This is a genomic window from Novosphingobium barchaimii LL02, assembly GCF_001046635.1.
Classification (GTDB): Bacteria; Pseudomonadota; Alphaproteobacteria; order Sphingomonadales; family Sphingomonadaceae; genus Novosphingobium; species Novosphingobium barchaimii.
Map to the genome: position 1 here is coordinate 236,327 of NZ_KQ130457.1, position 57,671 is coordinate 293,997.

Annotated in this window: 53 protein-coding genes (2 of these 53 running past the window's edge); 28 read left to right on the forward strand and 25 right to left on the reverse strand. The window is 63.3% G+C overall.

Annotated elements, in window-relative coordinates; genetic code table 11:
- The 7 genes from V474_RS19920 to V474_RS19950 form a co-directional block, all read right to left on the reverse strand.
- Window positions 1-1,071, reverse strand: partial view of an FAD-dependent oxidoreductase gene (locus V474_RS19920; protein ID WP_059153153.1) — the 5' portion only. Its footprint begins 600 nt before the window's first position; 1,071 of the gene's 1,671 nt are visible here — the first part of the coding sequence; the start codon lies at window positions 1,069-1,071; its stop codon lies off the left edge, out of view.
- A 30-nt stretch (window positions 1,072-1,101) separates the two neighbouring features.
- Window positions 1,102-1,539, reverse strand: coding sequence for a nuclear transport factor 2 family protein (locus tag V474_RS19925; RefSeq protein WP_082699935.1), 438 nt, complete (start codon window positions 1,537-1,539; stop codon window positions 1,102-1,104).
- 5 nt (window positions 1,540-1,544) lie between these two features.
- Window positions 1,545-2,057, reverse strand: coding sequence for a nuclear transport factor 2 family protein (locus tag V474_RS19930; RefSeq protein ID WP_059153155.1), 513 nt, complete (start codon window positions 2,055-2,057; stop codon window positions 1,545-1,547).
- Between the two features lie 2 nt (window positions 2,058-2,059).
- Window positions 2,060-2,971, reverse strand: coding sequence for a TIGR03619 family F420-dependent LLM class oxidoreductase (locus tag V474_RS19935; protein WP_059153156.1), 912 nt, complete (start codon window positions 2,969-2,971; stop codon window positions 2,060-2,062).
- A 59-nt stretch (window positions 2,972-3,030) separates the two neighbouring features.
- Window positions 3,031-3,513, reverse strand: a complete 483-nt coding sequence (locus V474_RS19940; RefSeq protein ID WP_059153157.1) for a nuclear transport factor 2 family protein — start codon at window positions 3,511-3,513, stop codon at window positions 3,031-3,033.
- Window positions 3,514-3,527: 14 nt separating this feature from the next.
- Window positions 3,528-4,319 carry an SDR family NAD(P)-dependent oxidoreductase gene (locus V474_RS19945; protein ID WP_059153158.1) on the reverse strand — a complete coding sequence of 264 codons (792 nt, stop codon included), beginning with the start codon at window positions 4,317-4,319 and terminating at the stop codon, window positions 3,528-3,530.
- A 186-nt stretch (window positions 4,320-4,505) separates the two neighbouring features.
- A complete protein-coding gene (locus tag V474_RS19950; protein WP_059153159.1) occupies window positions 4,506-5,747 on the reverse strand; it encodes a cytochrome P450 in 1,242 nt (413 codons plus the stop codon).
- 88 nt (window positions 5,748-5,835) lie between these two features.
- Between V474_RS19950 and V474_RS19955 the strand changes: the two genes are divergently transcribed.
- The 7 genes from V474_RS19955 to V474_RS19985 are packed head-to-tail and all read left to right on the forward strand — an operon-like array spanning window position 5,836 to window position 11,582.
- Window positions 5,836-6,615 (forward strand): SDR family oxidoreductase, encoded by a 780-nt coding sequence (locus V474_RS19955; RefSeq protein ID WP_059153160.1) that lies wholly within the window; start codon window positions 5,836-5,838, stop codon window positions 6,613-6,615.
- 37 nt (window positions 6,616-6,652) lie between these two features.
- Window positions 6,653-7,741, forward strand: a complete 1,089-nt coding sequence (locus V474_RS19960) for a Zn-dependent alcohol dehydrogenase (RefSeq protein WP_330219653.1) — start codon at window positions 6,653-6,655, stop codon at window positions 7,739-7,741.
- A 22-nt stretch (window positions 7,742-7,763) separates the two neighbouring features.
- Window positions 7,764-8,558: an enoyl-CoA hydratase-related protein gene (locus tag V474_RS19965; protein ID WP_059153161.1), complete on the forward strand. Its 795-nt coding sequence runs from the start codon at window positions 7,764-7,766 to the stop codon at window positions 8,556-8,558.
- A gap of 17 nt (window positions 8,559-8,575) precedes the next feature.
- The gene (locus V474_RS19970; RefSeq protein ID WP_059153162.1) at window positions 8,576-9,007 is read left to right on the forward strand and encodes a DUF3237 domain-containing protein; all 432 of its coding nucleotides are present in this window, start codon (window positions 8,576-8,578) and stop codon (window positions 9,005-9,007) included.
- Window positions 9,008-9,022: 15 nt separating this feature from the next.
- Window positions 9,023-10,123: a DUF7064 domain-containing protein gene (locus tag V474_RS19975; protein ID WP_059153163.1), complete on the forward strand. Its 1,101-nt coding sequence runs from the start codon at window positions 9,023-9,025 to the stop codon at window positions 10,121-10,123.
- Window positions 10,120-11,151, forward strand: a complete 1,032-nt coding sequence (locus V474_RS19980; protein WP_148649485.1) for a phosphotransferase family protein — start codon at window positions 10,120-10,122, stop codon at window positions 11,149-11,151. Before V474_RS19975 ends, V474_RS19980 begins: the two co-directional genes overlap by 4 nt.
- Window positions 11,148-11,582: a hypothetical protein gene (locus V474_RS19985; protein WP_059153165.1), complete on the forward strand. Its 435-nt coding sequence runs from the start codon at window positions 11,148-11,150 to the stop codon at window positions 11,580-11,582. Before V474_RS19980 ends, V474_RS19985 begins: the two co-directional genes overlap by 4 nt.
- A 35-nt stretch (window positions 11,583-11,617) precedes the next feature.
- Here V474_RS19985 and V474_RS19990 read toward each other — a convergent pair whose 3' ends face one another.
- Entirely contained in the window at window positions 11,618-13,156 is a 1,539-nt protein-coding gene (locus V474_RS19990) for an AMP-binding protein (RefSeq protein ID WP_201786074.1), read from the reverse strand.
- A 131-nt stretch (window positions 13,157-13,287) separates the two neighbouring features.
- Between V474_RS19990 and V474_RS19995 the strand changes: the two genes are divergently transcribed.
- The gene (locus tag V474_RS19995; RefSeq protein ID WP_059153167.1) at window positions 13,288-14,772 is read left to right on the forward strand and encodes an aldehyde dehydrogenase; all 1,485 of its coding nucleotides are present in this window, start codon (window positions 13,288-13,290) and stop codon (window positions 14,770-14,772) included.
- Window positions 14,773-14,839: 67 nt separating this feature from the next.
- Here the strand turns inward: V474_RS19995 and V474_RS20000 are convergent, their stop codons facing one another.
- Together V474_RS20000 and V474_RS20005 are read right to left on the reverse strand one after the other, a co-directional pair.
- Complete coding sequence (locus tag V474_RS20000) at window positions 14,840-15,589, reverse strand: sugar phosphate isomerase/epimerase family protein (protein ID WP_169795108.1); 750 nt, start codon at window positions 15,587-15,589, stop codon at window positions 14,840-14,842.
- Between the two features lie 99 nt (window positions 15,590-15,688).
- Window positions 15,689-17,074 carry an aromatic ring-hydroxylating oxygenase subunit alpha gene (locus tag V474_RS20005; protein ID WP_059153169.1) on the reverse strand — a complete coding sequence of 462 codons (1,386 nt, stop codon included), beginning with the start codon at window positions 17,072-17,074 and terminating at the stop codon, window positions 15,689-15,691.
- Between the two features lie 329 nt (window positions 17,075-17,403).
- Here V474_RS20005 and V474_RS20010 point away from each other — a divergent pair, with 329 nt between their 5' ends.
- From V474_RS20010 to V474_RS20030, 5 genes are read left to right on the forward strand one after another with little or no spacing between them, the layout of a single operon-like run.
- Window positions 17,404-19,626 carry a TonB-dependent receptor gene (locus tag V474_RS20010; protein WP_059153170.1) on the forward strand — a complete coding sequence of 741 codons (2,223 nt, stop codon included), beginning with the start codon at window positions 17,404-17,406 and terminating at the stop codon, window positions 19,624-19,626.
- Between the two features lie 50 nt (window positions 19,627-19,676).
- Complete coding sequence (locus V474_RS20015; RefSeq protein ID WP_148649486.1) at window positions 19,677-20,381, forward strand: EthD domain-containing protein; 705 nt, start codon at window positions 19,677-19,679, stop codon at window positions 20,379-20,381.
- Window positions 20,382-20,399: 18 nt separating this feature from the next.
- Window positions 20,400-21,164 (forward strand): SDR family NAD(P)-dependent oxidoreductase, encoded by a 765-nt coding sequence (locus V474_RS20020; protein WP_059153172.1) that lies wholly within the window; start codon window positions 20,400-20,402, stop codon window positions 21,162-21,164.
- On the forward strand, window positions 21,161-22,333 hold the full coding sequence (locus V474_RS20025; RefSeq protein WP_059153173.1) for an acyl-CoA dehydrogenase family protein: 1,173 nt from the start codon (window positions 21,161-21,163) through the stop codon (window positions 22,331-22,333). Before V474_RS20020 ends, V474_RS20025 begins: the two co-directional genes overlap by 4 nt.
- Window positions 22,323-23,387 carry a phosphotransferase gene (locus tag V474_RS20030; protein ID WP_059153174.1) on the forward strand — a complete coding sequence of 355 codons (1,065 nt, stop codon included), beginning with the start codon at window positions 22,323-22,325 and terminating at the stop codon, window positions 23,385-23,387. Before V474_RS20025 ends, V474_RS20030 begins: the two co-directional genes overlap by 11 nt.
- 67 nt (window positions 23,388-23,454) lie before the next feature.
- On the opposite strand, the gene V474_RS20035 is transcribed toward V474_RS20030, so the two are convergent.
- The 5 genes from V474_RS20035 to V474_RS20055 are packed head-to-tail and all read right to left on the reverse strand — an operon-like array spanning window position 23,455 to window position 29,262.
- The gene (locus V474_RS20035) at window positions 23,455-24,321 is read right to left on the reverse strand and encodes an enoyl-CoA hydratase (protein ID WP_059153175.1); all 867 of its coding nucleotides are present in this window, start codon (window positions 24,319-24,321) and stop codon (window positions 23,455-23,457) included.
- A 23-nt stretch (window positions 24,322-24,344) separates the two neighbouring features.
- The gene (locus V474_RS20040) at window positions 24,345-24,878 is read right to left on the reverse strand and encodes a cupin domain-containing protein (RefSeq protein ID WP_059153176.1); all 534 of its coding nucleotides are present in this window, start codon (window positions 24,876-24,878) and stop codon (window positions 24,345-24,347) included.
- A gap of 4 nt (window positions 24,879-24,882) precedes the next feature.
- Window positions 24,883-25,686, reverse strand: coding sequence for an enoyl-CoA hydratase/isomerase family protein (locus V474_RS20045; protein WP_059153177.1), 804 nt, complete (start codon window positions 25,684-25,686; stop codon window positions 24,883-24,885).
- Window positions 25,687-25,697: 11 nt separating this feature from the next.
- A complete protein-coding gene (locus tag V474_RS20050; protein WP_059153178.1) occupies window positions 25,698-27,911 on the reverse strand; it encodes an acyl-CoA dehydrogenase in 2,214 nt (737 codons plus the stop codon).
- Between the two features lie 37 nt (window positions 27,912-27,948).
- Window positions 27,949-29,262 (reverse strand): alpha/beta hydrolase, encoded by a 1,314-nt coding sequence (locus tag V474_RS20055; protein WP_236711355.1) that lies wholly within the window; start codon window positions 29,260-29,262, stop codon window positions 27,949-27,951.
- Between the two features lie 288 nt (window positions 29,263-29,550).
- Between V474_RS20055 and V474_RS20060 the strand changes: the two genes are divergently transcribed.
- Entirely contained in the window at window positions 29,551-30,621 is a 1,071-nt protein-coding gene (locus V474_RS20060; RefSeq protein ID WP_201786075.1) for a cyclase family protein, read from the forward strand.
- Here the strand turns inward: V474_RS20060 and V474_RS20065 are convergent, their stop codons facing one another.
- The gene (locus tag V474_RS20065) at window positions 30,622-32,097 is read right to left on the reverse strand and encodes a flavin-containing monooxygenase (protein ID WP_059153179.1); all 1,476 of its coding nucleotides are present in this window, start codon (window positions 32,095-32,097) and stop codon (window positions 30,622-30,624) included.
- A gap of 93 nt (window positions 32,098-32,190) precedes the next feature.
- Window positions 32,191-33,510, reverse strand: a complete 1,320-nt coding sequence (locus tag V474_RS20070) for an MFS transporter (protein WP_082699908.1) — start codon at window positions 33,508-33,510, stop codon at window positions 32,191-32,193.
- A 152-nt stretch (window positions 33,511-33,662) separates the two neighbouring features.
- Here V474_RS20070 and V474_RS20075 point away from each other — a divergent pair, with 152 nt between their 5' ends.
- The 3 genes from V474_RS20075 to V474_RS20085 are packed head-to-tail and all read left to right on the forward strand — an operon-like array spanning window position 33,663 to window position 38,048.
- Complete coding sequence (locus V474_RS20075; protein ID WP_059153181.1) at window positions 33,663-35,402, forward strand: class I adenylate-forming enzyme family protein; 1,740 nt, start codon at window positions 33,663-33,665, stop codon at window positions 35,400-35,402.
- 3 nt (window positions 35,403-35,405) lie between these two features.
- Window positions 35,406-36,290 carry a crotonase/enoyl-CoA hydratase family protein gene (locus V474_RS20080; protein ID WP_059153182.1) on the forward strand — a complete coding sequence of 295 codons (885 nt, stop codon included), beginning with the start codon at window positions 35,406-35,408 and terminating at the stop codon, window positions 36,288-36,290.
- Between the two features lie 54 nt (window positions 36,291-36,344).
- Window positions 36,345-38,048: an FAD-dependent oxidoreductase gene (locus V474_RS20085; protein ID WP_059153183.1), complete on the forward strand. Its 1,704-nt coding sequence runs from the start codon at window positions 36,345-36,347 to the stop codon at window positions 38,046-38,048.
- Between the two features lie 20 nt (window positions 38,049-38,068).
- Here the strand turns inward: V474_RS20085 and V474_RS20090 are convergent, their stop codons facing one another.
- The 6 genes from V474_RS20090 to V474_RS20115 are packed head-to-tail and all read right to left on the reverse strand — an operon-like array spanning window position 38,069 to window position 46,107.
- On the reverse strand, window positions 38,069-38,959 hold the full coding sequence (locus V474_RS20090; protein WP_059153184.1) for a TIGR03620 family F420-dependent LLM class oxidoreductase: 891 nt from the start codon (window positions 38,957-38,959) through the stop codon (window positions 38,069-38,071).
- Window positions 38,956-39,999, reverse strand: coding sequence for an acyl-CoA dehydrogenase family protein (locus V474_RS20095; RefSeq protein ID WP_059153185.1), 1,044 nt, complete (start codon window positions 39,997-39,999; stop codon window positions 38,956-38,958). Before V474_RS20095 ends, V474_RS20090 begins: the two co-directional genes overlap by 4 nt.
- 4 nt (window positions 40,000-40,003) lie before the next feature.
- Entirely contained in the window at window positions 40,004-41,164 is a 1,161-nt protein-coding gene (locus V474_RS20100) for an acyl-CoA dehydrogenase family protein (RefSeq protein WP_059153186.1), read from the reverse strand.
- A complete protein-coding gene (locus V474_RS20105) occupies window positions 41,161-42,054 on the reverse strand; it encodes an enoyl-CoA hydratase (protein ID WP_059153187.1) in 894 nt (297 codons plus the stop codon). Before V474_RS20105 ends, V474_RS20100 begins: the two co-directional genes overlap by 4 nt.
- Entirely contained in the window at window positions 42,047-44,137 is a 2,091-nt protein-coding gene (locus tag V474_RS20110) for an acetate--CoA ligase family protein (RefSeq protein ID WP_059153188.1), read from the reverse strand. The genes V474_RS20105 and V474_RS20110 overlap by 8 nt, the downstream gene beginning before the upstream one ends.
- On the reverse strand, window positions 44,134-46,107 hold the full coding sequence (locus V474_RS20115) for an FAD-dependent oxidoreductase (protein ID WP_059153189.1): 1,974 nt from the start codon (window positions 46,105-46,107) through the stop codon (window positions 44,134-44,136). Before V474_RS20115 ends, V474_RS20110 begins: the two co-directional genes overlap by 4 nt.
- 76 nt (window positions 46,108-46,183) lie before the next feature.
- Here V474_RS20115 and V474_RS25125 point away from each other — a divergent pair, with 76 nt between their 5' ends.
- From V474_RS25125 to V474_RS20140, 5 genes are read left to right on the forward strand one after another with little or no spacing between them, the layout of a single operon-like run.
- On the forward strand, window positions 46,184-46,798 hold the full coding sequence (locus tag V474_RS25125; RefSeq protein ID WP_169795110.1) for a Zn-ribbon domain-containing OB-fold protein: 615 nt from the start codon (window positions 46,184-46,186) through the stop codon (window positions 46,796-46,798).
- Window positions 46,795-47,937, forward strand: a complete 1,143-nt coding sequence (locus V474_RS20125) for a thiolase family protein (protein ID WP_082699910.1) — start codon at window positions 46,795-46,797, stop codon at window positions 47,935-47,937. Before V474_RS25125 ends, V474_RS20125 begins: the two co-directional genes overlap by 4 nt.
- Window position 47,938: 1 nt before the next feature.
- Complete coding sequence (locus tag V474_RS20130) at window positions 47,939-48,700, forward strand: SDR family NAD(P)-dependent oxidoreductase (protein ID WP_059153191.1); 762 nt, start codon at window positions 47,939-47,941, stop codon at window positions 48,698-48,700.
- A 41-nt stretch (window positions 48,701-48,741) separates the two neighbouring features.
- Entirely contained in the window at window positions 48,742-50,763 is a 2,022-nt protein-coding gene (locus V474_RS20135; RefSeq protein ID WP_059153192.1) for an oxidoreductase, read from the forward strand.
- A 24-nt stretch (window positions 50,764-50,787) separates the two neighbouring features.
- Entirely contained in the window at window positions 50,788-51,549 is a 762-nt protein-coding gene (locus V474_RS20140) for a hypothetical protein (RefSeq protein ID WP_059153193.1), read from the forward strand.
- A 48-nt stretch (window positions 51,550-51,597) separates the two neighbouring features.
- On the opposite strand, the gene V474_RS20145 is transcribed toward V474_RS20140, so the two are convergent.
- A complete protein-coding gene (locus V474_RS20145; protein WP_236711357.1) occupies window positions 51,598-52,488 on the reverse strand; it encodes an amidohydrolase family protein in 891 nt (296 codons plus the stop codon).
- 153 nt (window positions 52,489-52,641) lie between these two features.
- Here V474_RS20145 and V474_RS20150 point away from each other — a divergent pair, with 153 nt between their 5' ends.
- The 6 genes from V474_RS20150 to V474_RS20170 all read left to right on the forward strand — a co-directional run bounded on the left by V474_RS20150 (window position 52,642) and on the right by V474_RS20170 (window position 57,337).
- Window positions 52,642-53,775, forward strand: coding sequence for an acyl-CoA dehydrogenase family protein (locus tag V474_RS20150; protein WP_059153195.1), 1,134 nt, complete (start codon window positions 52,642-52,644; stop codon window positions 53,773-53,775).
- 3 nt (window positions 53,776-53,778) lie between these two features.
- Complete coding sequence (locus V474_RS26420) at window positions 53,779-54,513, forward strand: acyl-CoA dehydrogenase family protein (protein ID WP_201786076.1); 735 nt, start codon at window positions 53,779-53,781, stop codon at window positions 54,511-54,513.
- Window positions 54,513-55,004 (forward strand): acyl-CoA dehydrogenase family protein, encoded by a 492-nt coding sequence (locus tag V474_RS26425; RefSeq protein WP_201786077.1) that lies wholly within the window; start codon window positions 54,513-54,515, stop codon window positions 55,002-55,004. Before V474_RS26420 ends, V474_RS26425 begins: the two co-directional genes overlap by 1 nt.
- Window positions 55,005-55,041: 37 nt before the next feature.
- Window positions 55,042-55,350 (forward strand): 2Fe-2S iron-sulfur cluster-binding protein, encoded by a 309-nt coding sequence (locus V474_RS20160; protein ID WP_059153281.1) that lies wholly within the window; start codon window positions 55,042-55,044, stop codon window positions 55,348-55,350.
- Between the two features lie 144 nt (window positions 55,351-55,494).
- Entirely contained in the window at window positions 55,495-56,490 is a 996-nt protein-coding gene (locus V474_RS20165; RefSeq protein WP_169795111.1) for an aromatic ring-hydroxylating oxygenase subunit alpha, read from the forward strand.
- 58 nt (window positions 56,491-56,548) lie between these two features.
- Window positions 56,549-57,337: an SDR family NAD(P)-dependent oxidoreductase gene (locus tag V474_RS20170; RefSeq protein WP_169795112.1), complete on the forward strand. Its 789-nt coding sequence runs from the start codon at window positions 56,549-56,551 to the stop codon at window positions 57,335-57,337.
- A 36-nt stretch (window positions 57,338-57,373) separates the two neighbouring features.
- Here the strand turns inward: V474_RS20170 and V474_RS20175 are convergent, their stop codons facing one another.
- Window positions 57,374-57,671 carry the 3' portion of an AMP-binding protein gene (locus tag V474_RS20175; RefSeq protein WP_059153198.1) on the reverse strand. 1,358 nt of this gene lie beyond the right edge of the window, so only the last 298 of its 1,656 coding nucleotides appear in the window; its start codon lies off the right edge, out of view; its stop codon occupies window positions 57,374-57,376.

The following is a 57,671-nucleotide window of genomic DNA, read 5'->3' on the forward strand; positions in this document are numbered from 1 at the left end:
GCCCTCGTTCATGTAGCGAACACCGGACTGATCAACGAGGATGCAGTGCGGCGAAGCGGTCACGCCCTGCACGACCGGCTTGATCGCGACATCCTCCATGCCGGGGGGAATAGCGATCTGATTGCCGACGAATTCCTCCATCTGCGCCGTCGCTGCACCGAGGCGGGCCATCTCGAGGATCATTTCGCCGGTGTCGCCTTCGGCAGTAAGGCTCCAGTTCGTCGAAGTGCCCGGGATATGTTCGTCGCGCATCGCCTGGTTGCGGGCAAACCCGCCCGCATTCACCAGCACGCCGAGCCTGGCACCGATACGCCATGGCTTGCCATCACGGGTCGTGACAATGCCCTTGACCACACCGTCTTCGGCAATGAGTTCGGTTACCGGACTATCCGTGCGCAATTCGACGCCTGCCTTGAGCGATGCCTGGAGCATGCGGCCCTGCAGGGCTGCACCAGCGGTAACGTAATGCTTGCCCGTCAATTTGGCACCAACCGTGCGCAACATGAACCGTGCAGCGATGCGCTTCGAAGCCCACGACTGCTTGAGGAAGCGCAGCTGCAGCATCTCGTCCAGTGTACTCATCATCGAGAGGAAATTTGGCCGTAGCTTCGACTTCCACGCACCCAGTTCGTTCACGTTGAATAGTTCCGCAACCACGGTCCGCCCCTGCTCGGAACCACCGGGAGCGTCGTCGTAGTAATCCGGCCAGTAGGATACCCTGTTCAGCTTGATGCCCTGCGCGACCAGGAAGTTGACCATCTCGACGCCTTCGACCAGGTACGTCCCGCGGCGTTCGGCCGACGTGCCCGGAGCGTCGTTGGGGCTTCCGACGACTGCATCCAGATAAGTGGTGGCCTGCTCGAAGCTGTCTGGCACGCCATCGCGCTTCATGAAGGGATTGTTTGGTATCCACATCACGCCGCCAGAGCGGGCGGTGGTTCCGCCGATGAGGGATGTCTTCTCCAAAATCGCTACAGACTTGCCACCCGTCTTCAGAGTGAGAGCGCAGCACATGGAACCGCCGCCGCTGCCGACGACCACGAAATCGAAGGTTTCATCGAATGCCGTCATAGAAAGTGACCTTTCATCCGCGCCTGGCGATCAGGCCTTTTTAGTTTCGGGCGAGGTCCGCACAAGCGTACGCTTGAGCTGACGGCTGGTGAACAGCCACTTGCCATCGCGCTTTTCGTAGGTCTCATGATAGAATCCGAATCCGTGGATCAGCAGTTCTTCGGTTTCGGAATCGAAGATCAAATCCTCCATGCCCCAGATGCCCTTGGCTTTTGTGGCACTTTCGAAGGTGATGTCGGGGGTGTGCGAATGGTGGACAGTGGTGCGTCCCTTGCCGAGTAGAGCCTTGACGTTCTCGATCATGATGTCGGCACTGTCCCAGCGCTCGAAGCCCTGATTGTGCGAAACGTGATCGTCGGCGTGAAGCGCGCGGTACAGATCCCAGTCTTTGGTATCGCAGGCGCGGTCACGGCGAGATTTAAGAACCCTGATGTCCTCAATCGCGATCAGTCGTTCGATATCACTCATATCCGTCATCCGTCCGCTCCGATTTTTCTGATGGTAGGTTCGCTGTCGATCCGGGGCGGGAAGTCCGCTCCGGCCGATCTGCGCGTAAAGTAGTATTTCAGCGTACGGCGCGTGAACAGCCACCGCTCGGCTCGCTTTTCGTAAGTCTCGAAGTAGTGCCCAAAAGCCTGAAACCAGTGATCCTCGCCGTCCTGTTTCCAAAACGACATGCCCTCCATGGCCCAGGTCCCATGCGCTCGGTCGGGCGTCTCGAACTCTATCTCAGGCGTATGCGAATGATGGAGGGTGGTAAGATTCGCCATGGATCGTGGCACGTGGATCATCATTTCAGCGGCGCTGGTCCACCGTCCGTAGTCGCCGTTTTCGGAGATATGGTCGGGGGCGTGAAGAGACTCGTAAAGAACCCAGTCCTTGGCATCGGCCGCTTGGTCCCTTTGCGCTTTAAGGCGGAATATCTCTTCGAGCGCAACGAGACGTTCGATATCCGTCAGGCCATGCCGGGTATCGTTGCCAGACATTTTCAGGCCGGCAGTCGGGCGACGATTTCCTCGCCGAACCATTGCACGTTGTCGAGGAAAGCCTGCCGGCTCGGGTGAGGGGGCTCGACCATCGTCCATGTCACGCCGACGCCGGCAAGGTCGTTGACCGCTTCGATGTAGCGGTCAGCGCTTTCCCTTGATGCATAGTCCAGCTTCGCCAGGGCACCGATGGCGACATCGAACGGTCCCGTTCTACCAAAAGAAGCTCGCAGGTCGTTGAGCCTTTCGATGTTCTCACCGAGTTGGGCAACCGAGTGGATGCCGGATTCCTGATTGGCCTTTGTCATGGTGGGGGCCGAGAAAAACGGGCTCCATCCATCGCCGGATTGCGCAGCGCGTTCCACTGCCTTGCCGCTGCCCCCGCCGATCCAGATCGGCGGCGGGGTGTGGAGTGCAGGGCGCGGTTCATTGCCCACCGCATTGAAGTTGCGGCCTTCCTTGACCACGGCGCCGCCCGCCCAAGCCGCGCGGATCACTTCGATGGCTTCGTCGAACAGGGCGCCGCGCTTGTGGAAATCGACGCCGAGTGCCTCGAATTCGACCTTCTGATACCCGGCGCCGGCACCCAGGATCAATCGCCCTTCGGACAGGACCTGAAGGGTCGCTGCAGCCTTGGCGGTGAGAAACGGGTTGCGATAGGCCATGACCAGGATGTTGGTATGCATCTTGAGTCTGGTCGTCGCGGCGGCGATGAAGCCGAACGCGGTGAATGGATCGAGCGCGTCGTGTCCGTTGGCATGAAGCCATTCGGCGGAAGGCGCAGGATGGTCTGTGAGGTAGCAGGCGTCGACCCCTGCGCTTTCCATCGCGACCGCCATTTCGCGCACCGCTGCGGGCGTCTGGAATTCACCGGGCGTGATGTCGCCAATCGGGATGCTCATCGTGAATTTCATGTATTAATTCCAGCGGATCGAAAGGGATGGGCGTCACATAGGGGCGCGACGGTAAAGGCTCAGGCCAGGCTGGGTCCTTCGTTGAGGCGACCAAGCAGTTGCGAGCCAGCGGGATCACCGTTCAGCATGTAGTTCTGGCGATAGACAATTTTCCATCCTCCCTCAGGCTGGCGGGCCAATTCGATGCGCGATGCGCTAAGCCGACCGATGAAGAAGCCATTGTCGCCATGCATGTTGACCATTGTGTGGCAGGTGGCCACGGCTTGGTCACCGTCGACCACCACATAGGGCAGCGTGGAGATATGTGCGCATCCAGCGCCGACGAAGCCCAGGTGGCCCGGATCTCGGGTGATAGCCTCGATCGTTTCGCGCCCTTCCATCTTGCCGATGTCGCCGACGGCGTAGACGCCCTGGTCCTCGTAGAACGAACCTACTGCAGGACCGTTGAGGCCGTCCACCGCATAGCCGTACCCGCACACGACCTGGTAGATGGCCTGACGATCTTCTAGGGCCTGCAGGCGGTCTTCGATTGATTTTGTCATCTTGTCTGTCTCCCTTAGCCGACCATGTATCCGCCAGCGTCGCAATTGATCGACTGGCCGGTGATCATCCGGCTTTCCTCGCCGGCAAGGAACAGGGCGAGATAGGCAATGTCGATTGGCTGGGCGATGGAACGCAGCGGCGAATCCGTCAGAATCTGGGTTTTCCAATCGTCGTAGCTCAGGCCCTTTTCGGCGGCCATGCGCTTGCCCCAGTTCATCCAGAGCTCGGTCTCGATGCTACCGGGAACCAGGCAGTTGCAGCGGATCCCCTTGGGACCGACTTCCAGCGCGATGGTCTTGGTCAGGGCACGAAGAGCCGCTTTCGCCGACGTGTAATGCGTCTTGCGCACCATGCCGATCCACCCGGCGGTCGAGGAAAAGTTGATGATCGAACCGGTGCCACGCTCCAGCATGGAGCGGTTGAGCACTTCACGCGAGCACAGCATTGCGGCGGTCAGGTCGATGGCAAGCGTGTTGTTGAAATTCTCGACCGTCTGCTCCCAGACCCACTTGTCCTGGCCCGGCGCTGCGGCGTTGTTGAGCATGATATCGACCTGGCCGAATTCCACCATCGCCCGATCGACCATGGCGCGAACGTCATCCTCGCTGGTGACGTCCACGCGCATGCCGATCGCACCGTCGCCTGCGGCCTTCGCAGCTTCGAGGACAAGCTCTTCGCGGCGGGCGGCAAGGAGAACCTTTGCGCCCTGTTCGACGAATAGCTTGGCCATCACCGGGCCGCAGCCGGTGCTGGCGCCAGTGATGATCGCAACTTTCCCGGCAAGCCGGCCCGTATTTGTGGTCATGCAAGCTTTTCCTCTTCCCGACATCCCCATAAATAATAAAATGCATATTGGGGGATGCATTAATTGAATGACTGTTATCGCAGCGGTCGGATGAGTGCAAGGCTCTCCGGTCGGTTCGTCGTTTCCCCAGGTGCTATGGACGGAACGGCCTGTGTTGACGAATGCCTAAGTCCGTCCCGCTCACCGTCAGCGCATACGGTAGGCCAGTGGCAGGTGTTTGACACCGCCGACAAAGCTGCCTTCGACAAAGCGCGGTTCGCCAGCGAGTTCGATATGCTCGACCCGGTCCAGCAACTCACGGAAGAACGAAGAAAGTTCGAATCGCGCGAGATACTGACCCAGACAGACGTGGGGGCCGGTGCCGAAGGCGAGATGGCGATTCGGGCGGCGATCGAGCCTGAAGGCGAAGGGGTCTTCGTATATCGCCTCGTCGAAGCTGGCCGACGGGTAGCTCATCAACAGTAGGTCGCCTGCCTTGACCTGCTTGCCGGCAATATCGCAGTCTTCCACAGCGGTACGGCAGAAATGCTTGACCGGTGTCGTCCAGCGCAGAATTTCTTCCACGGCGATCGGCATAAGGCCTGGATCCGCGCGCAGTTTGGCCAACTGCTCGGGGTTCTGCAATAATGCGAGCGTACCGCCGGTCAGGGCATAGCTTGTCGTGTCATGGCCGGCCGTTGCGATGATGTTGAAGTAGCCGAACACGTCGCGATCGGGCAGCAGTTCGCCGTCGATCCGTGCGTTGGCGATCACGCTGGCCAGCGAGCCGTCCGGTTCCCTACGACGGCGTTCGATGATGTTCTGGAAATACGTGTACATCTCGATCATCGCGCCCCGGGCTCCGCCTTCCGACTGGAATTCGGGGTCCTGGCTAGAAAGCGTCGCCTGGGTGAGCCGCAGCATCATCGGTTCGTCCTCGGTCGGGACGCCCAGCATTGACATCACCACCCGCAGCGGGAAGGCCATCGCCACGTCCGCGAAATCGATCTCTCCGCCGGCTGCGTCCATTCGGCCGATGAACTCGCGTGCGAGCGCCTGGATATCCTTGAGCAGAGGCTCCAGACCCTTGGGCGTGAAGTAGCTTTGCGTAATTTCGCGGTAGGCCCGGTGTTCGGTGCCGTCCATGAGGATCAGGTTGCGCATGAAATCCTTGGTGTCCTTACCGCCTGCGGCTTCGCGCATCTTGGCTTCGTAGGACAGCGGCAGCAGAGCCTGGCGCGGTTCGTTTATAAACTGCTTTGCGTCACGCTCGATCGCCATGAGATCGCTGTGCCGGGACACCAGCCAGAACGGCGCGTAGTTCGGGGCGGCGATGAACGGCAAGGGATCGGAGGTGCGGATTTTCGCCAGCAGTCCGTGCAGCGCGGCAGGATCGGTGAACGTGCGGGGATCGACGATTGCTTCGATTGGGAGGTCGGTTGCCGACATGTATCTCTCCTGTAGTTTCGAAAGGCTTGCTACCTGCCGTTGACTCGGCAATACGGGACACGGGAGTAAATGCAACTGGAGCCGCGCAATGCAAATTGATTCCACGATATCCGCCGTGGTAACCGGCGGAGCATCGGGACTGGGTCTGGCGAGTGTAAAGGCACTGCGAGCCGCTGGCGCAAATGTCGCGATTTTCGATTTGAATGCCGAAGCGGGTGAGAGCGCCGCCGCCGAGACCGGTGCCATTTTCTGCGAAACCAATGTTCTTTCCGACGACAGCCTGGACGATGCGTTTGCGAGGGCCCGCGCGGTCAACGGGCAGGAGCGCATCCTGATTTCCTGTGCCGGCGGGGGCAATGCCAAGGCGACTATCCGCAAGGACCGCGAAACTGGTGACATCGCACTTTTTCCTACGGCCGAATTTGCTCGCGTGCTCACGCTCAACGCGGTGGGTACCTTTGCTACTATAACCCGTTTTGCGGCGGGGGCGGCGGCGCTCGAACCGATTGATGGGGAACGAGGGGCGATCGTATGTACAGGCTCCGTGGCAGCACAGGACGGTCAGATGGGGCAGGCCGCATACGCAGCGGGCAAGGCGGCGATCGTGGGAATGACGCTGCCGATAGCCCGGGATCTCGGGAGGTTTGGCATCCGTGTGAACACAATCCTGCCAGGCATCTTCAGCACTCCCTTGATGAACCGCGCCCCGCAGGAGATGAAGGATAGGCTCAGTGCGATGACGGCCTTTCCAGGTCGTTTCGGCAATCCAGAGGAGTACGCGGCGCTGGCGATGGAACTGTGCCGCAATACCTACATCAACGCGCAGGCAATCCGCATCGATGCCGGGATACGCTTCGCGGCGAAATAGCGGCGCGCTTTGATGATGACATAGAACGAAGGGCGAGATGATGAAGGCCGCAGTATTTCGCGAGATGGGCGTTCCCATGGCGATCGAGGATATCTCGATTTCCAAGCCGATCGGTCGTGAGGTGCTGGTCCGCCTCGAAGCGGTCGGCGTGTGCCATTCGGATCTTCACATTCTGACCGGAGACCTCCCACATCCTCTTCCTGCGGTCCTGGGTCACGAGGCGGCGGGTGTGGTCGAACAGGTCGGGCCCGAAGTTCACACGGTCAAGCCAGGTGATCATGTGGTTGTGTGCCTGACTTTCCATTGCGGGCATTGCGAGCAATGCCACGGCGGCAACAGTCACCGCTGCAATACGCCCGAGGCCATGCGCGGGGCATCCGAGTCCCCCCGGCTGACACACGCGCGGGAGAGCCTGACACCCTTCATGAACATCGGCGCATTCGCGGAAATGGTGCTAGTGCACGAAAGCGGGTGCGTGACCATGCGACGCGACATGCCGTTCGATCGCGCGTGTCTGATCGGATGCGGCGTGACGACCGGGCTAGGCGCGGTAATGCGCGCCGCCGCAGTACGGCCCGGTGAAACAGTTGCCGTGATCGGTTGCGGTGGAGTAGGTCTTTCGGCCATCAATGGCGCGGTTATCGCCGGGGCGGGCCAGATCATCGCAATCGATCGGGTGGCATCGAAACTCGATCTGGCAAAGGCGTTCGGCGCCACGGCTGCCATCGACGGAACGCAAGGAAATGCAGTCGAGCAGGTCCTGGCGCTAACCGGCGGGCGCGGCGTCGATCACGTCATCGAGGCCATCGGCTTAAAGCAGACCATCGAGGACGGTTTCGCCATGCTTGCGAAAGGCGGGCTGGAAACGATCGTCGGCGCGGCGCGGTTCGACGCGAAAGTCGAACTGCCGGCGCTGGCGTTTCTTCGGGAGAAGCGAGTGCAGGGCTCGATGATGGGCGGGGTACGCAACTCCATCGATATCCCTCGATACATTGACCTGTACATGGATGGCCGCCTGAAGCTGGACGAGATGATTTCCCGCCGGCGGCCTCTCGGCGAAGTGAATGCTGCGTTCGAAGACATGAAGACCGGTGCTTTGGCGCGCTCTGTCATCGTGCTGAATTGAACCTTCAGGGCAAAAAGTGAACATGTCAGAACAGACCATCAATAGCGAACCGGTACGCTTCGAACTGTTGACACCGCATATCGCGCTGGTGACGCTTGACCGGCCCGAGAAGCGCAACGCAATAAATCCGGCGGTTGCATCCGCGATCGAGGCGATTGTCCGGCGCGTTGAGGAGAGCGCCGAGATCCGTGTCGTCCTGCTAACCTCCAGCGAGCCGAAGGTATTTTGCGCGGGCGCCGACCTCGGCGCAATCGCCGCCGGTGCTGCGCGTGATCTGGAAACGCCGACGGGAGGGTTTGCCGGTTTTGTCTTCGCGACGCGGCTCAAGCCCTGGATCGCGGTGGTGGAAGGATTGGCCCTCGCGGGGGGGTTCGAGATATGCCTCGCCTGCGACATGATCGTCGCCTCGCAAAGCGCTCGCTTCGGGCTGCCCGAGGTGAAGCGTGGCTTGATGGCAGGGGCAGGCGGCGTGCATCGCATCGCCGGGACCCTGCCGCGCAATATCGCCAACGAGGTGCTCGCCACGGGCGACAATATAGATGCTGCTTTCGCGCACCGGTTCGGGCTGGTGAACCGGCTTGCTGCCGCGGGCGAAGCGCTGAGTGTGGCGCGCGAACTGGCAGACAGGATAGCTGCCAACGCGCCGCTCGCCGTGCAGCACACCCTTGCGGCGGCCCGCGAAAGCATGGGGCAGCCGGACGGTGCGGCTCGCACGTTCGCGTCGACGCATGTCGCGGCGCTGCGGCGCACAGAAGACTTCAAGGAAGGTCCGCGCGCATTCGTCGAAAAGCGTGAACCTGTATGGACTGGCCGTTGAGGCCTGGGAGAACTGTGATGATCGAACTCGTTCCGCTTTGCACCATCAGCGTCGAGCTACTGCCCAGCCTGTCCGTCGGCACCGGCCCTGCCGGCAACCGTAGTGTGGGCGGAATCGCTTCCGCCACCGTTACCGGAGAACGCCTCAATGCGGTACTAGCCGGTCCCGCCGCCGCCGACTGGCTGGTACGCGCCGGTGCGATCGGTGTGATCGACGCCCGCCTTACCCTGCGTACCGACGATGATGCGCTGATCTACATGACGTATGGTGGCCGACTGGACATGTCCGATCCTTCAAACGGGATTAAGGCATACACCGCCCCCGTTTTCGAGACCGGCGACCCCCGTTATGCCTGGCTGAACACGGTGCAGGCGGTGGGCAAGGGTACGCTTGCGATCGGCGCGGGCGGCGCGGGGCAGCTCGAATACGAAATCTGCGAAGTGCGCTGAGGGAGCGGCGGGACCATGCTTACCAAGGCGGACGATTATCCGATCCACCAGACGCCAGACCCTATTGCCTATGCCGGTACTGACCGCAATTTCTACGATCGCTACTTTTTCAATGGCTACAGCGACGATGGCGAGGTCTACTTTGCGGCTGCGCTCGGCGTCTATCCGTACCTTAACATCATGGACGCCGGGTTCGCGGTGCGCATCGGGGCTCGCCAGTATAATCTGCACGCCTCGCGCCATCTCAACATGGAGCGGACGGACACGCAGGTCGGGCCGATCCGGGTCGAGGTGGTGACGCCCCTGCAGAAACTGCGCGTGGTGGTGGAGGACAACGAACACGGTATATCCGCCGATCTTGTGTTCGACGGCCGTCATGCCCCGATCGAGGAGCCACGCACGACGCGGCGCAACGGACCGCGCCTGGTCCAGGATATAACCCGCATGACGCAGCTCGGGCGCTGGTCGGGGTGGGTAAAGGCAGGCGGGCGCACAATTCGCCTTGAGTCCTCGCGAACCTATGGAACGCGAGATCGTTCGTGGGGCATCCGCGCGGTGGGTATGCGCGATCCGCAGCAGCCCGCTTCGATCTCCGAATTCCAGGTGTGGTGGTTCTGGGTGCCTGCCCATTTTCCCGATCGCGCCATACATTTCTACATCAATGAGGACGGCGACGGAAAGGTGTGGAACCGCGGACTCGTCGTGATGCATGACGATGGGCGGGTCGAACATCTCCACGATGCCCGGTTGACCGTCGGCTTCATCCCCGGAACGCGCTATCCGCATACTGCCACGATCCTCGCCAAAGACGAAAATGGCGGGCAGTTCCGTATCGAGATCGAAAGCGGCCCACGCTTCTATCTTTCGGGCATAGGTTACATGAACCCGGAATGGACCCATGGTCTGAACAAAGGGCCGCTGGCAGTCGGTTACGACGAAATCGCCAGCGACGAGATCGTCCGTCATGAAGCTCCGTATCAGCATCCCCAGGCCTTCGCAAAACTGACCATGCATGTCCCGAATGGCGATCAGATGACCGGTTTCGGTTGCCTCGAATCGATCGTGATGGGGCGGCATGGACCGACTGCCCTCGCCAGCATGTTCGATGTGCCGTGAGCGGTACTTACATGACCGATCTGGAAAATGGGATAGCCCACTATCTCGATCGCCACATGGCGCAGGCGTCCGATGTCAGGGTGCATGGTCTCGCCCGCATCTATGGCGGTAGCAGCCAGGAAACCTTTCGCTTCCATGCCGCCTGGAACGAATCGGGGAGGGCGGTGGAGCGTGCGTTGATCCTGCGGCGCGACGCCACGGCTGGGCTCGTCGTCGCCGAGCGCGACCTCGAATACAACGTGTACCGCGCGCTGGCGGGACACGGCGTGCCCATCCCTGGCGTTCATTTTCTTGAACTGGACGCGCAGTGGCTAGACCGGCCTTTCTTCATCATGGACCTGTGTCCGGGAAAACCCGGCAACCCGTTCATTCCTGGGGATCCCTACGATGGCCACGGCGAGGAAATCGCGCGCCAGTTCTGGTCGATCGCAGGGCAGCTTGCCGCGATCGATCACCGGGCGGTTGGCCTGGATAGCCTGCGAAACGGTGCGTTGGCGGCCGGCTTCTGGTCGAGCGAACTCGATCACTGGGAAGCCATTCTCGATGAAGGCGAGGCCGTGCGCGAGCCGGCGGTGCGCGGCGCGTTGCGCTGGCTTAGGCGCAACCCTCCGCCCGACCCCCTCAAACCTGCGATTGTCCACGGCGACTACCGTTCGGGCAACTTCCTGTTTACGCCCGATGGCAGGATCAGCGCCATCCTGGACTGGGAAATGTGCCACGTCGGCGATCCGCTGGAAGATATCGCCTGGGGCCTTGATCCGTTCTGGCCGATGACCCGGCATCTTCCGCTTGGCGACGGCCTGGCCGCGTGGGAAGCTGCCAGCGGTATGCCGGTCGATCGTGAGGCGTTGCGCTGGTGGCAGCTGTTCAGCGCGGTCAAGGCTTGCGCAATCTGGACGACTGCGGCGGCGAGCTTTGCCTCAGGGCGGAATCGCGAGATGACCATTGCGCTTTCCGGCATTCGCGGCGGCCACTTTCATCGCGATCTGATACTGCGGATGATGCGGGAACGAGGAGCCATGGGATGAACCTGACCACCGAGAACGCGCTTCATGGAATTGACGAGCTGCTTCGGGAGCGTATTGCGCCGGAAATAGGCGATCCGTTCGCCGCGCAGATGGCGAGGCTATCATCGCTTCTATTACGCATCTGCGCGAACGCCGTGGAAGATGCGGCGGCTCTGCGCGTCGATGAAAACGCTGCGATCCGTCACCTGCTTGCCGACGTGGGCGTGTTAGCTGACGGCCCGCAGGCGCACCGACTTGCACAGGCAGCGGCGAGTGCGGATCCGGGTCTTGCGGTCAGCGTGCTCGATGCCGAAAATCACAGGCTGCGCTGCCTTTTGGTCGATGCGCAGGAGTGGCTGGAATCACGGCGAGACGAGGCGGCCGTGGTTCTGGACCAGCGTATCTGGCGGCACCTTGAGAAAACGGAAGCCCGGCGCGCGCCGCGCGAATAGGGCGTGGTCCGTGCTGCTGACAGAATCGCCTGCGGTCAGGCGTCCTGCCAGTACCGTGCCTTCAACTCCTTCTTGTACAGCTTTCCAGTCTCGGCCCGAGGCAGTTGTCTTTCGAAATCGACGCTGCGCGGGCATTTGATATCCGCGAGCCGATCCCTGCACCAGGCAATAAGGTCTGCTGCCAGAGCATCGCCGGCAGCATTCCAGTTCTGCGGCTGGATCACAGCCTTCACCTCCTCGCCGAAATCCGGGTGCGGCACGCCGAACACCGCCGCATCGGCGACGTCAGGATGAGTGATCAACAGATCCTCGACCTCTTGAGGATAGACATTGACCCCGCCCGAAATGATCATGAAATCCTTGCGGTCCGACAGAAAGAGATAGCCGTCCGCATCGACCCGTCCCACGTCGCCCATCGTAGACCAGTCCGGATGAAGCGGGTTGTGGGCGGACACGGTCTTGGCCGGGTCGTTGTGGTAGGTGACGGCCCTGCCGCCGCCGAAATAGATCGTCCCCGTCTCACCGATCGGTAACTCGCCGCCGTCGTCGCCGCAGATATGAATCTCGCCGACAACGGCCCGTCCCACCGAGCCCGGACGGGCGAGCCACTCCGCGCTGCTGATGGTCACATGACCATTGCCTTCCGAACCAGCGTAGAACTCCTCCACAATCGGACCAAGCCAGTCGATCATGGCCCGCTTGACGGGGGGCGGGCAGGGGGCGGCGGCGTGGATCACCGTCCTGAGCGACGACAGATCGTAGCGCGCCCTCACTTCGGGCGGTAGGGCCAGGAGGCGGATGAACATCGTGGGCACCGCCATCAGCGCGGTAACCTTCCAGCGTTCGATCGCCTGCAGGAACGCTTCGGGGTCGAACTTGTCCATGACGATCGCGGTGCCGCCCACTGACTGAATGCCGGCCGTCATGCCCATGGGCGCGCTGTGGTATAGCGGCGCGGGCGAAAGGTAGATCGTTTCCCCGTCCAGCCCATAGAGGCGATTGAACAGCACGGCAGCGGGGTTGGGCTGAACCGGGCTTCCCGATGCGGAGGCAAAGCGAATTCCCTTGGGCCGCCCCGTCGTGCCGGAGGAATAGACCATGCGCCCACCAATGTGTTCGTCGGCGATCGGATCGGTGGACTGGCCGCCGCACAGGCATATCCAGTCGGTCAGGTCGTCCACCGGGCCGATCGGCAAAAGTTGCACGAGACCGGGCACCTTGTCCCGAGACGCAGCGACCGCACGTGCGGTATCGGCCATCGCGTCCGAAACCAGCAGGGCCCGGGCGCCGCTGTCATTGACGATATACGCGATTTCGTCCAGCTTGAGGCGCGCGGAGAGCAAGACCAGGATAATCCCTGCGCGCTGAGCTGCCCAGTAGATGTCGAAGAATTCGAGCCGGTTATCGCACGCGATGGCCATGGTGTCGCCTGTTTTCAGGCCCAGCTTCCGCAGTGCGTGCGCGGCTTGGTTGGCCCGCCGTTCCAATTCGCCATACGTCAGACTTTCACCCGTTCGAGCCATGACCAAGGCGATCTTTTCCGGTTGGCTCTCGGCGTGAATGCGCGGGTGCATGATTGCCCTCTTGTGTTTGGGATGAGTCGATTAGGACTTTGAAAGCGAGGCTATGCCCTGTAAAGCTCGCCCCTGCAATTATCGCAATGACGGCGTTGCAATTCGAATATGAGCGCCCGGGAGAGTGCCAGATGACCGCTACCACAAGCAGGCTTTCGTCGATCCGTCATCCAGACCGTTTTTATATCGGCGGCGAATGGATCGCGCCTTCATCGCGCGGCATGATCGAGGTTTTCGACAGCGCGAGCGAGGATGTCTTCCTGACGGTGGCCGAAGCCCAGGCACCGGACGTCGAAGCAGCGGTAACCGCGGCGCGCCGCGCGTTCGACACCGGGCCTTGGTCGCGCCTGTCCCCTCAGGAACGTGCCGGGTACCTCAACCGGATCGCTGACGGACTGGCCGCGCGCAGTGACGAACTTGCCGACAGCTGGACGCAGGAGTCCGGCGTGCTGCGTTCGATGGCCGCTCATGCGGCCAACGGCCTCGCCGCCACGTTCCGCTATTACGCAAGCCTTGCCGATACCTTCGGATGGGAAGAAAAGCGCACATCCGCCTTCGGCCAGCCGGCGCTGCTGGTGCGCGAGGCGGTGGGGGTCGTGGCCGCCATCGTCCCTTGGAACGCTCCGGGCCAGTTGATGACGCAGAAGGTGGCACCGGCCCTCATGGCGGGCTGCTCGGTGATCGTGAAAGCCTCGCCCGAGGCGCCGTCATCGCCTTACATCCTGGCCGAAGTCTGCGAGCAAGCCGGCTTGCCGGCGGGCGTGTTCAACGTCCTGACAGCGGACCGCGAGGTTTCCGAGCTGCTGGTGCGCCACCCTGGCGTCGACAAGGTCAGCTTCACCGGCTCGACCCTGGCCGGCCGCCGGATCGCATCCATCTGCGGGGAGCGCATCGCGCGCTTCACGCTGGAGCTGGGCGGCAAGTCGCCGGCCATCATCCTTGACGACTACGATCTGGGCAAGGCTGCCGACGTGCTCGCCCGCAGCACGCCGGTCATGACCGGCCAGGTCTGCGCTTCGCTGACCCGCGTGATCGTGGGAGACAAGCGGCACGACGATTTCGTCGATGCTCTTGCCGAGGCATTCGGCAAGATAAAGGTAGGCGACCCTTTCGATCCGGCCAGCCAGATGGGTCCTCTCGCGATCGAACGGCAACGCGATCGGGTCGAGCGTCTGATCGCGATCGGCCAGGAGGAGGGCGCGCGACTTGCCTGCGGGGGCGGGCGGCCAAACCATCTCAATCGTGGCTACTACATCGAACCCACCGTGTTCGCGGATGTCGATAACCAGTCGACCATCGCGCGCGAGGAAATCTTCGGTCCTGTGGTAAGCGTGATCCGTGCGGGCGACGAGGAACAGGCGATTGCGATCGCGAACGACAGTATCTACGGACTCAATGCCAGCGTATTCACGCACGATCCAGAGCGCGCTTATGCCGTGGGTCGCCGCCTTCGCTCGGGCACGGTGGGGCACAACGCTTTCAAGGCCGACTTCTCGATCGCTTTTGGCGGCTACAAGCAGTCGGGCATCGGGCGCGAAGGTGGCGTCGAGGGCTTGCTCCCTTACCTCGAGACCAAGACGATGATCTTCGAGGACGCTCCTCTCGCCGCGCAATAGACGGTGCGTTTCGGAGCTTGGCGCCGCAGTTGAAGAGGCCGCCTCCGTGCAAGCGGCGGTGATGTGCTCAGTCTTTCGAAAGCAGTGCGCGCAGATAGCGCACGCCGCGAGCGAGGGCGGCCTCTGCGCCCTCTGCGGCGATACGCGGACCGATCACTTCGAGATCGTAATATCCACGAAAGCCCGCCCGATGGATCAAGGGTATCAGCCGATCGAGCCGCGCCATGCCATCGCCCGGGATCGCGCGACAAGGCAATTCGCGGTCGCCGGCGATGTAATCGCTGACCTGCACGAGGGCGACATGAGGAGCGGCGGCCACGATCGCATCGTCGATATCGGCATCGAACCAGCAGGCGAAAACGTCGATTCCGATGTTAATGCCGGCGGCGCGCGCGATGCGTACCGTGTCCATGAGACGGTGTGCGATCGAGACGTCAGCATAAAGGTGCGAAGTCGGCTCAAGCGACAGGAGGATGCCGGCATTGCGCGCCGTCAGGGCACAGGCGGCTATTTCGGAGGCGAAGCGCTCCACCGCAACGGCCCAGGTCAGGTCTCCGCGACCCCCGGTGGTTATCGTGATGGTCTTTGCGCCGATGGTTTCGGCGATAGCGATTGTATGACGTAATCGCTTCCGGGCAGCGCGGGCCTCATCCGGCGTGGCAAATCCGAATGCACGATGCGTGACGGTCGCAACCGCTAGTCCTGTCTCGCGCAAAAGCGAAGCGGCTGCTGCGATCCCGAAGTCTTCCACATCTTCCAACGTCGGGCTGATCGCCGCGACCCCCAGTCTGCGCACGAGTTCAATATGCCGGCTCAACGGGGCAGCAGGCAGGCATAGTGTATTGATCGAAATGGCGGGAAAAGGGGGCATCGACAGTCCGAACTATTTTGGCTGTCGACGCCCCCTTTTTCCCGATCAGAAACCGATGTCGGTGATCGGCGTCTCGAAGCCGCAGTTCACGATCTGCGATGCTTTCGTCAGTCGCTGAAGATCCAGTCCGGCCAAATAGCCATCGACCAGGCGCTGGTAGTTGCTGATCATCCCTTCGGTATCCTTGGAAAGGCGCATGTGCGTGAACCCGCCGGCATGCAGGCCCAACTGTTGACGTGGCAGGTTCGCATAGTCCTGCTGCGGGATTTCGGGGAACTCCGTCGAGTCGTGAGGCAGCACCGTCGGCACCTTGGGCGTGTCGTAAGGTTCGTCTTCGGGACGCAGGGTCAGCGACCAGATTTCGAAAAGGCACGTTTCCGGCGTCAATGGCCGGATACGGTAGGAGGACATCGCGCCTATCAGAGGCAGCAGGAAGAAGTGCGGGAACATGAATTCCACCGCATGGAACTCGACTTCTTGCGAGACCTTGGGAATGTCGAACATCGGCGCGCCGCGGGCGAGGCCGTCCTTTGTGATTTCCTCCTGTGCCCGGGCGTAGAATGCCATGGTGGCAGCTACCGGGTCCTCCGGCACTTCCATGTCGCGCAAGGTTTCCAGCACCGCGACTTCGGAATCGTGGACCATGCCGCCCATGCCCGAACCCAGCCGCGCGAGGAAATCGACCTGCATGTTGACCGTTTGGCGCGCATCGAGGCCCCGGTTGACCATTAGTCCATCGGCATCGGTGCCATAAGGATTACCAAGCGCCGAAAGCTGATGAAGCTGCGGATGAGTCTTCATCGTGTGGTAGCCTTCCTGGAAGGCCTCCATCGCGAGTTTCCAGTTGGTCGGCAGTTCGGTGGCGTACCACCAATCCATCTTCAGCTTGTCGGCGTGGCGCGCATTCATGCGCTCGGCCACGGGGCCCAGGCTTTCCAGCAGCGACGGCGCGTCGTCGTCGAAATTGATGAAGGCGCAGCCAGCCCAGAACTCCACCCGGCAGGGAACTAGGTCGATCTCGGCCTTGTCGAGCAACTCCTCGCTGAACACCTGCTTGCCGAAGACGAAGGTGTTCTTGCCTTCGGGGTTCCAGCGCCAGCCGTGGAAGGGACAGACGAAGCCTTGCTTGGCGCAGTTGCCCGGGCCCGTAGCCAGCCGAACGCCGCGGTGTCGGCAGGCGTTGTGAAATGCCTTAACGCCGTTCTTGGTATTGACCAGGATCACCGACTTGTCGAGAATCGTGTATTGCGTGTAATCTCCGACGTTCGGGATTTCCTCCAGTCGGCAGGCCATTTGCCACACGTGCGGCCACAGCTTCTCGCGCTCGAGTTCGAAGAACTCACGGTCGTAGTACCGTTCTGCCGGGATAAGTTCAGGGTTGGTGATCCGGAATGGCACCTTCTCAAGGGCGGCCGTCACATCTTCAGTCATCGTACATCCCATTTTTCAGCCGTTTTCGGCCCGAACAATCTGGATCAGGTAGCGCAGTAAGGGTGCGCCTCCGGCTCGATCCGGTTCACGCGGGTCGAATTGCATTGCCAGTTGTGAATTGCCTCTCTTGCTAGCGTCGAAACGGGTTTTCCGCAACCGCTCAATTGCTTGGACAACAAATTGGGTCGGGCTGCCGAAATGGCGGATTACCGCCGTTAAACATCGTTATCAGACTGAATTTCAATCCTGACATTAACGAAATTGCATCGTTGCATTCTAATCGGCGGCGACTTAGGAACGCTTCCTATAATGAAAACGGAGGGTGTGTGATGGGGAAGCTGCTCAAGGTGATTCTCGCGGGGACCGCGCTTGCCGTCCCAGGGATGACTGGTATCGCTTCGGCGCGGGCGCAGGATGCCCCGCCGGCGGCGAGCAACGGCGATATCGTCGTTACTGCCCAGCGGCGTAGCGAAAAGCTGGTCGATGTGCCGATGTCCATCGTGGCCCTCGATGCCGAGGCGCTATCCCAGGCCGGCGTGTCCAACACGTCCGACCTCACGCGGGTAGTGCCGGGCGTGGCGATGACATTCTACGGCTCGTTCCTGCAACCGGCGGTGCGCGGCATCACGTCCACGGGCGCCAATCTCGGCGAAAATTCCAATGTCGCCATGTACATCGACGGGCTTTATCAGCCGCAACAGATCGCCACGCTCATCGATCTTCCCGACGTCCAGCAGATCGAGGTTCTCAAGGGACCGCAAGGTGCGCTTTACGGGCAGAATGCCACGGGCGGCGCCATTTTGGTCTCCAGCCTGATGCCCAGTTTCACCGCGACCGGTAAGTTCAGCGCCAGCTACGGCAACTATAACGATGTGCAATTGCGCGGCTACGCTTCGGCGCCGTTGTCCGACACGGTTGCGGCAAGCCTGTCCGCCTCTTATCAGGATCGCGACGGGTTCCGCCGCCAGGTCGTGACCGGTCAGCGGGACCTGGGGCTCACAGCCAAGGTTGTCCGGGGTAAGCTGCTGTTCAAACCCAGTTCCAGCTTCAACGTCACCGCCACGGCCTACTACGCAGAGCGGCGCGACTCCTCGATGTATGCGGGGTTCGCCATCAATGGTAACTCGATCGGTCATGCAGCCGACCTGAGTGGCCTGCTGGGCCCGGACCTGGGGCCGTTGTTCCCCATTCCGGCAACTCCCGACGCCACCAAACCGGGTGAATTCTCGACCTCTCCCGACGTGTTCACGAAAATCCGTTCCAAGGGCGCCAGCCTTCGGGCGCAACTGGATCTCGATGCCGGTACGATTACGTCGATCTCGGGACTGACCAGCAACCGGATCATCTACCTTTCCGATGTCGACGGCACGGCAGCGAATATCGGCGAAGCGCGAGCGGAGCCGCTGACCGGCCGCTACTTCGTGCATGACACCAACTTCGCCTCGCGCAGGTTCGGCGCGTTCGAATTCCTGGTCGGCGCTTTCTACCTTGATGGCAACGAGACGTTTGGCAACAACATCTTCGACATCTTCGTGCCTACCGTTCCCCCGTCGCCCAAGGTCCTGCTCGCCCCGCTCAACCAGTACGGCAAGGTCGAGAAGCAGATCATCGCGGGATACGGCGAGATCACCGTCAAGCCTGTCGAAAAGCTGACGCTGACCGCTGGCGGACGCTACACCAAGGAGCGGCAGAAGACGTTTTCGGATACGCTCAATGGCGTGACCCTGCCCGAAGTGGTTCCCTATCCGGGCAACCCCGTCACCTTCAGCAAGTTCACGCCGCGTATCACCGCCCGCTATGAACTGACGTCCGACACCAATGTTTATGCAAGCTGGGGCAAGGGGTTCAAGAGCGGCGTGGTCAACACCACCGATTACTCGCTCGATCCCGTCAAACCCGAGACGATCACGGCATACGAAGTGGGCGTGAAGGGCCGGATCGCGCGGACCGTGCGCTTCGGCATTGCGGGCTTCTATTACGATTACACGAACCTGCAAGCCGTCGTCTATGTTCCGGGTAAGGCGTATATAACGCAGAACGCCGCTGCCGCCCGGGTCAAGGGCGTCGATTTCGACCTTAGCTGGGAAGTTACACCGGAACTTACGTTGTCGGGCGGAGGGGCGTTTCTCGATGCCAAGTACACCGATTTCCAGAACGCCGCAGCCTTCGTGTCAACGGGCACCGGAAACTTGCAGATCACCACCGACCTGAGCGGCGCGCGGCTGCTGCGCGCGCCCAAATTCAGCGGTAATTTCAGCGCCAACTATGCGATCGAGACGAGCGCGGGGCGGATCGGCGCCTACGGTTCGCTTTATCACACCAGCAGCTACGGGATGGAGCCTGGCAATCGTATCAAGCAGGGCGCCTACACCACGTTCGACGGCGAATTGTCTTTCGCGCCTTCGGGGATCGAAGGCCTGCGTCTGGTGCTGTGGGGAAAGAACCTGACTAACAAGGCTTACCTCGCCTCGACCCTGACATCGACGCTGGGAGACGTGGGCAGCTACGCCCCGCCGCGCACTTTCGGTATTCGCGCTGAATTCGGCTTTTAGTACAGACATTGCGCCCCGCAACCTTTGTTGCGGGGCAAAGGAGGATTACCGTGCAGACCCACTGGCGCCTCGCCCTCATGTTCAATGCACCCGGCGCGGACTTAGTGCCGTTCGCAGCCGCGCTTCGTGCTGGCGTAGAGGCGATCCGCCATGCCGCCGATGGTTGCCCAGTACGCATCGGGGTGGCCGACCGGCATCCTGATCTGGGCGGCAAGGAACCCGTTGTCGGCGCGCGCGAGGCCGGGGAGACGGACGGGGCGGTCGAAGTCAGCATCCCCAATGCCCGCGTGAGGGACCTTGACGCGATATGCGCCGCACTGCGGCCGCTCGTAGAGGAGATCGCGGAGGGAGGATCAATGCAGGTCATGACCGGGCCGATGTTCCACATGGTCCCGGTCAGAGCCGGCGGGCTGTTTCTCAGCCTGGCATTCCGCCGAGATCCCGGCACCACGAATGCGCAGTTCCGCCAGTGGTGGCACGACCAGCATTCCGGCATCGCGATCCCGGTACTTGGTGAGGGACTGCTCGCCTACGACCAGGTCCACGTCGATCACGACATGTCGCGCCGGCTGGCGGGGGCGTTTGGCGTGCCGGACGCCGAATACGACGCCTACGACAACCTGACGTGGGAGGATCGCGATGCCTACCTTCACTCGATCAGCGATCCCGTCGCCATGGCCACGGTGCTCGCTGACGAGCAGGGTCGCATCGACCATGCCAGCATGCGCCACGCGCTGATGGTGGACATCGGCTGAATTTTCCAAGGACCATACATGTCTAGACTAAACGGGCGGACTTGCCTGATAACGGGTGCATCATCGGGCCTTGGGGCGCACTTTGCACGGGTCCTCTCCTCTGCCGGCGCGCGTGTCGTGCTGGCGGCACGGCGCAAGGAGAAGGTGTCGTCGCTGGCGCAGGACATCGAAGCCGCGGGCGGCGACGCCCTGGCGATCGACATGGACGTGACCAGCGAGGCTTCAGTAATCGCGGCATATGACGCGGTCGCGGCGGCCGACTTCGGTTCGATCGACACGATCATCGCGAACGCCGGGGTTTCTGCGCCTGGCCGCTCGACGGAAGTGACGGTCGAGGCCCTGCGAGCGGTGTTCGACACGAACCTGCTTGGCGTCTACCTCACCGCTCGGGAAGGGGCGCGACGGATGCTTGCCGCCGGTGTGCGCGAAAGCCGGCGTGGGCGGATCGTGCTGATCGGTTCGATGGCGGCCGATGTCTCGCTGCAAGGCGAGGCGGCTTATTGCGCCAGCAAGGCGGGGGTCGCTCACCTGGGGCGCAATCTGGCTCGCGAATGGGTGCGCCAGGGCATCAACGTCAACGTCGTCCAGCCCGGCTTCATCGCGACCGAGATGGCCGCAGACTGGTTCGCCAGCGAAAGCGGCAAGACGCAGATCGCGGGTTTCCATCGGCGCTCGCTGCAACCCATCGGCTCGCTTGACGAACCGGTCACCTATCTCTGCTCCGACGCCGCGCTGCATACCACCGGCGCCGTATTCACCATCGACGACGGACAATCGCTATGACCATCAGTGCCCGCGCTCTCGAAATCGCCGACAAGGTGGAGGCTTTTGTCCGGCAGACAGTCATCCCATATGAACAGGACCCACGCCGCGATCATCATGGCGCGCCGCTCGACGAACTGGTCTACGAGATGCGCGACAAGGCCCGCGTCGCCGGCGTTCTGACGCCGCACGTCCTGCCCGATGGCAGCCACCTCAACCAACGCGAAACGGCCGTGGTGCTGATTCGCAGCGGCCTGTCCCCGCTCGGCCCGCTGGCGTGCAACACGATGGCGCCCGACGAGGGCAACATGTACCTGCTGGGCAAGGTCGGCAGTCCCGCACTCAAGGAGCGGTTCCTCAGGAACCTGCTCGACGGACGCGGTCGCAGCGCTTTCTTCATGACCGAACCGGCCGAGGACGGGGGCGCGGGCTCCGATCCCTCGATGATGAAGACGACCTGCCGGCAGGACGGCAACCACTGGGTGGTCGATGGCCGCAAGACCTTCATCACCGGTGCGCAAGGCGCTTCGGTGGGTATCGTCATGGCCAAGGCAGAGCAGGGCGCATGCATGTTTTTGGTGGACCTGCCCGACCCGGCAATCCGCATCGACCATGTGCCTAACACTATCGATACGTCGATGCCCGGCGGCCACGCCACAATCACGATCGACAACCTGCGGGTCCCCGCCGATCAGATGTTGGGCGAAGCGGGCGAGGGCTTCAAGTACGCACAGGTCCGCCTGAGCCCCGCACGCCTCTCGCACTGCATGCGCTGGCTGGGCGCCTGCATCCGCGCGCACGAGATCGCGACCGATTATGCCAACCGGCGCCAGGCTTTCGGCAAGGTCCTCATCGATCACGAAGGGGTGGGTTTCATGCTTGCCGAGAACATGATCGACTTGAAACAGGCCGAACTGATGATCGACTGGTGCGCAGGCGTGCTCGACACCGGCTCGCTCGGGACGGTGGAAAGTTCGATGGCCAAGGTCGCCGTGTCGGAGGCCTTGATGCGGATCGCCGATCGCTGCGTTCAGGTACTTGGCGGGACCGGTGTCACCGACCGCACCGTGGTCGAACAGGTGTTCCGCGAGGTGCGGGCCTTCCGCATCTACGACGGCCCGACCGAGGTTCACAAGTGGAGCCTTGCCAAGAAGATCAAGCGTGACTGGAAGGCAGCCCATGCCGACTGAAGCCGATTCCAACGAAGGTGCGGGCGTGATCCGCACTGCGGTCGACGAGGCGGCGCTGCTTGCCTGGCTGCACACGAACGTCGCGGGTTTTGCAGGGCCGTTGACGATCGACCAGTTCAACGGGGGGCAGTCCAACCCGACCTATCGCCTCAGCACGCCTGCGGCACGTTACGTGCTGCGGCGCAAGCCGCCGGGCGCGATCCTGAAGGGCGCCCACGACGTGCTGCGCGAAGCCAGGGTATTGTCCGCACTCGAACCTACGCCGGTGCCGGTCCCGCGCATCCTGGGAACGTGCAACGACCCTGCGGTCCTGGGCAGCGATTTCGTCGTGATGGAAATGGTCGAGGGCCGCATCTTCTGGGACGCGGCTTTTTCGCAAGTGCCGCGCGATGAACGCGGGCGCTACTACGATGCCATGAACGCCGTGATCGCGGCCATGCATTCGCTCGATCCGCAAGCTGTCGGTCTCGGCGATTTCGGACGCGCTGGAAACTATTTCGAGCGGCAGATCGGGCGCTGGTCGCAACAGTACCTTGCCGACGATCTGGCAGGGCGCGACCCGGACATGGATGCCGTGGTCGAATGGCTGCCAACCGCCATTCCCCCCGATGACGAGACTCGCCTCGTCCATGGCGATTTCCGCTGCGACAACATGATTTTCCACCCGACCGAACCCCGCATTCTGGCGGTTCTGGACTGGGAGCTTTCTACTCTGGGGCATCCGCTCGCGGACTTCGCCTATCACGCGATGATGTATCGCATGCCCTCCGACATCGTCGCCGGGCTGGGGGGAGCGGACCCGGTGCCCCTGGGCCTGCCGACCGAGGAAGACTACATCACTGCCTATTGCCGCCGGACGGGCCGTGAGAGCATCGCGGACTGGAATTTCTATATGGCGTTCAGCTTCTTCAGGCTGGCGGCCATCTTCCACGGGATCAAGGGGCGGGTCCTGCGAGGCAATGCATCCTCGGCCAATGCGCGCGAGCGTGCAGAAGCGTTTCCGCGTCTTGCCCGGCTGGCCCGGGAAGCGATGGATCGTTGCATGGCCAGGTAGACCATGCTCTCATCCCCGCCCGGTCGGAAGTACTGATCGACATCCGATGCCGGGGCGGGAGCTACGCTCAACCCGGTTCGACGACCTTCTTGGGGACGTTCGCCACCTTTGGCAGGTTGCTCGTATCCATGCCGTAACCGAACTTGCGGAAGTTCTGGTTATGGCACAGGTGGTGCAGCGAAAACGCCTGGTCGATCGCGTTCATCTGGCCTTGCGTGTCCAGTGTCTTGTTCACCGCTTCCTTCGCCAGCTTAAGAGCGAAAGCCGGTTTCAGCGCGATGCGTTTCGCCATGGCGAGCGCGAAGTCGTCAAGCTCTTCGCGCTCGACCACGTGATTGACCATGCCGAGCCGATGCGCTTCCTCCGCGCTCCAGATGTCGGACGTGAACAGGAACTCCTTGGCCTTGCGCGGACCCAGTTCCCAGGGGTGGCCGAGCCATTCGACGCCCGACACGCCGAACGTCACGGTCGGGTCGGAAAACTGCGCGTCCTTGGCGGCGACTATGATGTCGCACACCCAGGCGAAGATAAGTGCGCCGGCAATGCATTTGCCCTGCACGGTGCAGATCGTCGGCTTCGACAGATTACGCCAGCGCCGCGCGGATTCGAGATAGGCTTCCTTTTCCGCAGCGTACCAGCCGTGGGTATAGTCCTCTGCGAAATCGCTCCAGGTGCTGACCCCGGGGCTGTTGGCCTGCACCGCCGCCTGATAGTCCGCGACCGTGTCGGCAATGTCATGCCCGGCGGAGAAATTGCGACCGTCCGCGCCCAGGATGATGACTTTGACGGCTTCGTCGCGCACTGCCCGGTTGAAGGCCTCGTTCACGTCGAAGATCAACTGCGGGTTGATCGCGTTGTGCTTGTCGGCACGGGCGAGGACAATGCGGGCCACGCCTTCTGCCGGGGTTTCGTAGCGGACGGTGCTCTGGGTCATGCTCGTGTTCCTTGGTGAAGCGTTCAGGCGCCCGCCGGGGCGGTGTTGAGCGTGGGGGGAACGGCGGTCTTCCATTCCTCGTGGCGGCTGGCCGCGATTTCGGCGGCCTTGTCCCAGAACGCGGCGCCTTTCGCCAGATTGACGAAGTTGAAGTGCGAGGCATGGCGGAATTCCAGCAGTTCCGCGCCGTCCGGGCCAGGCTTGTACGTATAGGGGACCCCGGCCGGGATGAAGACCGTATCACGAGGGCCCAGATCCTCGGTGCCCAGCCGGAGCGATCCGGCGATGATGTAGTAGAGGCAGTCGGTGTCGTGGCTGTGCAGCGGCAGCGGGTAGTCCTTCTTGAACCACACATGCGTGAGGCTGAAGCCGGGCAGGTTGCACAGCACGCGCACTTCCTCGCCGTCGAGGAAGCCGGCCCCCACCAGCTTATCCATGCCGGCCCGCTGCACCGGGGTGAACGGCTCGATTGACATGCACCCTTCTTCCATCAAACCCTTGGCGTCGGCGGCACGGAAGATCTGGAATGTCGCGGGTGTCTGGGTCGAGCCGGTCATGGTGTTATCCCTTTTTGCTGCCGATGGTCGCGAGATGGGCACTCATCATCTTGAGATAGGAGGGCTGCAGCATGAGCGCGCTGTTGGCCATACGCTCGACGGAGGCGGCCTGGGCCGCCGGCAGGTCGGCGCACAGTTCGATCGCGAGCTTGGCGGTCCCCACCATCTCGCCGTTCTGCTGCGCCAGGTGACGGCAGAAGGCCATAACGTCTTGTTCGAACGTCTCGTCCGGGTAAATCTTGTGGACCAGGCCCATGATCCGCGCTTCTTGCGCGTCGACTGGCATGTTGGCCATGATGAGGAGGCGGGCCCAGTGCGGGCCGACCAGACGGGTGAGCCGGCTTACCCCGTTGGTGGCAGGCAGGACGCCGAACTTGGCTTCGGGAAACGCATAACTGGCGCTGGCGGCGGCCAGGCGGAAATCGCACGAGAGCGACATTTCGAGACTGCCGCCGACGCAGCGCGCCTGATGCGCGACGACGAAGGGTTTTTCGATCGCCTCCATCTCGTCCCATACCTGGCGCATCCGCGTCGGTAGGCGCCGGTGCGCCTCGCGGATTTCGGAGCCGGTCGTCGGCGCCCCGGTAGCCTCGCCGCCTTCCTTGAGGTCGGCGCCGGACGAGAAATAGCGGCCGGTCGAACGGATCAGCATGACCTTGAGTTCGGGCGTGTCGCGGAAACGCTCGACCGCGCTTTCCAGCGTGCGCATCAGTTCGATGCTCATCGCATTGAGTTTCTCAGGGCGATTAAACGTGGCGATCAGGATGCCGTCGTCTTCGCTGACCAGCAGATGCGGGGCTTCGCTCATGATTGTGATCCTCAGGCGCGGGTGCGTGGCAGGCCGAGCGCGCGTTCGGCGATCATCGAGCGGTGCACCTCGCTGGTGCCGCCGTAGATCGTCGTGCCGTGCGCGTGGCGATAGCACTGGTTGAGGAAAGATGCAGGCCCTTCGCGCTTTGACAGCGACAGCGGGGCGGTCAGGTCGAGCAGGTCGCGCGAATCGCTCTGGAACATCTCGGACGAGAACAGCTTGGCCATCGGCCCGAAGGCATGGCCGGGTTTCTTCTCGATGCTCGACCATTGCGCACGGTAGCCGATCATGCGGGCCGCCCATACGTGGGTCAGCGCGCGGGCGAGGCGGGTCTGGGCGACCGGGTCCTCGATCAGCGGGCGGCCGTCATCGCCCGCGATCTCCCGGCACAGGTGCTCCGCCGCCTCGACCATAGCCTGCTGCACCTTGTCGAAGCCGCCGCCGTGCTCCATTTCCAGCGCAGCGCTCATCGTGCGCACACCGCCATCGACATCGCCCAGGCGCCAGCTGTCGGGGACGTGGACGCCGTCGTAGAAGGTGATGTTCGTGCGCTCGTCCTGGAAAGTGTAGACGGGCTGGATGGTGACACCCTCGGCCTTCAGCGGCACGATGAACATCGTCAGGCCCTTGTGCTTGGGCACGTCCGGGTTGGTCCGGCACAGCATGAGCACATAGCTGGCGAGGTTGGCGCCGCTGGTGAACATCTTGGTGCCGTCGATCCGCCAGTCGTTGCCGTCCGGGATCGCCTTGGTCTGGGCGGCGAAGACGTCGGAACCGGAAGCAGGTTCGGAATAGCCCAGGCTGCAGATGGCTTCGCCGCTCAGGATGCGCGGCAGGACCTCGCTCTTCAGCTCGTCGCTGCCGAAGCGGTGGATCATCAGCGCGACCATGCCGGACACCCCGGCGGCCGGCGTGGTGTAGCCGATATCCTCGAGCGTGTTGGCGGCGGCAGTGCGCGCATAGCCACTGATCTTGCGGCCGGTGAGTTCTTCGGGCAGGCCGGGATAAAGCAGTTTGTGCTCAGCCAGCATCGTTTGCACCTCTGGCACTACGCCTTCCCATGAATAGTGGAAGCGGGCGCGCATTTCCGGGGTGACGTGTTTGTCGAACAAGGCGTGGATTTCGGCCGAGATCGCCCCGGCTTCCTCGCCCAGGTCGAAGTCGACCGGCACTTCGCCGGCGTCCGGCAGCGAGGCGGTTTCACCGGCGTAGAGCCTGCGGCCGACCTCTTCCAGCAGGCGCGCCGGGTCGCCCATCGCCAGCGGCCATGCCTTTGCACGCAAGTTGAACAGGAAGATATCGTACTCGGTGGTGAGGCCGTATCCGCCAAACGTATGCAGGGCCTGTGTTCCCGTGCGGCCGGCCGTGTCGCTGCTCCACCACAGTGCGGCCGAGATCGTAGCGGCTGCCTCCGGGTGTCCGTCCGCGATGTCGCGGATGGCCTTCCACACCAGGAGCCGGGCGCCGTCCACATCGCACAGCAAGTCGGCGAGAGGGTGGGAAATCGCCTGGAACGTGCCGATCAGCTGGCCGAACTGCTTGCGTTCGCAGGCGTAGGCCGACGCGAGCCTGAGCGACTCGCGGCTAAGCCCGACGAGTGCGGTTGCCATCAGCAACTTCCATTCCTCGATGGCGGCGGCAAAGTGGGCCAGGGCTTCGGAGCCTGAGGCGAGCACCGTGGCTTCCAGCACCGCCAGGTCGATTTCGGCGATCGGGGTGGAGGCAAGGTTCGCTTCGGCCTTGCGGGCCGTTTCGGGCACGGCGACAAGAATGATCTCATCGCCCCGACGGGCCACGATGGCCTCTGCCACCGCGCCGCCTGCGACCCACTGCTTCGGCCGCGCCGTAATGTCGTGCCGCGCCAGGGTCACCACGGCCTCACCGGCGATCACCCGGTCCAGCAGGTCTTCGGTCGCATCGCCGCCGAGCAGGCCGAGCAGGCGGGCGCTTACCAGGGCTTCGGCGATCGGTCCCGATGCCAGAGTGCGGCCAGCCTCTTCCATCAGAAGGATCGCCTCGAACAGGCCAAGACCCATCCCGCCCGCTGCCTCTGGCACCCGCATCGCGAAGGCGCCCAGGTCCGCCAGGCCGCGCCACAACTCCGGGTCGTGGCCCGAGGCGTCAAGCGCGTTGCGGACCTGCGCGGTGGTCGAATTGGAGTCAAGGAAACGTGCGAAAGTCTCGCGGACCATTTCCTGTTCTTCGGTGATCTCGAAATTCATGAACTGCACTTCCTGTCGAGGGCAACGGGTTCCGGGCTTACGCCGCGTTGAGGACCGTCTTGATGAAAAGCCGCAGCTCGCGGTCGATCTGCGTACCTTCTGGCGCGCCGGGAAATCCTGTGTGCGGCCCGGCCTCGGTGACGTGGAGGGTGGCGGGGACGTCTGCCTGACGTAATGCGCGATGCATGCGCACGGTGTTCGACAGGTAAAGGTCGCGGGTGCCGGTGGTGAGGATCGTGGGCGGGAAGCCCTTGGTGAAGTCTCCGAACAGCGGCGAGAGATAGGGGTGCGCCAGGTCATGGCCATCTGCGTAGAGCAGGTTGACCTGCATCAGGCTGCGCAGGCCGGGATCGACCCCATCATTGGTGTTAAAGCTGTCCCCGGATTCCGTGAGATCGACTTCGGGGGTTCCTAGGATCAGTCCCGCGGGCAATGGGAGCCCTTCGTCGCGGGCGCGCAGCATCAGGGCGGCAGCGAGGTTGCCTCCGGCCGAGCCGCCGCTGACGACTATCTGATGGGGCGCGAAATCGCGCAGCAGCGCGCGGTAAGCTGCCATGCAGTCATCCAGTGCAGCGGGATAGGGATGGTCGGGCGGCATCCGGTAATCGACCGACCAGACCCGCCGTTGCAGCCGGATCGCGGCTGAAGTGCCCATGATGCGGCACAGTTCGCCACCGCACAGGATCAGGCCGCCGCCATGGATGTCCAGAACGATGCCTCGATCCGCCACCGAAAGACCGGGAGGGACGATGTCGTAGATCCGCACGCCGTCCACGTCGCGTTCCTGCGTGGTGGCGCCGGCGTCGATACCGGCGCGGCCGAGCATCGGGGCCAGGCCTTCGTCGATGGCTGTCACGTAGGAACGCCACCCGGCGCGGTCATCGAGCGCCGGCATCGGGCCCGAGCCGCCCTGGGGCGCCAGATAGGCCTGTGCCACGGGGCTGAGATATGCGGGCACCGGAAGCGTCCGCGCGGGCAGGTGGAACCCGCCGCCGTCGATGGAGCCGCCGGCATTCCCGGCCGAGGCGATCAGGTGCCCCGCCGCCTGGATCATTCCGGCCTTGGTCAGTGCGTCGCACGCGGGCATCTCGGGAGAGCCCGATGCGGCGCGGATGGCGTCGATCACGTTTTGCGGGGTGTCGCCTTCCAGCTCGTAGATTGCCATCAGCGTCCACTGCGGGGCCTCATCGATGTCGTAAACGCGCTGGAAATCCATGCGAAACAGCTTGCCGCCGATCACGCCGGGCATACGGCACACATCGGCGAGATGACGGTCGCGATACCACGCGACGAATTCGTCCTCGCGTCCAGGTACCGCGCGCGAGAGGATGGTGTAGTGGAAGCGGCTCATGCTGCGAAAGTCCTCTCGCCGCTCCGGGGCAGGTGATGGCAAGGCTCCGGCATCGGGCGCGACTCGGCCTGCGGCAATATCGAAATGCCCATCGCTGTCATGACTTCGCCCAACTCCCATCCTTCCGCTCGTGCCACCAGCCGGTAACGACGTCTTTCGCCCTCGTTCCGTGCCGACGGCATCTGCGAGTTCTATCTGTTTGTAATGCACATAGCGACATGCATTTGGGCTGGCTAGAGACTGTTTTCAGATTTATGGCTTGGGCAACCACTGGGAAAGGTATTTGCAATGACGACGGCGATGGGCGGAGCCCCGCAGGCAGGTGCGGATCGCTGGACGGTTCGCCCCGACGGCTCGAACTGGGGTGATTTCGGCCCCGATGACCAGATCGGCCGGCTTAACCTGATAACGCCCGAGCGCCGCCGCGCCGCCGCCTCGGAAGTGCGGGAGGGGCTGGCGTTCTGCCTGTCGCTGCCGCTCGATTGCCCGCGTTTACCCCTCAACCCGCGCCGGTTTCCGCCCGAGCGCAGTTTCTCGATGCGCGGCGAGGACCCGGTAATGAACTATCCCTATGGCCGGGCGATCCCGGGGATGAAGGAGACCGTCTGCGACGACCGGGTGGCACTGAGTCTGCAATATTCCACCCAGTGGGATGCGCTCTGCCACATGGGGTACGAATTCGACGCGAGCAGCGATGGCGAGGAGGCGGTCACCTACTACAACGGGTTCCGCGCCGAAGAGCACGTCTGCGGACCGGTCGATTACCTCCACGGCGGCGAGGCGAAGCCCGGTCCCCATGGCGCCTTTGCGCTGGGCATAGAGCGTATCGCGGAAACCGGCCTGCAGGGGCGCGGCGTCATGGTGGACTTGTTCGCGCATGTGGGGCTGGAGGCGGTGCCCGTCGGCTACGACGCCTTGATGGGCATTCTCGAGGCGGACCGCGTCATCGTGGAGCCGGGCGATGTACTTTGTCTGCGCACGGGTTTCGACCGCGCCCTGCTGGGGCAATACAATGGCGGCAGCGACGCGTTCGACCCGCATCGCTGCTCGGGGCTGGACGGGTTCGACGAGCGGCTGCAGCGCTGGATTGCCGACAGCGGCGTCGCGGCGCTCGTGTCGGACAATGAAGCGGTAGAGGCAATGCCTGATTTCGTGCGTGAGGATGCCCACGGCGCCCGCGTGCCGCTGCATCACCTGTGCCTGTTCAAGCTGGGAATCCCGCTGGGCGAAATGTTCCTGCTCAGTGACCTCGCCGACTGGCTTCGCGCCAACGGGCGCAGTCGCTTCCTGTTCACCGCCCCGCCGCTGCGCCTGCCCGGCGCGGTCGGCTCGCCGGTCACGGGCGTCGGTACGGTGTGATCAGCCGGCGCCGACCAGTTCGAAATCCTCCAGCCGTGGGGCAGCCATGCATTCGATGAAATGACCGTAGCTCCAGGGCCAGACCTGGGGCACGCCCTTTTCGTTGAGATACCAGCTGGTGCAACCGGAAGCAAAGACGGTGCGCCCGGCCGCTTCGTCGCGGGCCACTTCGTATCGTTCGAGGGCTTCGATGCGCGGGGCAATGCCCTGGCATCGCCCGGCCCGGACCTGGTCGAGCAGCTGGTCGAAATAGCCCCACTGCTTTTCGGCGATGTCGATCAGGGAAAAATTGCCGACCGGGCCAGTGGGGCCGTTCAGCAGGCACAGGTTGGGGAAGCCGGGCACCGTCACCGCATAGTGCGCGCGCGGCCCTTCGGCCCAGAGGTCTTCCAGGTCCAGGCCGCCCACGCCGCGGACCGTCATCGGCCGTACGAATTGATCCACCTTGAAGCCGGTGGCGAGCGCCAGCACGTCGAGCTCATGGAAGGTGCCGTCCTTCATCCGTACCCCGGTCGGCTCGATTCGCTCGATCGCGCCTGTCTCGACGTAGACCGCCGGCTGCTGGACCGCATCGTAGTAGCGCGACGAAAAAACGAGGCGCTTGCACGCGGCTCGATAATTCGGGCGCAGCTTCTCGCGCAGTGCCGGATCGCGGACGCTGTCTTCCAGATTGCGCGCGACGATGTCCTCGATCTCGGCCAGCTCTGTGGATTCGGCGTCGATGATCGCGGAGGTGAAGCGATTGCGCCGGGCCTGCGTTTCCGGGCCGTTGCGCACATTCTCGATCGCGGCGGGATCGGTGCGGAAGTCCAGCTTCTCCTCGTTTGTGTAAGTCTTGTCGATGGCGGGCATGATCCATTGCGGCGAGCGCTGGAAATGGACCAGCCGTGCTGCCCGCCGTGCCAGTGCCGAGACGATCTGCACGCCGGTCGAGCCGTTGCCGATCACGCCGATGCGCTTTCCGTCGACCGGCACAGAGTGGTCCCAGCGGGCACTGTGGAACCACGGCCGCTCGAAATCCGCCAAGCCGGCGATGTCGGGGATGTGGGGGTGGTGCAGCACACCGGTAGCGGCGACGAGGACCTGCGCCTGATCGATGTCGCCTGCTTTCGTCGTGACGTGCCATTGCCCGTCGCGCCATTCGCAGGCGGCGATCTCGGTGTTGAACCGAATGTGAGCGGCGAGATCGTATCGGTCGGTCATACGTTCGAAGTAGCCGCGGATTTCCTCGCCCGGCGCATAGAACGCGCTCCATTCCGGGTTCAGCGCAAAGGAATAGGAATAGGAATGGGCAGGGGTGTCGCACGCTATGCCGGGATAGGTATTCTCGCGCCAGGTGCCGCCGACCGAGGTGCCTTTTTCGTAGATCACGAAATCGCTTTCGCCGCGCTGTTTAAGCCGGATCGCGGCCAGCAGTCCGGCCATCCCCGCGCCGATGATGATCGTGCGCAACCCGCCGCTCGCTACGTCCTGCATTCCTGTCCCTTCGTTCTTGTGCGGCCAGTGGCCTTTTGCCGGGGATCGCCCAATCCAGCCGTCAATGCAATGCTATAGATGCATTCGAGTAGTTCAGGTGGCCGTCTCGCTCGGCGATAGGGAGGGATAGGGCCCCAGGATGAGGAACATCGTGGCGGAGACCAGGCAGATCGGGATCGCGGCCCACATCGCCGGGACATAACTGTGCAGGGCATCGTAGCTGGCGTTGAACACAAGGGGTCCGTTGGCTGCCGCCAGACCGATAAGACCGCCCATGGTGCCGAACAGGAAGCCGAAGTTTTCAAGCCGGAAGTAGCGGGAGGTCAGATAAGCCATGATGTCCAGTTCCGCGCCCAGCGACAGACCGAAGATGAGCACGGCGATGGACGCCGCAAGCAGCGATCCCGGGTTATGGATCAGGATCAGCAGGCCGATGATCGGAAGCGACACGCAGACGGCGGCGAGGAACCGGCCATTTTTCCGGTCGAGCAACATGCCGATCGCGAGGCGACCGCCGATCGACGACAGGCCCAGCAGCGATGCGGTGCCCGCCGCCTGCGCCCGGGTCAGCCCGTTCGATGACAGCAGCGGGACGAGGCTTACGCCGAGGGTAACCACCACGGCGGCGATCGACACCCCTGCCAGCGCCAGCTTGGCGTAGCGAAGGGTGAGTATGCCGCTGTCGCGCAGCCTGCCCGGCGCGCGACCGGCCGCAGACGCCGGGGATCCGGCGCGGGACAGGCGTTCGCGGTCACGCGCGCTGGATAGGAAGAACCACACGAGGGGAAGGGTGAACAGCGCCCAGATGCCGCCAAGCGCTGCCCAGGCAAGGCGCCAGCCGAACTCTTCGATGAGCGCGTAGGTAAGCGGCGGAATGATGATCGAGGCGATGCTGGCACCGCATAGTGTCACAGCCAGTGCGAAACCCCGGCTATGCGTGAAGACGCTGGTAACCGCTGCCGTCCAGACCGAAGGCTGGATCAGGACGATGGCGATGGCGACCACCACCCACAGCGCTCTCCAGTTCCAGATCTGCGGTCCGGTCAGGCCCAGCATCGCCGTGGCAAGGCACATGGCGATGACGGCAGCGATGCCAAGCCGGCGCGGTCCCAGGCGATCGACGAACAGGCCGGTGAAAGGGGCGCACAGTGCGCCTGCCAAAGCCGCGATCGCATTTCCCGATACGATCTGCGCCCGGCTCCATCCGAATTCCTGCTGCAAGGGCTCAATGAACAAGCTGCTCGAATACGACAGCAAAGCCGATGTCGCGACGCCGGCACAGGCGGCCAGAACGATCCCCCATCCCCCCCGCCACTCAGCCAGAGGCGTATTGGGGAGGCTTGCATATCCATCGCACGCAGCCGTTTTTTTCATACCCATCCCTACAATGCCATTTTTGCATTGCATAATCATCGCGATCGGTCTTGTCTGCCCTAAACGGCGCAATGGATGCCGCCAGACTGCAGCGCGGCAGCGCACTGGTGCTCGCTTGGCCACAAAACTCGCCGGGGCGATGTGGGCGTAGTCCGAAAATGAACGGGATCGAGGAGTTGAAAGTGTCAATCATGTCGGCAGATGCGGGCGGCCATTCCGCCGTGACGGCGCACGCGGCGCCGGGTGATCCGCTGGTTGCCAGGCTCCTGGGCCCCGACGGGGTCGCTGCGCTCGAAACGATCGAACTGGGCGGACGGCTTCGGCAGGTGTTCAAGGGCGCCCCGCGCACGCTGGCCGGTATATATCGTCAGGCGCAGGCGTATGGCGACCGTGTCATGGTGGTGCAGGACGACGTGCGCCTGACGTATGCCGAGGCGTTCGCGAAAGCAGCCGCGCTTGCCGATTCGCTGCAGGCCCGGTTCGCAATCGGCCCTGGCAGCAAGGTGGCGGTCGTGATGAGCAATCGCGCCGAATGGATCGTCAGTGTTCTGGCGATTACCGCAGTGGGAGGCGTCGCGGCGTTGGTGAACAGTCGCGGCGTTGCGGCGGAAATGCTGCGTGCGATTGCCACGGCGGACTGCGAACTGGCCATCATCGACGCCGACCGCGCGGATATCATTGCCGCCGATACTCCGGATCCCACATGGCCGCGTATCGTGGTGGGGGAACCATCGTCCGGCCTGCGGGACGGGCAGGATGCGGACTACGGCGAACTTACATCGACCAAGGCAGGCAGCGTGTTCGCGGCGCATGAATCTCATCCCGATGCAGGCGGTATCGTGCTTTTCACTTCCGGCACCACCGGGTTTCCCAAGGCAGCTCTTCTGAGCCAGGGCGCGTTGGCGAACTCCGTCGCGATCGCGTGTTTCATGGGGCTGGTGCAGGACGTGCGCTACGAGCAGGAAACCGGAGAGGTGCTGGCGCCCGAGCGCCGCTCGATGGCGACCCCCGCGGTGATCCTGGGGCCGATGTTCCACCTGTCGGGGATCATGCCGATCTTCCGCGCGATCAGTCTGGGCACGACGATCCACATCATGACCAAGTGGAACGTCGATATCGCCTTCGACATGATCGAGACGGTCGGCATGAGCCGATTGTCCTTCGTCCCGGCAATGCTGTGGGACATGCTGCGATCGCCGCGCGCGACGCCTGAGACGCTGGGCAAGGTCGCCTACATGGCCAATGGCGCAGCCGCGCTCAATCCGACCTTGCTGGCCGAAATCCGGCGGCGAATGCCCAACTGCCTGCTTTCGAACACCTATGGGCAGACCGAGACGACCGCATGGACCTGTTCGATCAGTGGTCAGGCCTACCTCGATAACCCTTCGTCCTGCGGCTGGGCCGCGCCCACGGTCGAGGTCAGCGTACGGCGCGACGACGGCTCCGAGGCGGACGTGGGCGAACCGGGCGAACTTTGGGTCAGCGGCGCCGGGCTGATGACCGAATACCTTGGCGATCCGAAAGCGACCGCCGAGGCGTTGCAGGATGGCTGGCTGGCTTCCGGCGATGTCGCTACCATCGACGCGCAGGGCATCGTCACCATCGTGGACCGCAAGAAGAACATGGTGATCTCGGGCGGGGAGAACATCTACTGCGCCGAGGTCGAGCGCGTGCTGGCGGACCATCCGCAAGTCGGCGACTGCATCGCTTATGGCCGTCCCGATCCGCGCCTTGGCGAGCGGCTGGAAGCGACCGTGATGGTTGCCGCCGGATCGGCCGTGGGCGAAGACGACATAAAGGCGCACTGCCGCGCGAACCTCGCCATCTACAAGGTCCCGCGCACGGTACGCATCATACATGAAGCGCTGCCGCGTACCGCCTCGGGCAAAGTGGACCGCGGCAAATACCTCAAGCAGATCGCGGCGGGCTGACCAATGGCCTTTGCGTTCATCCGCTACGAAGTCGCCAACCGCATCGCCACGATCACTCTCGCGCGGCCGGAGAAACTGAACGCGGTGAACGGCGCGATGGTGCGTGAACTGATCGCGGCGTTCGAGGCGGCGGACAGCGACGATGCGGTGGGAGCAGTAATCGTCACCGGTGAAGGTCGCGCGTTCTGCGCCGGCGCCGACTTGTCGAGCGGATCGGAAAGTCTTGTCGCGCCGGGCAGCGCTGACCTGACCGGGCCCGATGGGACAGTCGACTATGCGAACGAGCGGATGCGTGAGGTCGGTGGGCGGCTGGCGCTCGTGCTCTATAACTTGCGCAAGCCAGTGATCGGCGCGATCAACGGAGCTGCCGCCGGGCTCGGGGCCACGCTGACGCTGCCGATGGATATCCGCATCGCCGCCGAGGAAGCCCGTTTTGGCTTCGTCTTCGCCCGGCGCGGAATGGTACTGGAAACGGCAGCTTCGTTCTTCCTGCCCCGCATCGCCGGGATCGGCACGTCGCTGGAATGGTGCATGTCTGGACGTATGGTCGATGCGGCCGAAGCGTTGCGGCATGGACTGGTCAATGCGGTCGTGCCGCAAGGCGATCTTCTCCGCGCGGCCGAGCGCCAGGCGCGCGAGATCATCGACAACGCCGCGCCCGTAGCCGTGGCCCTGGTTCGCCAGATGCTGTGGCGGGGGCTCGGCATGGCGCATCCCATGGAGGCCCATCGCATCGAGAGCCGGGGCATCCACGCCCGCTCGCGTTCAGCGGACGCATCCGAGGGGGTCCGTTCGTTCCTGGAAAAGCGCCGTCCCGCATTCCCGGATCGCGTGTCCCAAGACATGCCCGATTTCTATCCCTGGTGGGAGGAGCCACCTTACGCATGACCGCCGCGGCCGCGGCGGCGCGTGCCTGTGAAAACAAAAAACGAGGATGCCAAGATGAGCGATTTGAATTTCGACGAGGTTTTCGACTTCGTCGTGGTCGGAAGCGGCGGCGGCTCGATGTGTGCCGCGCTGGTCATGCGCAAGGCAGGCAAAAGCGTCGCGATCCTGGAAAAGACCGATCTTATCGGCGGCACGACCTCACGCTCGGGCGGGGTACTTTGGATTCCGAACAACCCCTTCATGCGCGAGGAAGGGATCGAGGACAGCTACGAAAAGGCCATGGAGTACATGGAGGCGACAGCGGGCCAGTCGCTCGATGCGCCGGGTACCACGCTGGAGAAGCGCCGTGCCTACGTGACCGAGGCGCCCAGGATGATCGACTTTCTCGTCGAGCAGGGAATCAAACTGCGCCGCTCGCCATCCTGGCCCGATTACTATGACGAGCGTCCCGGCGGCTCCGTGCCCGGGCGCACGGTGCTCGCTGACCTGTTCGACACCAACGAACTGGGCGAATGGAAGGAAAGGCTGAGGCCCAACTTCATGGAAATTCCCGCTTACCACAGCGAAGGCTTCGAAATCTCGACCTTCAAGTCATCGTGGAAGGGCAAGCTCGCGATGCTGCGGGTCGGGCTCCGGGTTGCGGCGGCGAAGCTCACGGGAAAGTCGTGGACGACGGCGGGCGGCGCCCTGCAGGGCCGGATGCTGAAGGCCGCGCTAGGAGCGGGGGCCACCTTGCGGGTCGATTCTCCGGTCAAGGGGTTCATTCTGGAGGGCGGGGCGGTGAAGGGCGTCGTCACCACGAAGGATGGGCGAGACTGGCGGATCGGATCGCGCTCCGGGGTGCTGGTCAACGCCGGCGGCTTTTCGCAGAACCAGGCGATGCGCGACAAATACATGCCCGGCACTTCGGTCGAATGGACGGCGGCGGGGCCGGGAGACACCGGCGAGATGATCGAGAGCATGGAGGCGATGGGCGCGGCGCTGGCGCAGATGAACGAGCGGGTCGGCAACCAGATGACGATCCCACCGGGGCATGAGAACACCAACGGGCAGGGCGTGGGGATCGGCGCGGTCAGCGGCCAGATGAACTATGCCAAGCCCCACTCTATCGTCGTCGACCAGACCGGCGTGCGCTACATGAACGAGGGCGGCTCGTACATGGCGTTCTGCCAGAACGTGCTCAAGCGCAATGAAACCGTGCCGGCGCTGCCGAGCTGGTGGATTTCGGACGAGCAGAGCATGCGCAAGTACCTGTTCTGCGGCACGATGCCGGGCACGAAGAAGCCGCAGGAATGGTACGATTCCGGTTTCCTGTTCCGTGCCGACACGATCGAGGAACTGGCCCGATTGATCCAGGTGGAGCCTGAGCAACTGCGCAAAACTGTCGATCGCTTCAACGTCGGCGCGCGCAAGGGCCGCGATGACGAGTTCCGGCGCGGGCAGCGGGCCTATGACGAATGGCTGGGCGACCATTACCATCACCCGTCCAACACATTGGGCGCCATCGAGCAGGGGCCGTTCTACGCCGCACGCGTATGGCCCGGTGATGTGGGTACCTATGGCGGCGTCGTCACCGACGTCCATGGGCGCGTCCTGCGCGAGGACGGCAGCGCCATCGAAGGGCTCTATGCTACCGGTACCAGCACGGCATCGGTGATGGGCCGCGTCTATCCGGGAGCAGGGTCGAGCGTGGGACCCTCGTTCGTGTTCGGCTACATCGCCGCGCGGTATGCGGCGAATGCCGGCAACATGCCCTGACCGGCGCGGGCGGACTGGCGTCAGGTGCGGATCAGCGCCGGCGCCAGTTCGCGCCACGCGGGCAGCAGTGCGCGCACATCGTTGGCTCCCGGATTGGGGCCGACGACCTGAAGGCAGACGTGGTCAGCGCCCGCTGCGAAATGCGCATCCACCCGCTCGCCGATGACCTGCGTATCGCCGCAAGCGAACAGGGCATCAACCAGCCGGTCGCTGGTGGTCGCGATATCCTCTTCGCTGAAACCCAGTCGCCGCCAGCTGTTGGCGTAATTTTCCAGCCTGCCGTAACCTTGCACATAGGGGCGCGCGATGTCGCGTGCGCGTTCGCGGTTCGCCTCGAAGACCACGCCCTGTTCAGGGGCCAGTAGCGGTCCTGCCCCCAGTGCTTCGCGTGCGATGGCGGTATGTTCGGGAGTTACCAGGTAGGGGTGCGCTCCGAGTGTGCGATCCCGCGCGAGTTCCACCATCTTCGGACCAAGCGCGGCCAGGCAGGTGCGGTCCCCAGGGACACCCGCATCGCCAAGCTGTGTCAAATAGTCCTTCATCGCCGATAGCGGCTTGCGATAGGCCTCGCCCACCGTCGCCCCGTGGCTGACGCCCAGCCCGAGCAGGAACCGCTCCCGATGCTCGGCCGGCAGGCCATTCCACCAGGTCGCTACGTCGGCTGCTTCGTGCTTCCAGATATTGAGGATGCCGCTGGCAATGGTAGCATTCCCAGTCGCGCCCAGCAGCCGATCGAGATCGCCCAACAGGTCGCCGCCCATGGCGCCCGGTATCCACAAGGTCCCGTAGCCGAGTTCGTCGAGTTCGGTCGCCGCATCGACGATGGCGTCAGGGTCGCCGAAGCGCAGCTCCATCGACCACAGGCCGATCCGGCCCAGTCCCAAGTGCGGCTGTGTATTGTTCGGGTTCATTGTGGGTCCGGTGAAGAAAGTTCTGCTGCGAACGTGGCGTCGGGCCCGGTGCGCGCGGTGGTGACCCTCTCTATCACCGTGCGGGTGTGCTCGGCTACGGTGCCCCAGGCGCTTTTCAGTCCAAAAGCGCGCTTGAGGAAGAAGTGCACGTCGGCCTCGTGCGTGATGCCCATGGCGCCGTGAACCTGGACGGCGGTGCGTGCGGCAAGGTCCGCTGCCTCACCGGCGGCGATCTTGGCGTGAGCGACACGGGCACGCGAAGCGGCAATGGCCAGCGGTAATTCCGCGGCGGCGGCATGGACGACGGGACGGGCGAATTCGATCGCGACCTGTGCGCTGGCGACCAGATGCTTGACTGCCTGATAGCTGCCGATCGGCTTGCCGAACTGCGTGCGATCCTTGGCATAGGACACCGACATGTCGATGCATCGCTGGCCAAGGCCGATCATCTGCGCGGCCGCGAGAAGCGCCCCGCGTTCTGCGGCGAGGGCCCAGTCTCTTCCGACCAGGGTCGCGCTGGAGGGCGTCCATTCGACGGTGAACAGACGTCGGAAACTGTCGAAACTGTCCTGCCGCACGAGACTGACTGCTTCGGCTGGCACGAGATGGATTTCCTCGCCATGCCCCAGCAGCAGCGCCGAGGCCTGGTCGGCATCGCCGACGAAGCTGTTGGTGGGATGGCCGATCGCCACGAAATCCCCGCTCGCGGCGCGCTCCAGCCACCCGTGATCGTCGGCGAGCGAGGCGAGCAGGGGAATCGTGACCCCGGCCAGTTCGATCAATGGTTCCGGAAGCCCGACGTAACCGGCCGCCTCAGCAATCCCGACAAGGTCTGTCAGGCCCAATTCCAGCCCGCCGGCGCTTTCGGGCGCCATGATCCCGGGCAGGCCCATCTCGCAGATGGTAGACCAGCGCCCGGCGTCGCGCGGGTTCCCGCTTTCCAGCAGCTTGCGCAAGTCTGAGGGAGTGCAGGTTTCCAGCAGCATCTCGCGTGCCGCCTCGGTGATGGCCGCCTGATCTTCGGTGAAGGCAAAATGCATGGTCTCAGGCCCTCGGCATGCCGAGCATGCGCTCTGCGATGATGTTGCGCTGGATCTCGTTGGAACCGGCATAAATCGGTCCCGGCAGCGCGAAGACGTACCCATCCAGCCAGTTGTCCGGATCGGCGGCAGCCGGCGCCAACGCGGTGAGTTCGGCTCGGTCGCCTAGGATGTCGAGGGCGGTCTGATGAAGCGCGATGTCGAGTTCGGACCAGAAGATCTTGTTCGTTGATGCCTCCGGCCCGATCGTGCCGCCGGCGGCGAGGCGCGAGGCCATCGCGTAGATCGTCAATGCATAGGCGTCTGCGTCCATCCAGCTTTTCGCCACGCGTTCGGCGATCGAGGCAGGAAGGGTGTCCTTGTGCTTTTCGTAAAGGGCTATCAATTTGCGGGCCGCCTGCTGGTAGCGTGCCGGCGATCGCAGCATAAGCCCGCGCTCGAACCCGGCGGTGGCCATGCATACGTGCCAGCCCTGGCCTTCTTCGCCGAGCCGATTGGTTACGGGCACGCGAACGTCGTCGAGGAAGATTTCGGCAAAGACCAGTTCGCCGTCCATTCGCGCGATCGGCCGGCGGGTAACTCCCGGCGCATCGAGCGGAAACAGGACGAGGCTCATGCCCTTGTGTCGTTCGCTGCCCGGCTCACGGAACAGGCCAAAGGCCCAGTCGGCGAAAGTGGCGCGGCTGGACCAGATCTTCTGGCCGTTGAGGACGTATTCGTCGCCGTCGCGCGTACAGGTCGAGCGCACACCGGCAAGATCGCTGCCGGCCCCAGGCTCCGACCATGCCTGGGCCCAGACGTCGTCGCCTGCGGCCATGCGCGGCAGGAAGCGGGACTTCTGTTCCTCGGTGCCGAACTCCATCATCGTCGGGCCGAGCAGGAAAATACCGTTCTGGTTGACGCGGGTTGGCGCCCCCGCGCGGTAGTATTCCTCCTCGAAAATCAGCCAGCGGATGAGGTCTAGACCGCGCCCTCCCAGTTCCTCGGGCCACGTGACCATGCCCCAGCGGCCTTCGTTGAGCTTGCGCTCCCACTCCCGGTGGGCCTCGAACCCTTCCTGGGTGAGGTCGAACGAAGGCAACGGGCCGGAAGGCACATTGGCCTCCATCCATTCGCGCACTTCCAGGCGGAATGCGCGTTGCTCAGGGGTATATTCGAGTTTCACGACCCTGCCTGCTTCTTGTTTTCCGCCGCCATCGCCTTGCCGTCGAGACCCGCGAGCGAGTTGCCCATGGTCAGATCGTTCTGCGCATGGGCGAAATGGTGCATGTGATAAACCGCATCCATCGCCGCGCGCTTGCCACGCAGTTCCTCGACGTGGTTCACGGCCTGTTTTGTCAGCCAGGCGCCGAGACGCGGCTGCGCGGCCAGCTTCGCAGCGACGGCAGCCGTTTCCGCGCGCAAGGCATCGCGCGTGACGATGCGGTTGACCATGCCGAACTGCTCCGCGCGCTGTGCGCTCATCCGCTCGCCCAGCAGCAGGAACTCCTTGGCGATGCGCGGCGGAAGTTCGTAGGCGTGGGCGAAATACTCGACGCCGGGGATGCCCATGCGGACAACAGGGTCCTGGAAGAAGGCATCGTCCGATGCGATTATGAGATCGCAGACCCAGGCCAGCATGAGGCCGCCGGCAATGCAGGCGCCCTGTACCATCGCCACGGTGGGTTTTGGGGCGTCGCGCCAGCGTCGGCACATGCCCAGGTACTGTTCCTGCTCACGGGTATAGAGCAGTTCAGCCGCCGGCTTGTTGGTGTGCGGCGCGATGAGCATCCGCTTGTCGAATTCATGGTGCAGATCGCGCCCCGGGGTCCCGATGTCGTGACCCGCCGAGAAGTGTTTGCCGTTGCCGGCCAGCACGATCGCCTTGACCGCGTCGTCCCTCACCGCTCGCTGGAAGGCGTCGTCGAGGGCATAAGTCATCTGGCCGTTCTGGGCGTTGTTGAAGCTGGGTCGGTTCATCGTGATCCACGCGACCGATTCGATCACTTCGTAGAGGATCGGCTCGTCCGTTTCGTATGTGATATCGACCTTCTGGGGTTCGACTAGGTCAGTCATGGCCGTTCTCCGTCTGCCCATTGAGCAGCACGAGCGCATCGACCGCGACCGCACCGCGCCCCTCGGGCAGCACCAGCAAGGGGTTCACTTCAACTTCGCGCAACATGTCACCCCCGGCAAGCACTGCCTGACCGAGTGCGGCGATGGCGCGCGCCGCAGCCGGGACATCGGCCTTGGGCGCGCCGCGATAGCCGTCCAGCAGACGGAAGCCCTTGAGACTGCGCAGCATCGCTTCCGCGCCTTGCGCATCCACCGGAAGCAGTGCGTGGCATGCATCCTTCATCAGTTCGGTCCACACGCCGCCCAAGCCGACTGTCAGCATCCAGCCGAACACCGGGTCGCGGGTGACGCCGGCAAGGATTTCGACGCCGCCAGTCAGCATCGGCTCCAGTGTCACCCCTTCGATGTGGACACCGGGCAAGGCCTGCGCCTTTGCCATGACGTCCGCGTAGCCTTCCTCGACGGCCTCGGCGGTCGTCAGGCCGAGCTTGATCAGACCATACTCGGTCTTGTGCGCAACGTCGGGGCTGACGAGTTTGAGCACGAGCGGAAAACCGACTGCCTCGGCTGCTTCGCGCACTTGGCCGGCGTCAGTGACCAGCCGGTCCTCGACGACCGGGACGCCGAAGCGGGCGAGTGCCTCCTTCGCTTCGGTTTCCGACAGGGCGGAGCGATCTGCCGCGATCTCGGGCCAGGTCGCCGTGTCGGACGTATCGGCAGCGATGGCGGTGCCGGCCTTCTTCCATTGGCCATAAGCGCAGATCGCGCGGGCGGCCCGGTCGAAGTCGTCGAAATAGCCGATCCCTGCGGCAGCGAGCCGTTCCCGATCGGCCATGGCGAAAGTGTCTATCACGATGATAGCCTTGCCGCTTTGCGCCGCGGCCTTTTCGACCTGATCCAGCGCGCTCGTCAGGAAAGCGCCCGGCAGATAGAGTAGCAGGACGTCGATATCGTCCGGCTGCAACGCCAGCTTGATGCATTCTGAAAGGAAGTTGTTGGAATTGACGATGTTGCCGGTGAGATCGACCGGGTTCGACACCATCGAGTGCCCCGGGATCTGGGCATCGAGGCCGTCCTGGACGTCCTGCGGGAAGCTGGGCACATCGCCCCCGGCCAGAGACAGCGCATCTGAAAGGATCGCCCCGGCCGCCCCGGAAATACTCAGGATCGCGCAGTTGCTCCCACCGATTTTGCCGCCCAGCGTATGCAGGTAGGCCAGGTCGGCCAGACCCGAAAGCTCGGAAGCGCGCGCCACTCCGGCGCGGGCGAAGGCGGCGTCGTAAGCGGCATTGTCGCCAGCGAGCGCGGCGGTGTGCGATCGGGTGGCCTCGGCCCCTTTTTCGCTGGCTCCTACCTTGTAGACGGCCAGCAGCTTGCCCGCTGCCCGGAACTTACGGGCAGCGGCCAGGAACTTGGCACCGTCGCGCAGCTCCTCGATATAGCACAGCGCCGAGGTGGTGGCGTCGTCGCCTGCGAGGTAATCCAGGTAATCGCTGAAATCGACGGTAGCTTCGTTGCCGGTGTTGATGACCTGGCTGAAGGTGACGCCGGCACGGCGGGCCATGCGAAAAACGGTGGCGCACATGTTGCCGCTCTGGGTCAGCAAGGCGGTGGACCCCGCCGGTTCACCGGGCTGGAAGGACTGGCCGAACGTGGTGAAGATTGCATCGGTGAAGTTGGCGTTGCCCATGCAGTTGGGCCCTGCCACCTTCATGCCGCTGCGCTGTGCGAAGGCGACGAGTTCGTCCTGCCGGGCCTGTCCTTCGGGCTCGTTGGTCTCGGCGTAGCCCGAGGCATAAACCAGGGCTGCGGGAATGCCCAGCGCGTGGCAGCGTTCGAGCTGCCCCAGTGTGGCTTCGGCCGAGACCGCGAGGATGGCGAGGTCGACCGCTTCGGGTACGGATTCGATGTCCTTGTAGGCTGGACGGCCCTGAACGGTCTCGTTCTTGGGATTGACGGCATGCACGCGGTCGAACCCGGCGCGCACAAGCAGTTCAAGCGGCACCCCGCCGATGCGCGCCTTGTTGTCCGACGCCCCGATGATCGCGATCGAGCGGGGCTTGAGCAGTGCTTCGAGGCTCATGCGGCCTCATCCTTGCCGGGGGCGGCCGGGCCGGGCGTGAAAGCATATTCGGCCGGGTCGAAGTTCTCGGTCAGGTTGCGATAATCGACGAGTCGCCAGGGTGAGTTCGCGGTGACGCGCCCATCCTTGTTCTTGTACCAGCTGGTGACGCCAGGATGCGACCAGACCATGCCGCGATGCGCGGCATCAACCTTGTCCTGGTAATCCCAGAATGCCTCCGGCTTGACCTCGAGCGCGGCATTGCCGGTTTCCACCAGTTCGCGCAGCCCCTGCATGATGTAGCGGATCTGGCATTCGGAGTGGAATACCGCGCTGCCGCCGTGGGCCAGATTGGTGTTGGGGCCGTAGATCACGAAGAAGTTCGGGAAATCGGGAACGGTGATGCCCAGGTGCGCGCGGGGATCGTCCTCGCCCCAGCGTTCGCGGATAACGGCGCCGTTGCGGCCTTCGATATGCATCGGCCACAGCAGGCGGCGCGCCTGGAAGCCGGTCGCCATGACGATGATGTCGACTTCGTGACGCACGCCATCCTTGTCGATCACCGCATCCGCCTCGACATGGTCGATGCCGCTGTCGATCAGATCGACGTTGGGCCGGGTCAGCATGCGGTACCAGTGGTTGTCGCGCAGCATGCGCTTGCCATAGGGCGGGAAGTCTGGGGTCGCCTTGCGGATCAGTTCAGGATCGTAGTTCACTTCTCGGGCGATGTGTTCTTCAAGCTGCTTGCGGACAAGGGCATTGTCCGCGTTCAGCGATCGTGCGCTGTCATGCCAGTCGGGGTCGATCCGCAGCTTGTCGTGGAAGGTGTCCGAAGAGGACCAGAACAGCTGGAAACGGAACCATTTGGAATAGAAGGGAATGTTCCGCAGCACCCACTTCTTGTCGTCAGTGACTTTTTCGAAGTAGAGCGGGTTGTGCATTGCCCAGTGGGGCGAACGCTGGAAGATCGCCAGGTTGCCGACGACCGGGGCGATGGCGGGCGCGATCTGCATGCCCGACGCACCTGTGCCGATCATCGCCACCCGCTTGCCGGCCAGATCGACCGAATGATCCCAACGCGCCGAGTGGAAGGCAGGCCCCTCGAACGTGTCGAGCCCGGCGATATCAGGCATCTGCGGGCGGTTGAGCTGGCCAACCGCACTCACCACGGCGTTGGCGCTGGTGCTGTACGTCGAGCCATCGGCGCGGCGGACCTCGACGTTCCATATCAGCGCTTCGTCGTCCCAGATCGCCGAGACGACCTCTTCCTGGAACCGGATCGCGCCACGGATGCCGTTCAGCTCGGCATTGCGCTTGATGTAGCCTTCGATCTCGTCGCCCTTGGCGAAGAAGTGATTCCAGTCGTCATTGATGGCGAAGGAATAGGAATAAAAGTGGTTTGCCGTATCGACGCCGATGCCGGGATACGTGTTTTCGTACCAGGTGCCGCCGACCTCTTCGTTCTTTTCGATGATGACGTGGTCGATGCCGGCCTGCTTGAGCTTGATCGCAAGGGCAACCCCCGAAAAGCCCGCACCGATCACGAGGACCTTGAAGTCCGCCAGAGCTTCGGCGCTGGGCTCTTTGCGCCATTTGACGGTCTTCGGGTCGATTTCCGCGAGATCGAGTTCCTCGATCGCGAGTGGCAGGTATTCCGGCGGAACGGTCTGTCCGGTGCACGCGTTCAGCATGGCCTGGAGCAGATCCATCGGCGGAGCAAGCGGCAGCGGTCGTCCGCGGTCGGCATAGTCGGCCAGAACATTGGCAACTGCTTCGCGCAGCTCGGCCTTCAGTTCGGCCGGGGTTTCATCATGAAAGCTCCAGGGCCCTTTGATGTGCGGCGCAATGCGTTCAAGCCAGGCCGAATCGCCGCCCAGATGGACGAGTACCATGAGCAGGGGCGCCGTATCGGCATGTTCAAGGTGCTTCAGCAGGGCGGCGCGGTCACTGACCAACTGCTTCAATCCCTGCGGATCATTCTGGGGAATCATCGGCTTCCACTCTCACCTAGGGTTATCATCTGTGCCATCATCTCGGAGCTTCGGGTTCGGCTGCGTCACGAGGATTGTGCGGCTTGCCCTTGACGGCTCATGGCTGAAATTCTCTCCTAATCGCTGTAGCCATTATTGCAATAGCATCGTTTCATTGATTATTGCCGTCGGTAGTGGCATTGGCGATGAGACGCCCGGGAAACAGGGCATGGAACGCGGCATGCAAGGGCGAATCGAAGCCCCGGTTGGGAGAAGGACACTGGTTCAAAGCGATAAGACCCAGGCGCAGCCCGCGCACAAGGCGATCAGGGTTGCTGCTGATGGCAGCGCCGTGATCGAAGGCCGCAAGTGCGTGGATTGCGGGGCCGTCGTCGCCGATGCGACCATGGCCTGCCGGGCCTGTGGCAGCCGCACGCCGCTTGAGGCGGTGCGTGCCGGGCCGGGCGGCAAGGTGTTCAGCTGGTCGGTCATTCACCGCAGCTATCCGGGCATTCCCGTACCGTTTGTGTCTGCGATCGTCGATCTTGATGGAGGCCTCACGCTCAAAGGCACCCTGCGCGGTATTGCGCCCGAGGCCGTGCATCCCGATCTGGCGGTGGAAGCCGTGATCGACGATGCGGGCGGTATTCTTGACAAGGAAGGCCGGCCTTACGTCGGGTTTCACTTCGTCCCGAAAGGAGTTGGCCAGTGAGCGACGCATTCATCGTGGGCGCGGACATGATCCGCTTCGGGCGGCACCCGGACCGGACGCCGTTCCAGCTGGCGGCAGAAGCCGCTTTGCTGGCGCTTGACGATGCCGGTATCACGATCCGCGAGGTCGAGGCGATCTACGCCGGCTCGACGTTCAATTCCGCCTCGATGGTAGCCCAGCGGGTGCTCCAGCTCATCGGTCAGACCGGGGCGATGTGTGTCAACGTCTCCAATGCCTGCGCTGCCGGGGCCACTGCCGTTCGGCAGGCGATCCTCGCCGTGAAAAGCGGGGAGTACGACGTCGTCCTCGCTGTCGGCGCGGAAAAGAATCCGCGCGGCCTGATGGGCGGACCTCTGACGGAAGGACCTCCGCCGGAAGGGCTGTTCGGTTCGGTCGCGCCGCCGTCGATTTTCGCCGAGGCTGGCATGGTCCACGCCAGCCGATACGGCACGACGATCGAGCAGTTCGCCAAGGTGGCGGTCAAGAACCACCACCATGCCACGATGAATCCCAAGGCGGCCTATCGTACCGAGACGCCGCTGGAAGATGTGCTGGCCAGCGAAATGATCGCCTGGCCGCTGACGAAGCTGATGTGCTCACCCAATGTCGATGGTGCCGCCGCCGTGGTCGTCGTATCCGAACGCAAGGCTCGCGAACTGGGGCTGGCCCGCGCCGTAAGGGTGAGGGGTTCGGTACTGGTTTCAGACCCTTACGAGGCCCGCGCGCCCGAGATGTTCGACCCCAACTCCGTGACGCGGCTGGCCGTTGGCAAGGCGTACGAACAGGCCGGGCTCGGGCCGGAGGACCTTGACATGGTCGAGTTGCACGATTGCTTCGCCACGGCGGAACTGCTGCACTACGAGAATCTGGGTCTGTGCGGCGAAGGTGAGGCCGGGCGCCTGATCGACAGCGGAGATACCGCGCTGGGCGGAAGGCTTCCGGTGAACGTCTCGGGCGGATTGCTGGCCAAGGGCCATCCGATCGGCGCGACGGGCGTCGCCAACATCGTCGAGGTCGTCCATCATCTGCGTGGTGAAGCCGGCGCCAGGCAGGTCGAGGGCGCACGGATCGGTCTGACCCATGTCCTTGGCTTCGCTTCGGTCGCCGCTGCGGGCGTCCATGTGCTGGAGAAAGCGTGACATGAGCGGGGCGTGGATTGATCTGTCCGGCCAGGTGGCGGCGGTGACCGGCGGGGCCGCGGGAATCGGCCGGGCTACTGTGCTGGCGCTGGCGCAAGTCGGGGCGCGGGTGATCGTGCTGGACCGCGATTTCGCCGGTGCTCAGGCGGTCGCCGGGCAGGTAGGTGGAAGCGCACGCGCGCTCGACGTCGGCGACGAAGCACAGTGGCGAGAGGTTGGCGAATGGATAGAGGCCGAGTTCGGCCGCCTCGACATTCTCGTCAACAGCGCAGGTGTCGCACTCAAGGACAGCGTCGGCGATAGCTCGCTTGATACTTATCGAACTACGTTCAGCGTCAACGTCGAAGGTTCGCTGCTTGGGATGGGCATGGCGCTCCCCTTGATGCAGCGGCAGGGCAAGGGTGCGATCGTCAACCTTTCGTCCTCTGCCTCGCTGCGGGGCAACACGCTTATGGCGTCGTATGGTGCCAGCAAGGCGGCCATCGCGCATTTCACCCGCAGCGCTGCCATACAGAACCTGCGCGCCGGGCACGATATCCGCATCAATGCCGTTCATCCCGGAATAATCGAGACGACGATGGCCGACGATCTTTGCCGGATCTACGACAAGATCGGATCGCCCGACGCCGTGCGCGCTGCCGTCTCGGTGGGGCGAACCGGCCGCCCCGAGGAAGTGGCTGACCTCATCGTCTTCCTCGCTTCCGACCGAGCCAGCTACATCGCCGGCACGTCGATCGTCATAGATCGCGCCGCCAACGCCTGACTTTGCGCCTCAGCGCGCCTGCCGTTTTATTGGAGCATCCCGTGAACGATCCGCTTTTGCAGTCCTACCAGACCCGTGGCCTGAATTTCCGCAACCGCATGGTCCATGCGCCCACGACGATGAACATGTCGGATGACAAGGGCTACGTCACGCAGCAGGCCGTAGGTGCCTATGAGGCATTGGCCGCCGGCGGATTCGGGGCGGTCTGCGTCGGTGCCACCAATGTGCGCTGGGACGGCCTCATCAACGAACGCATGCTGGGGTTCTACGACGACACCTACATCATCAGCCATCGCGAACTGGTGGAAGTGATTCATCACAACGACGCGCTCGCCGGTATCCAGCTGTTTTATGGTGGCCTGATTCCAGGCGTCGGCACGTCGTTCCCACTGGATCCGGGGAAGGGCTGGATTCCGGGCACCGTCGCATGGGGCCCCTCGGGACGCTATCCCATCGGCAACCAGCAGCCGGGCGTCGTTCCCACCGATGTCTACAAGAGCCTCGTCGAGGATTACGCCCAGGCCGGTCGCCGCGCGATGGAGGCGGGGTATGATTACATCTCCTACCATTTCTGCCATGGATCGCTGCCGCACGTCACTTTGTCGCTGCTTGAAAATGCCGGTCGGAACGACGAATACGCCGATCACTTCCTGTTCTGCGAACAGATCCTGCAGCGCACCCAGGAACTGTGCGGCAAGGACTTTCCGCTGATCCCGCGCCTGTGCTGCGACGAGAATTACGAGGGCGGATACGACGTCGATTATTTCGTCGAAAACTACGCGCCGCGTCTGCATGCGCTGGGGATCGAGGCGCTTGATTGCACGTTCGGCTCGATGCTGCCTGCCAAGAGCCGCGATCCGGAGGTCTCGTCGGGCGAGTTCATCGGCGGCGGTTTCTACGTACCCAATCTCGTCGCTCTTGATAGCCTGAAGCGGCTGCGCGCCGGTTTGCAGCGCAAGGGCATCGACATGCCGCTGATGGGTTCGTGCAACATCAACACTCCCGACCAGATGCGCACCATGATCGCCGATGGCGCTGCCGATTTTTACGCGTCCTGCCGCCAGTCGCTCGACGATCCTGATTTTCCGCGCAAGATCACCGAAGGGCGCGAGGATGAAATCCGCAAGTCGACCCGTACCGGCGCCTCGCTGATGACCGGCAACATCTTCGGCAAGGGCATCGCCGGGTCGGCACAGAACGCCTCGTTCGGCCGGAACCGCGACTACCGCCTGGTTCCCGCGCTTACCCGCAAGAAGGTCTACATTGCCGGAGGCGGCTCGGGCGGCATGGAATACGCCCTCACCGCCCATGAACGCGGCCACGACGTGACGATCTTCGAGGCTTCGGACCAGCTTGGCGGCGCGATTGCCTGGGCCGGTAACTACCGCACCTTGCCGAACATGGAACAGATTGCCTACCAGTCCGACTGGCACCGGTTGATGGTCGCCAAGGCCGGGATATCGGTGCGCCTCGAAACCGAACTGACCCGCGACGTCGTCCTCGCCGAAAAGCCCGACGTCGTCGTGGTGGCTACGGGTGCCAGGCCGGCATTGCCGGATGTCCGCGGCCTTGACGCTGCGCTGGCATCCGGTTTTGCGCGCACGATAGATACTGCGCTGAAGGAAGGGCTGGACACGCTCCCCGACGGGCCGCTGGTGGTTTGGGGTTCGGGTGAAGGCATTGAACTGGCGCTGGATCTGGCGCGGTCCGGGCGATCGGTGCGCCTTCTCGATCCGGCAGAAAAGCTCGTGCCGGCGCCTTACATCGGGTCGCGGGCCAAGTCCGTCCTGCGGTGGGCCCAGGAGGTCGGCCTCGCCGCGGAACAGGGCGTGAACCTGTTGGAGGTCGCTGCCGGAAATGTGGTGGTGGGGCACGCCGACGGGCGGCAGGAAACGATCGCCTGTGCCAGCCTTGTCATCGCGCCGGGCCGGGTGGCCCACGCACCGCTCGCAACCCAGTTGCACAAGCTTGGCATTGCCGTGGAGGTCGTAGGCGATGCCCGTCGTCCCCGTTCCTACGGTAACGCCATCCACGAATCCGCCTATCTGGCACGCCGGGTCTAAGCCTGGGAAGCAGGGAGCAAGCACTTGGCACTTTACACTACGCTTCACCTCCACAACGTGCCGGCAGGGCGCGAGGACGATTACGCTCGCTGGTTCGATGGCGAACATCGCGAGAAGCTGGGGCTGCTGCGCGGACTGATCGGAGCGGACCGCTTCGAGACGACGGAGCAGCAACTGGGCGATGCACCCCAGCCCTGGCGGTATCTGAGCGTCTACGATTTCGATCTGCCGGACCCCGCGATAGATGGTCCTGCCCTCGGACCTTTGCTGGCCGAAGCGAGGGATGCGGGGCTCGTCCGCGGCGACGAGACAGAACGCCTGTTCAGCTATGAGCTGTACGGTGACTGGAAGGGAAGTCCCAACTGGCAGCGTGACAGGCCGCTATCCGGCGTAAGCGTGCTTATCGGCAATTACGTCCCCGGGCGCTTCGACGAATACCAGACCTGGTATGAAAACGTGCATAGCGTCGAGGTCGCCAACGTCCCCGGGCACGTCGCGATGAAGCGTGGTCGGCTCAGTGATCATCAGGTCGCGCCGCGTACGTACTGCCCGGGAGACCAGCTTGTGATGACCGCGCAGCAGACCGACGATCTGGCTTTCACCATCACCGATTTCGTCGCTCGCGCGCTTGGCCACAGCCCCAGCGGCATCGCCATGGAGCCGCGCTCGTCGGCCGGCTCGCTCGCGCGCACGGTGCATTACTTTCGGAAGATCAGCGGTGACAGGTTCTGGAACGAAGGGATCGCCTATGCAGGAGATCTTTCCGCCTATCCCGACAAGGCCTGAATGAGTGTACGGCCGGCGTGCGATCGGCACGCCGGCCGTATTGCGTCATCAGGAGAGGCCGAGGACGCGGGCGGCATTGTCGTGCAGGAACTTGGGCCAGACCGATTCCTTGAATGGTACCTCATCCATTTCGCGGAAGATTCGTGACAGATCGAGGCCCATCGGAAAATAGCCGCCGTAGATGATCTTGTCCTCGCCGCGCGTGTTGGCGAATTTCACGATCTCTTCCGGCCAGTATTTGGGGGCAAACGCCGAGGTCGAATAATACAGGTTCGGCCATTTCAGCAACAGCTTGACGGCCAGATCGACCCAGGGCTCGGCGCCGTGGCGCATTACGATCTTCAGTTCCGGAAAATCATAGCAGACTTCGTCCAGGTGTCCGACGTACTGCGGCATCATCGGGATGCGTGGCCCAGGCACACCGGTCGTGCAGAACGCAGGAATATCCAGTTCCACGCACTTGGCGTAGATGGGATACCAGTGCTTGTCGTTGATCGGGCAGGGCGGGTTCTGACCGGATGGAAACATCGATATGCCGCGCAAGCCGATCTCGTCGTATGCTTTCTGAATGGCGCGAACCGAATCCATTCCCAGATGCGGATTGACCGGCATTATGCCCACGAAACGGTCCGGATACCGGTTGAGTGCCTGCAACGAGCGGTCGTCGTTGGTGTGGATCACACCGATCGCGATGTTGAATTCATCCATCTTCGCGATGGTTTCCTCGATGGACGATTCGCGCGCGCGATCGGCGTCGAGTTCCCCGGGGAGATCCTTGAACATGTACTCGGCTGGATGGCGGTCCCACTTCACGCGCTCACTCGCTACCGCAGGCGCGTGGGCGTAATCCCTGAAGCCGATCAGGGTGTCTATCGCTGCGATGTCGCGAGGCCGGGGCATTGGTAATCCTTTTTTCGAGCTTCTCGGAACGCCGCGCATTCCGGGGCTTACGAGTGGTATTGCAACAGGCGTGAAGTATTGTAAAGCGGGTGCAGGGGCAAGCCTTGAGGCCGCCAGGGACGCGCCAAAACGGTAAGGCGCTACCGAATCGGATTGGGGAAATAAGCGCCCAAGGGCGACGAGAGGTGCAGCTTGAACTTTGATTACACTGACGACCAGAAGGCGCTCAAGGACGAAGCGCGGAAATTCCTATCGGCATTTTCGGGGCTGGCGGTGGTTCGCGGGGTTCTCGAGGATGGTCAGGCGGGGCACGATCGCGCACTGTGGGCACGCATCGGCGAACAAGGCTGGTGCGGCGCAGCAATACCGGAGATCTACGGCGGCCTGGGGCTCGGCTATGTCGAACTGTGCGCCCTTGCCGAGGAACTCGGCCGCGCTGTAGCGCCCGTCCCGTTCGCCTCCAGCGTCTACCTGTTCGCCGAAGCGCTGCTGCTGGCCGGGAGCGAGGACCAAAAGGCGGAGCTGCTTCCGCTAATTGCCAGCGGCGAATTGATCGGCACGGTTGCGGGTACCGAAGTTCCCGGCGTGCTGTGCGATGCCACGCTGAACGCGCAGGTGGTTCAAGGGCGGCTCACCGGCATAAAGGTTCCGGTTACGGATGGGGATGCGGCCGACCGCGCCGTCGTGCTGGCTCGCGGTGAGGCCGGCCCGGCGCTTTACCTGGTTGACCTGACGGGTCCGGGGGTGACGCGCGAACCGGTCTCGACGATCGATCCCACTCGTGGAGCTGCCAGCTTGCGTTTCGAAGGCGCTCCCGCGCAGGCGTTGGGGCTGGAAGGAAACGGGTTCGAACTGCTGGCCCGCATCCAGGACCGGGCAGCGATCCTGATGGCTTTCGAGCAACTCGGCGGCGCCGACCGGGCGCTGGAGATGGCCCGCGACTACGCGCTCGAGCGTTACGCGTTTGGGCGCCAGATCGGCAGCTACCAGGCGATCAAGCACAAGCTGGCCGACGTCTTCGTCAGGAACGAAGTCGCAAGGGCCAATGCCTATTACGGGGCCTGGGCGCTCTCGTGCGATGCGCCTGAACTGCCGGTGGCCGCCGCGGCCGCACGCGTGGCGGGATCGGCCGCCTACTGGCTGGCATCTAAAGAAAACATCCAGACTCACGGCGGCATCGGCTTCACCTGGGAGGCGGATTGCCATTTCTTCTACCGAAGGGCGCGCCACCTTGCGCTGATTCTTGGCGCGCCGCGCGACTGGAAGCGGCGTCTGGCCGATCGCCTGCAACGCCAGGTCGCCGCCGAACTTGGTCAAGGGAACTGACGCATGAACTTTGAAGACAGCCCCGAAGAGGCCGCCTACCGCGCGCAGGTCCGCGGCTGGATCGCCGCCAACGCGCCGGACATGAGCCACCTTTCACCTGAGGAGCGGCGCAACTGGCACGACCGGCACAAGGAAGTCGCCGGGATCTGGCAGGCTACCAAGGCGGACGCGGGCTATGGCTGCATTTCCTGGCCGGTGGCCTGGGGCGGCGCGGGCGGGACGTCGATCCAGGAGGCCATCTTCAATCAGGAAGAAGCGCGCGCCGGTCTGCAGTTCACCTACTTCATGACTGGTCTGCATATGTTGCTGCCGGCCTTGCTGGAGCATAACAAGGACCCGCTCTCCCTGAGCCTGATTCCCCCCGCGGTTCGCGGCGACAAGATCTGGTGCCAGCTGTTCTCCGAACCGTCGAGCGGCTCGGATTCCGCCGGCATCCGCAGCGCGGCGGTGAAGGAGGGCGAGGAGTGGATCGTCAACGGACAGAAAGTGTGGAACAGCGGGGCGCAGATCGCCGACTATGGCATGCTGATCGCCCGCACCGACCCGGACGTGCCCAAGCACAAGGGCCTGACTGCGTTCTGGATCGATATGAAGACGCCTGGCGTCGAAGTGCGTCCGATCAAGATGATGTCGGGCGACAACGAATTGAACGAGGTTTTCCTCACTGACGTGCGCATTCCTGACAGTCAGCGGGTCGGGGAAGTGGGGGGGGCTGGAAAGTCGTCATTTCTACCCTGATGAACGAGAGAGCCGCGCTCGGTTCGGGCAGCGGACTGTCGTGGCGCGACGTCGTGAAGCTGGCAGGCCAGATCGCATCCTGGGAAGGGACCGCGCTCGACGATCCGGCGTTCCGGGAATGGCTTGCCGACCTTTACGTGGATGCCGAGGCGATTCGCCTTCTTAGTTTCCGCACGCTGACCTCGCTGTCCAAGGGCACGGCACCAGGACCAGAGGGTTCTGCCGGAAAATTGCTGTGGTCCGGCCTGGCGCAGAATCTGTCCAGTCAGGCGCTCGACATCCTCGATCATTCAGGGCTTGTCGACGACCCGGACATCGCCTTGATGAATGGTGCGTTCCAGCACCGTTTCCTGTGGGCTCCCGGGCTGCGGCTTGGCGGCGGCACGGACGAGATCATGAAGAACATCATAGCCGAGCGTGTCCTGGGCCTTCCCGGTGACATCCGCGTCGACAAGACCGTGCCGTTCCGCGAAATTCCCCGTGGGCGTTGATCAAGACCAATCGATGGAGTTGCAGAAGTTGGCTGACGTGAAACTGATCATCACCGACCGCGCAGGCGAGGTACGCAACGTCACCGCCCAGTCGGGAGACGTGCTGATGCAGGTGTTGCGAGAGCACGTCGATCTGACGCTGGGGACTTGCGGGGGAGCGATTTCCTGCGGCACTTGCCTTGTGACGCTGAGCCCGCAATGGCTTGCCTCGCTGCCAGCGGCAAGCGACGATGAGGCCGAGATGCTCGAAGCCCTGGATGCGGGCGCGTTTTCCCGACTTTCGTGCCAGTTGGCCGTCGATGCGGCAGCGGATGGCATGGAGGCTACTATAGCGCCGGAAGAATGACGTCCTCTCGCCAAGTGGCTTTGACGCTCCTGGCGAGATGGGTTATATTGCAATAGGTCTCGTGCATTAGTTCGGGGTCGACGATGCGCGAAGAAGCACAGGACATACGTCTGTCCTGGAAGAAAGTCTGGTTCGGAGATGGAAATGGCCACAGCACCCGCAGTTCTTGATCGTGGCTACGCCGCCATGCCGATACCCTTCGGGTGGTTCGCGGTGGCGATGTCCGGCGATGTGGCGCCCGGCCAGATCAAGACCCTTCGCTACTTTGATACCGAGTTCGTCGTCTGGCGCGGCGAGGATGGTACGGTCAATGCCGTCGATCCGTTCTGTCCGCACCTGGGGGCGCATTTGGGCGTCAACAGCACGGTGTCGGGCAACGATCTGCGCTGCGCGTTCCATCACTGGAGCTTCAACGGCAATGGCGGTGTCACCGACATTCCGTATAGCCGCATGGTTCCGCCCAAGCTGCGTCGCAACTGCCTTCCGACCTGGCCAGTCTCCGAAGCGGACGGGGTCATCTTCGTGTGGTATCACCCGAAGAAAGCCGCACCGAAATGGGACGTGGCGCGTCTGCCCGAATGTCCGGAAGGCGAATGGGTGCTGGCTGAAACGCACGAGTGGGTTATCAATATCCACTGTCAGGAAATCACCGAGAACGGTCAGGATCACGCGCACTTCGGCGCGGTTCACGGCGTGTCGTCCGCCCCTAAGGGTGAGTTCCGCCTTGATGGCTGGGTCCGTCGCAACACGGTTGTCGTCGAGATGCCGACACCGCGGGGACCCATGACCGGCAAGATCGACGTCACCGCCACCGGCCCGGGCCAGTCGATTACGGAGTATATCGACGTGACGCATATCGTGCAGTCTCAGCAGGTCACCCCGATCGATTCGCAGACGACGCATCTGCGCTGGCAAATGTATCATATTCCAGGGCTTAGCGACGGCCGCATGCGCGTGACCCAGGCCCGGATGCGAGACCTGGTCAAGCAGGTGAACGAGGACATTCCGATCTGGAATACCAAGCGTTACATGAGCACGCCGCTGCTGGTCGAAGGGGACGGACCGATGATGGCGTACCGGGCCCAGTATGCACGCTTTTTCCAGTTCGACGATCCGGAGCCCGACAGCCAAGCTGCCTGATAGGACCTTTGGGCCGGCGTTGACACGGAACAGCGAACCGAAGGTGGTCGCTGCGCCCATGACGAGCAACGGGCCCGGCATCAAGCAGGTGACGCGAGAGGGTGATCGAATGAACGCAAGACTGGCAGGCCGACGCATCCTGATTACGGGCGCGGCTAGCGGCATGGGCCGCGAGATCGCGCGCCTCTTCGCGGGGGAAGGGGCTCAGCTCGGGTTGCTGGACGTGAACGAGGCAAGCCTGAGCGCGGTGTCTTCAGAATTGGGTGCGTTTGGTCATGCTTGCGACGTCACCGACCGATCGCAGGTAAATCTCGTTGTCGCCGATGTCGCTCGGGCGATCGGCGGTCTCGATGGCGTGGTCAACGCGGCGGGCATACTAGACATCGTGCCGTTCGCAGACCTTGATCCCGCCAGCTGGGACAGAATGCTCGCGGTCAATGTGACGGGGCCATTCAATATCCTGAAGGCGGCGCTGCCGTTTCTGCTGGCGGCGGAAGCGGCCACGATCGTCAACATCGCTTCGGTCAGCGCGCTGATGCCGATGCCCGGTACTACCGGCTATTCCGCCAGCAAGGCGGCACTATCGATGTTCACCAAGTCGCTGGCGCTTGATCTTGGTCCCGGCATTCGTGCCAACACGATCTGCCCCGGCGTCATCAAGACGCAGATGACGCGATATCTTTGGGAGAATCCCGAACATTCGGACCGGGCGGCCGATCGCGTAGCTTTGAAGCGCCTGGGCGAAGTGCAGGATGTTGCTCGCGCGGCGCTTTTCTTCACGACCGAGGACTCCGGCTTCACCACGGGCACACAGTTGCCCGTCGATGGCGGCTTTTCCTGGCGTTGAAGGGCTCGCTGCCCGGCCGTCTGCCTGATGGGCAGATCAGGTCGGTTCGGAAGCAGCGATTTCGCGCGCGCGCGCTCTCAGTACGTCTTTCTTGACCTTGCCCGAAGGCACTCTCGGCAGGTCGTCGACCACTACCACGTGCTCGGGGAATTTCTGGCGCGCGAGCCCTTCTGCATCGAGATAGCGACGAATTTCCGGCAGATCTATGGATTGTCCGGCTCGCGGAATGATGAAGGCACAGCCCTTTTCCCCCGTTGCGGCACTGGGCATCGCGACGATGGCGACTTCGGCGACCGCGGGATGGTTGAAGAGAAGGTCTTCGACCTCCTTGGGG

Coding starts and splice junctions, on each gene's coding strand:
- V474_RS19925 (WP_082699935.1), bottom strand. CDS start 1,539: ATGAGTGATATCGAACGACTGATCGCGATTGAGGACATCAGGGTTCTT.
- V474_RS19930 (WP_059153155.1), bottom strand. CDS start 2,057: ATGTCTGGCAACGATACCCGGCATGGCCTGACGGATATCGAACGTCTC.
- V474_RS19935 (WP_059153156.1), bottom strand. CDS start 2,971: ATGAAATTCACGATGAGCATCCCGATTGGCGACATCACGCCCGGTGAA.
- V474_RS19940 (WP_059153157.1), bottom strand. CDS start 3,513: ATGACAAAATCAATCGAAGACCGCCTGCAGGCCCTAGAAGATCGTCAG.
- V474_RS19945 (WP_059153158.1), bottom strand. CDS start 4,319: ATGACCACAAATACGGGCCGGCTTGCCGGGAAAGTTGCGATCATCACT.
- V474_RS19950 (WP_059153159.1), bottom strand. CDS start 5,747: ATGTCGGCAACCGACCTCCCAATCGAAGCAATCGTCGATCCCCGCACG.
- V474_RS19955 (WP_059153160.1), top strand. CDS start 5,836: ATGCAAATTGATTCCACGATATCCGCCGTGGTAACCGGCGGAGCATCG.
- V474_RS19960 (WP_330219653.1), top strand. CDS start 6,653: ATGATGAAGGCCGCAGTATTTCGCGAGATGGGCGTTCCCATGGCGATC.
- V474_RS19965 (WP_059153161.1), top strand. CDS start 7,764: ATGTCAGAACAGACCATCAATAGCGAACCGGTACGCTTCGAACTGTTG.
- V474_RS19970 (WP_059153162.1), top strand. CDS start 8,576: ATGATCGAACTCGTTCCGCTTTGCACCATCAGCGTCGAGCTACTGCCC.
- V474_RS19975 (WP_059153163.1), top strand. CDS start 9,023: ATGCTTACCAAGGCGGACGATTATCCGATCCACCAGACGCCAGACCCT.
- V474_RS19985 (WP_059153165.1), top strand. CDS start 11,148: ATGAACCTGACCACCGAGAACGCGCTTCATGGAATTGACGAGCTGCTT.
- V474_RS19990 (WP_201786074.1), bottom strand. CDS start 13,156: ATGCACCCGCGCATTCACGCCGAGAGCCAACCGGAAAAGATCGCCTTG.
- V474_RS19995 (WP_059153167.1), top strand. CDS start 13,288: ATGACCGCTACCACAAGCAGGCTTTCGTCGATCCGTCATCCAGACCGT.
- V474_RS20005 (WP_059153169.1), bottom strand. CDS start 17,074: ATGACTGAAGATGTGACGGCCGCCCTTGAGAAGGTGCCATTCCGGATC.
- V474_RS20010 (WP_059153170.1), top strand. CDS start 17,404: ATGGGGAAGCTGCTCAAGGTGATTCTCGCGGGGACCGCGCTTGCCGTC.
- V474_RS20020 (WP_059153172.1), top strand. CDS start 20,400: ATGTCTAGACTAAACGGGCGGACTTGCCTGATAACGGGTGCATCATCG.
- V474_RS20025 (WP_059153173.1), top strand. CDS start 21,161: ATGACCATCAGTGCCCGCGCTCTCGAAATCGCCGACAAGGTGGAGGCT.
- V474_RS20030 (WP_059153174.1), top strand. CDS start 22,323: ATGCCGACTGAAGCCGATTCCAACGAAGGTGCGGGCGTGATCCGCACT.
- V474_RS20035 (WP_059153175.1), bottom strand. CDS start 24,321: ATGACCCAGAGCACCGTCCGCTACGAAACCCCGGCAGAAGGCGTGGCC.
- V474_RS20040 (WP_059153176.1), bottom strand. CDS start 24,878: ATGACCGGCTCGACCCAGACACCCGCGACATTCCAGATCTTCCGTGCC.
- V474_RS20045 (WP_059153177.1), bottom strand. CDS start 25,686: ATGAGCGAAGCCCCGCATCTGCTGGTCAGCGAAGACGACGGCATCCTG.
- V474_RS20050 (WP_059153178.1), bottom strand. CDS start 27,911: ATGAATTTCGAGATCACCGAAGAACAGGAAATGGTCCGCGAGACTTTC.
- V474_RS20055 (WP_236711355.1), bottom strand. CDS start 29,262: ATGAGCCGCTTCCACTACACCATCCTCTCGCGCGCGGTACCTGGACGC.
- V474_RS20060 (WP_201786075.1), top strand. CDS start 29,551: ATGACGACGGCGATGGGCGGAGCCCCGCAGGCAGGTGCGGATCGCTGG.
- V474_RS20065 (WP_059153179.1), bottom strand. CDS start 32,097: ATGCAGGACGTAGCGAGCGGCGGGTTGCGCACGATCATCATCGGCGCG.
- V474_RS20070 (WP_082699908.1), bottom strand. CDS start 33,510: ATGATTATGCAATGCAAAAATGGCATTGTAGGGATGGGTATGAAAAAA.
- V474_RS20075 (WP_059153181.1), top strand. CDS start 33,663: ATGTCGGCAGATGCGGGCGGCCATTCCGCCGTGACGGCGCACGCGGCG.
- V474_RS20080 (WP_059153182.1), top strand. CDS start 35,406: ATGGCCTTTGCGTTCATCCGCTACGAAGTCGCCAACCGCATCGCCACG.
- V474_RS20085 (WP_059153183.1), top strand. CDS start 36,345: ATGAGCGATTTGAATTTCGACGAGGTTTTCGACTTCGTCGTGGTCGGA.
- V474_RS20090 (WP_059153184.1), bottom strand. CDS start 38,959: ATGAACCCGAACAATACACAGCCGCACTTGGGACTGGGCCGGATCGGC.
- V474_RS20095 (WP_059153185.1), bottom strand. CDS start 39,999: ATGCATTTTGCCTTCACCGAAGATCAGGCGGCCATCACCGAGGCGGCA.
- V474_RS20105 (WP_059153187.1), bottom strand. CDS start 42,054: ATGACTGACCTAGTCGAACCCCAGAAGGTCGATATCACATACGAAACG.
- V474_RS20110 (WP_059153188.1), bottom strand. CDS start 44,137: ATGAGCCTCGAAGCACTGCTCAAGCCCCGCTCGATCGCGATCATCGGG.
- V474_RS20115 (WP_059153189.1), bottom strand. CDS start 46,107: ATGATTCCCCAGAATGATCCGCAGGGATTGAAGCAGTTGGTCAGTGAC.
- V474_RS20130 (WP_059153191.1), top strand. CDS start 47,939: ATGAGCGGGGCGTGGATTGATCTGTCCGGCCAGGTGGCGGCGGTGACC.
- V474_RS20145 (WP_236711357.1), bottom strand. CDS start 52,488: ATGCGCGGCGTTCCGAGAAGCTCGAAAAAAGGATTACCAATGCCCCGG.
- V474_RS26420 (WP_201786076.1), top strand. CDS start 53,779: ATGAACTTTGAAGACAGCCCCGAAGAGGCCGCCTACCGCGCGCAGGTC.
- V474_RS26425 (WP_201786077.1), top strand. CDS start 54,513: ATGAACGAGAGAGCCGCGCTCGGTTCGGGCAGCGGACTGTCGTGGCGC.
- V474_RS20165 (WP_169795111.1), top strand. CDS start 55,495: ATGGCCACAGCACCCGCAGTTCTTGATCGTGGCTACGCCGCCATGCCG.
- V474_RS20170 (WP_169795112.1), top strand. CDS start 56,549: ATGACGAGCAACGGGCCCGGCATCAAGCAGGTGACGCGAGAGGGTGAT.